Annotated in this window: 56 protein-coding genes (1 of these 56 running past the window's edge); 16 read left to right on the forward strand and 40 right to left on the reverse strand. The window is 71.7% G+C overall.

Going from position 1 to position 55334, the window contains the following annotated elements:
- Positions 1-214 precede the first annotated feature (214 nt).
- On the forward strand, positions 215-1168 hold the full coding sequence (locus ACIBMZ_RS24740) for a diacylglycerol/lipid kinase family protein (protein WP_396697643.1): 954 nt from the start codon (positions 215-217) through the stop codon (positions 1166-1168).
- Here the strand turns inward: ACIBMZ_RS24740 and ACIBMZ_RS24745 are convergent.
- The 3 genes from ACIBMZ_RS24745 to ACIBMZ_RS24755 form a co-directional block, all read right to left on the reverse strand.
- Complete coding sequence (locus ACIBMZ_RS24745; protein ID WP_396697793.1) at positions 1101-2306, reverse strand: MFS transporter; 1206 nt, start codon at positions 2304-2306, stop codon at positions 1101-1103. The genes ACIBMZ_RS24740 and ACIBMZ_RS24745 overlap by 68 nt on opposite strands.
- A gap of 78 nt (positions 2307-2384) precedes the next feature.
- Positions 2385-2864, reverse strand: coding sequence for a hypothetical protein (locus ACIBMZ_RS24750; protein WP_396697645.1), 480 nt, complete (start codon positions 2862-2864; stop codon positions 2385-2387).
- A 64-nt stretch (positions 2865-2928) separates the two neighbouring features.
- The gene (locus ACIBMZ_RS24755) at positions 2929-3243 is read right to left on the reverse strand and encodes a hypothetical protein (protein ID WP_396697647.1); all 315 of its coding nucleotides are present in this window, start codon (positions 3241-3243) and stop codon (positions 2929-2931) included.
- Positions 3244-3566: 323 nt separating this feature from the next.
- Between ACIBMZ_RS24755 and ACIBMZ_RS24760 the strand changes: the two genes are divergently transcribed.
- From ACIBMZ_RS24760 to pdxY, 4 genes are all read left to right on the forward strand, one after another.
- Positions 3567-4322: a DUF3224 domain-containing protein gene (locus ACIBMZ_RS24760; RefSeq protein ID WP_396697649.1), complete on the forward strand. Its 756-nt coding sequence runs from the start codon at positions 3567-3569 to the stop codon at positions 4320-4322.
- 313 nt (positions 4323-4635) lie between these two features.
- Positions 4636-7398, forward strand: coding sequence for a M14 family metallopeptidase (locus tag ACIBMZ_RS24765; RefSeq protein ID WP_396697651.1), 2763 nt, complete (start codon positions 4636-4638; stop codon positions 7396-7398).
- Positions 7399-7421: 23 nt separating this feature from the next.
- Complete coding sequence (locus ACIBMZ_RS24770; protein ID WP_396697653.1) at positions 7422-8054, forward strand: hypothetical protein; 633 nt, start codon at positions 7422-7424, stop codon at positions 8052-8054.
- A gap of 117 nt (positions 8055-8171) precedes the next feature.
- Positions 8172-9023 carry a pyridoxal kinase PdxY gene (gene pdxY, locus ACIBMZ_RS24775; RefSeq protein WP_396697655.1) on the forward strand — a complete coding sequence of 284 codons (852 nt, stop codon included), beginning with the start codon at positions 8172-8174 and terminating at the stop codon, positions 9021-9023.
- A 110-nt stretch (positions 9024-9133) separates the two neighbouring features.
- Here the strand turns inward: pdxY and ACIBMZ_RS24780 are convergent, their stop codons facing one another.
- The 7 genes from ACIBMZ_RS24780 to ACIBMZ_RS24810 all read right to left on the reverse strand — a co-directional run bounded on the left by ACIBMZ_RS24780 (position 9134) and on the right by ACIBMZ_RS24810 (position 17482).
- Positions 9134-11524: a WD40/YVTN/BNR-like repeat-containing protein gene (locus tag ACIBMZ_RS24780; protein ID WP_396697657.1), complete on the reverse strand. Its 2391-nt coding sequence runs from the start codon at positions 11522-11524 to the stop codon at positions 9134-9136.
- 122 nt (positions 11525-11646) lie between these two features.
- Positions 11647-12117, reverse strand: coding sequence for a hypothetical protein (locus tag ACIBMZ_RS24785; RefSeq protein WP_396697659.1), 471 nt, complete (start codon positions 12115-12117; stop codon positions 11647-11649).
- Between the two features lie 17 nt (positions 12118-12134).
- Positions 12135-13010, reverse strand: coding sequence for a carbohydrate ABC transporter permease (locus ACIBMZ_RS24790; protein ID WP_396697661.1), 876 nt, complete (start codon positions 13008-13010; stop codon positions 12135-12137).
- The gene (locus tag ACIBMZ_RS24795) at positions 13007-14005 is read right to left on the reverse strand and encodes an ABC transporter ATP-binding protein (protein WP_396697663.1); all 999 of its coding nucleotides are present in this window, start codon (positions 14003-14005) and stop codon (positions 13007-13009) included. The genes ACIBMZ_RS24790 and ACIBMZ_RS24795 overlap by 4 nt, the downstream gene beginning before the upstream one ends.
- The gene (locus ACIBMZ_RS24800; protein ID WP_396697665.1) at positions 14002-15288 is read right to left on the reverse strand and encodes an ABC transporter substrate-binding protein; all 1287 of its coding nucleotides are present in this window, start codon (positions 15286-15288) and stop codon (positions 14002-14004) included. The genes ACIBMZ_RS24795 and ACIBMZ_RS24800 overlap by 4 nt, the downstream gene beginning before the upstream one ends.
- Complete coding sequence (locus tag ACIBMZ_RS24805; RefSeq protein WP_396697667.1) at positions 15285-16118, reverse strand: carbohydrate ABC transporter permease; 834 nt, start codon at positions 16116-16118, stop codon at positions 15285-15287. Before ACIBMZ_RS24805 ends, ACIBMZ_RS24800 begins: the two co-directional genes overlap by 4 nt.
- Positions 16119-16252: 134 nt before the next feature.
- Entirely contained in the window at positions 16253-17482 is a 1230-nt protein-coding gene (locus tag ACIBMZ_RS24810; RefSeq protein ID WP_396697669.1) for a PucR family transcriptional regulator, read from the reverse strand.
- A gap of 155 nt (positions 17483-17637) precedes the next feature.
- On the opposite strand from ACIBMZ_RS24810, the gene ACIBMZ_RS24815 reads away from it, so the two are divergent.
- Complete coding sequence (locus tag ACIBMZ_RS24815) at positions 17638-18747, forward strand: DegT/DnrJ/EryC1/StrS family aminotransferase (RefSeq protein WP_396697671.1); 1110 nt, start codon at positions 17638-17640, stop codon at positions 18745-18747.
- Between the two features lie 15 nt (positions 18748-18762).
- Here ACIBMZ_RS24815 and ACIBMZ_RS24820 read toward each other — a convergent pair whose 3' ends face one another.
- The 3 genes from ACIBMZ_RS24820 to ACIBMZ_RS24830 all read right to left on the reverse strand — a co-directional run bounded on the left by ACIBMZ_RS24820 (position 18763) and on the right by ACIBMZ_RS24830 (position 20994).
- Positions 18763-19479 carry a class I SAM-dependent DNA methyltransferase gene (locus tag ACIBMZ_RS24820; RefSeq protein ID WP_396697673.1) on the reverse strand — a complete coding sequence of 239 codons (717 nt, stop codon included), beginning with the start codon at positions 19477-19479 and terminating at the stop codon, positions 18763-18765.
- Between the two features lie 225 nt (positions 19480-19704).
- Positions 19705-20070, reverse strand: a complete 366-nt coding sequence (locus tag ACIBMZ_RS24825) for a VOC family protein (RefSeq protein WP_396697675.1) — start codon at positions 20068-20070, stop codon at positions 19705-19707.
- Between the two features lie 258 nt (positions 20071-20328).
- A complete protein-coding gene (locus tag ACIBMZ_RS24830) occupies positions 20329-20994 on the reverse strand; it encodes a hypothetical protein (protein ID WP_396697677.1) in 666 nt (221 codons plus the stop codon).
- 264 nt (positions 20995-21258) lie between these two features.
- Between ACIBMZ_RS24830 and ACIBMZ_RS24835 the strand changes: the two genes are divergently transcribed.
- Positions 21259-22467, forward strand: a complete 1209-nt coding sequence (locus ACIBMZ_RS24835) for a class I SAM-dependent methyltransferase (RefSeq protein ID WP_396697679.1) — start codon at positions 21259-21261, stop codon at positions 22465-22467.
- Complete coding sequence (locus ACIBMZ_RS24840) at positions 22460-23884, forward strand: NDP-hexose 2,3-dehydratase family protein (RefSeq protein WP_396697681.1); 1425 nt, start codon at positions 22460-22462, stop codon at positions 23882-23884. The genes ACIBMZ_RS24835 and ACIBMZ_RS24840 overlap by 8 nt, the downstream gene beginning before the upstream one ends.
- 6 nt (positions 23885-23890) lie before the next feature.
- On the opposite strand, the gene ACIBMZ_RS24845 is transcribed toward ACIBMZ_RS24840, so the two are convergent.
- From ACIBMZ_RS24845 to ACIBMZ_RS24905, 13 genes are all read right to left on the reverse strand, one after another.
- On the reverse strand, positions 23891-24685 hold the full coding sequence (locus ACIBMZ_RS24845; RefSeq protein ID WP_396697683.1) for a DNA-binding response regulator: 795 nt from the start codon (positions 24683-24685) through the stop codon (positions 23891-23893).
- Positions 24682-25656: a DUF1702 family protein gene (locus ACIBMZ_RS24850; protein ID WP_396697685.1), complete on the reverse strand. Its 975-nt coding sequence runs from the start codon at positions 25654-25656 to the stop codon at positions 24682-24684. Before ACIBMZ_RS24850 ends, ACIBMZ_RS24845 begins: the two co-directional genes overlap by 4 nt.
- The gene (locus tag ACIBMZ_RS24855) at positions 25653-26849 is read right to left on the reverse strand and encodes a glycosyltransferase (RefSeq protein WP_396697687.1); all 1197 of its coding nucleotides are present in this window, start codon (positions 26847-26849) and stop codon (positions 25653-25655) included. Before ACIBMZ_RS24855 ends, ACIBMZ_RS24850 begins: the two co-directional genes overlap by 4 nt.
- A 58-nt stretch (positions 26850-26907) precedes the next feature.
- Positions 26908-28581 (reverse strand): NAD(P)-binding protein, encoded by a 1674-nt coding sequence (locus ACIBMZ_RS24860; protein WP_396697689.1) that lies wholly within the window; start codon positions 28579-28581, stop codon positions 26908-26910.
- Positions 28578-29579, reverse strand: a complete 1002-nt coding sequence (locus ACIBMZ_RS24865; RefSeq protein ID WP_396697691.1) for an NAD-dependent epimerase/dehydratase family protein — start codon at positions 29577-29579, stop codon at positions 28578-28580. The genes ACIBMZ_RS24860 and ACIBMZ_RS24865 overlap by 4 nt, the downstream gene beginning before the upstream one ends.
- Complete coding sequence (locus ACIBMZ_RS24870; protein ID WP_396697693.1) at positions 29576-30589, reverse strand: class I SAM-dependent methyltransferase; 1014 nt, start codon at positions 30587-30589, stop codon at positions 29576-29578. Before ACIBMZ_RS24870 ends, ACIBMZ_RS24865 begins: the two co-directional genes overlap by 4 nt.
- A gap of 1 nt (position 30590) precedes the next feature.
- Entirely contained in the window at positions 30591-31850 is a 1260-nt protein-coding gene (locus ACIBMZ_RS24875; protein ID WP_396697695.1) for a beta-ketoacyl-[acyl-carrier-protein] synthase family protein, read from the reverse strand.
- 9 nt (positions 31851-31859) lie between these two features.
- The gene (locus ACIBMZ_RS24880) at positions 31860-32645 is read right to left on the reverse strand and encodes an SDR family oxidoreductase (RefSeq protein WP_396697697.1); all 786 of its coding nucleotides are present in this window, start codon (positions 32643-32645) and stop codon (positions 31860-31862) included.
- Positions 32642-33388: a beta-ketoacyl synthase N-terminal-like domain-containing protein gene (locus ACIBMZ_RS24885; RefSeq protein WP_396697699.1), complete on the reverse strand. Its 747-nt coding sequence runs from the start codon at positions 33386-33388 to the stop codon at positions 32642-32644. The genes ACIBMZ_RS24880 and ACIBMZ_RS24885 overlap by 4 nt, the downstream gene beginning before the upstream one ends.
- Positions 33385-34590 carry a beta-ketoacyl-[acyl-carrier-protein] synthase family protein gene (locus ACIBMZ_RS24890; RefSeq protein ID WP_396697701.1) on the reverse strand — a complete coding sequence of 402 codons (1206 nt, stop codon included), beginning with the start codon at positions 34588-34590 and terminating at the stop codon, positions 33385-33387. Before ACIBMZ_RS24890 ends, ACIBMZ_RS24885 begins: the two co-directional genes overlap by 4 nt.
- The gene (locus ACIBMZ_RS24895) at positions 34587-34820 is read right to left on the reverse strand and encodes an acyl carrier protein (RefSeq protein ID WP_396697703.1); all 234 of its coding nucleotides are present in this window, start codon (positions 34818-34820) and stop codon (positions 34587-34589) included. Before ACIBMZ_RS24895 ends, ACIBMZ_RS24890 begins: the two co-directional genes overlap by 4 nt.
- Positions 34821-34891: 71 nt before the next feature.
- Entirely contained in the window at positions 34892-35932 is a 1041-nt protein-coding gene (locus ACIBMZ_RS24900) for an enediyne biosynthesis protein UnbU (RefSeq protein ID WP_396697704.1), read from the reverse strand.
- A complete protein-coding gene (locus ACIBMZ_RS24905; protein WP_396697706.1) occupies positions 35929-37713 on the reverse strand; it encodes a CRTAC1 family protein in 1785 nt (594 codons plus the stop codon). Before ACIBMZ_RS24905 ends, ACIBMZ_RS24900 begins: the two co-directional genes overlap by 4 nt.
- A gap of 1035 nt (positions 37714-38748) precedes the next feature.
- On the opposite strand from ACIBMZ_RS24905, the gene ACIBMZ_RS24910 reads away from it, so the two are divergent.
- Genes ACIBMZ_RS24910 through ACIBMZ_RS24920 form a run of 3 tightly spaced genes read left to right on the forward strand, consistent with a single transcriptional unit; the run spans position 38749 to position 40216 of the window.
- Positions 38749-39321 (forward strand): NADPH-dependent F420 reductase, encoded by a 573-nt coding sequence (locus ACIBMZ_RS24910; protein ID WP_396697708.1) that lies wholly within the window; start codon positions 38749-38751, stop codon positions 39319-39321.
- A gap of 8 nt (positions 39322-39329) precedes the next feature.
- Positions 39330-39869 carry a hypothetical protein gene (locus tag ACIBMZ_RS24915; RefSeq protein ID WP_396697710.1) on the forward strand — a complete coding sequence of 180 codons (540 nt, stop codon included), beginning with the start codon at positions 39330-39332 and terminating at the stop codon, positions 39867-39869.
- Entirely contained in the window at positions 39866-40216 is a 351-nt protein-coding gene (locus ACIBMZ_RS24920) for a hypothetical protein (protein WP_396697712.1), read from the forward strand. The genes ACIBMZ_RS24915 and ACIBMZ_RS24920 overlap by 4 nt, the downstream gene beginning before the upstream one ends.
- Positions 40217-40256: 40 nt before the next feature.
- Here the strand turns inward: ACIBMZ_RS24920 and ACIBMZ_RS24925 are convergent, their stop codons facing one another.
- The 5 genes from ACIBMZ_RS24925 to ACIBMZ_RS24945 all read right to left on the reverse strand — a co-directional run bounded on the left by ACIBMZ_RS24925 (position 40257) and on the right by ACIBMZ_RS24945 (position 43540).
- Complete coding sequence (locus ACIBMZ_RS24925) at positions 40257-40826, reverse strand: nucleosidase (protein ID WP_396697714.1); 570 nt, start codon at positions 40824-40826, stop codon at positions 40257-40259.
- A gap of 66 nt (positions 40827-40892) precedes the next feature.
- Complete coding sequence (locus ACIBMZ_RS24930) at positions 40893-41615, reverse strand: hypothetical protein (protein WP_396697716.1); 723 nt, start codon at positions 41613-41615, stop codon at positions 40893-40895.
- Between the two features lie 249 nt (positions 41616-41864).
- On the reverse strand, positions 41865-42272 hold the full coding sequence (locus ACIBMZ_RS24935) for a hypothetical protein (protein ID WP_396697717.1): 408 nt from the start codon (positions 42270-42272) through the stop codon (positions 41865-41867).
- 125 nt (positions 42273-42397) lie between these two features.
- Positions 42398-42733, reverse strand: a complete 336-nt coding sequence (locus tag ACIBMZ_RS24940; protein WP_396697719.1) for a nucleotide pyrophosphohydrolase — start codon at positions 42731-42733, stop codon at positions 42398-42400.
- 111 nt (positions 42734-42844) lie between these two features.
- Positions 42845-43540, reverse strand: coding sequence for a TMEM175 family protein (locus ACIBMZ_RS24945; protein ID WP_396697721.1), 696 nt, complete (start codon positions 43538-43540; stop codon positions 42845-42847).
- Positions 43541-43750: 210 nt separating this feature from the next.
- On the opposite strand from ACIBMZ_RS24945, the gene ACIBMZ_RS24950 reads away from it, so the two are divergent.
- From ACIBMZ_RS24950 to ACIBMZ_RS24960, 3 genes are all read left to right on the forward strand, one after another.
- Positions 43751-45367 (forward strand): flavin monoamine oxidase family protein, encoded by a 1617-nt coding sequence (locus ACIBMZ_RS24950; protein WP_396697723.1) that lies wholly within the window; start codon positions 43751-43753, stop codon positions 45365-45367.
- A 196-nt stretch (positions 45368-45563) separates the two neighbouring features.
- The gene (locus ACIBMZ_RS24955; RefSeq protein ID WP_396697725.1) at positions 45564-46679 is read left to right on the forward strand and encodes a WD40/YVTN/BNR-like repeat-containing protein; all 1116 of its coding nucleotides are present in this window, start codon (positions 45564-45566) and stop codon (positions 46677-46679) included.
- Positions 46676-46984, forward strand: coding sequence for a MoaD/ThiS family protein (locus ACIBMZ_RS24960; protein ID WP_396697726.1), 309 nt, complete (start codon positions 46676-46678; stop codon positions 46982-46984). Before ACIBMZ_RS24955 ends, ACIBMZ_RS24960 begins: the two co-directional genes overlap by 4 nt.
- Positions 46985-47030: 46 nt before the next feature.
- Here the strand turns inward: ACIBMZ_RS24960 and ACIBMZ_RS24965 are convergent, their stop codons facing one another.
- The 4 genes from ACIBMZ_RS24965 to ACIBMZ_RS24980 are packed head-to-tail and all read right to left on the reverse strand — an operon-like array spanning position 47031 to position 50288.
- Positions 47031-47657: a response regulator gene (locus tag ACIBMZ_RS24965; protein ID WP_396697728.1), complete on the reverse strand. Its 627-nt coding sequence runs from the start codon at positions 47655-47657 to the stop codon at positions 47031-47033.
- Positions 47654-48856, reverse strand: a complete 1203-nt coding sequence (locus ACIBMZ_RS24970) for a sensor histidine kinase (protein WP_396697730.1) — start codon at positions 48854-48856, stop codon at positions 47654-47656. Before ACIBMZ_RS24970 ends, ACIBMZ_RS24965 begins: the two co-directional genes overlap by 4 nt.
- 11 nt (positions 48857-48867) lie before the next feature.
- Positions 48868-49311: an ABA4-like family protein gene (locus ACIBMZ_RS24975; RefSeq protein ID WP_396697732.1), complete on the reverse strand. Its 444-nt coding sequence runs from the start codon at positions 49309-49311 to the stop codon at positions 48868-48870.
- On the reverse strand, positions 49308-50288 hold the full coding sequence (locus ACIBMZ_RS24980) for a hypothetical protein (protein ID WP_396697734.1): 981 nt from the start codon (positions 50286-50288) through the stop codon (positions 49308-49310). Before ACIBMZ_RS24980 ends, ACIBMZ_RS24975 begins: the two co-directional genes overlap by 4 nt.
- A 169-nt stretch (positions 50289-50457) precedes the next feature.
- Here ACIBMZ_RS24980 and ACIBMZ_RS24985 point away from each other — a divergent pair, with 169 nt between their 5' ends.
- Positions 50458-51468 carry a CehA/McbA family metallohydrolase gene (locus ACIBMZ_RS24985; protein WP_396697736.1) on the forward strand — a complete coding sequence of 337 codons (1011 nt, stop codon included), beginning with the start codon at positions 50458-50460 and terminating at the stop codon, positions 51466-51468.
- A 19-nt stretch (positions 51469-51487) separates the two neighbouring features.
- On the opposite strand, the gene ACIBMZ_RS24990 is transcribed toward ACIBMZ_RS24985, so the two are convergent.
- The 5 genes from ACIBMZ_RS24990 to ACIBMZ_RS25010 form a co-directional block, all read right to left on the reverse strand.
- On the reverse strand, positions 51488-51688 hold the full coding sequence (locus tag ACIBMZ_RS24990; RefSeq protein WP_396697738.1) for a DUF4926 domain-containing protein: 201 nt from the start codon (positions 51686-51688) through the stop codon (positions 51488-51490).
- 3 nt (positions 51689-51691) lie between these two features.
- Entirely contained in the window at positions 51692-52852 is a 1161-nt protein-coding gene (locus tag ACIBMZ_RS24995; RefSeq protein WP_396697740.1) for a WXG100 family type VII secretion target, read from the reverse strand.
- Positions 52842-53168, reverse strand: coding sequence for a type VII secretion target (locus tag ACIBMZ_RS25000; RefSeq protein WP_396697742.1), 327 nt, complete (start codon positions 53166-53168; stop codon positions 52842-52844). Before ACIBMZ_RS25000 ends, ACIBMZ_RS24995 begins: the two co-directional genes overlap by 11 nt.
- Entirely contained in the window at positions 53155-53556 is a 402-nt protein-coding gene (locus ACIBMZ_RS25005) for a YbaB/EbfC family DNA-binding protein (protein WP_396697744.1), read from the reverse strand. Before ACIBMZ_RS25005 ends, ACIBMZ_RS25000 begins: the two co-directional genes overlap by 14 nt.
- A 76-nt stretch (positions 53557-53632) precedes the next feature.
- The gene (locus tag ACIBMZ_RS25010; RefSeq protein ID WP_396697746.1) at positions 53633-54397 is read right to left on the reverse strand and encodes an SDR family oxidoreductase; all 765 of its coding nucleotides are present in this window, start codon (positions 54395-54397) and stop codon (positions 53633-53635) included.
- Positions 54398-54553: 156 nt separating this feature from the next.
- On the opposite strand from ACIBMZ_RS25010, the gene ACIBMZ_RS25015 reads away from it, so the two are divergent.
- A protein-coding gene (locus tag ACIBMZ_RS25015; protein ID WP_396697748.1) for a sigma-70 family RNA polymerase sigma factor crosses the window boundary here: on the forward strand, positions 54554-55334 show its 5' portion. It continues 104 nt past the right edge of the window; 781 of the gene's 885 nt are visible here — the first part of the coding sequence; it begins with the start codon at positions 54554-54556; the stop codon falls past the right edge of the window.

The raw sequence follows: 55334 nt of genomic DNA on the forward strand, positions 1-55334 counted from the left end.
GCCCTCGCCCCCCCCTCCACCCCCGCGCTGGCCGGCCCCCCCCGCCCCCCCCCGGGCCCCCGCCCCCCCCCCCCCCGCGCGCCGCCCCCCCCCCCCCCCGCTCCGGTACGTCAGCTCCCGCCCGCGCGAGGCGGCATCGTGGTTCCGCATGTGGTGTCCCGCGAACGGTCGGGGCCAGGCGTGGATTTCCGGACGGCGGGGTATTGCGGCGGCCATGAGCGCGAGTGTGGTGGTGGATCCGGACCGGCCGCCGGCGCCCGACCTGGCGGTCGGCACGGTGGCGGTGGTGGCGCATCGGAAGAAGAGGCTGGGCGGCGGCCTGGACGAGCTGCGCGCCGCGTTGGTCGGGGCGGGAGTGCGGGACCTGCTCTGGTACGAGGTGCCCAAGAGCCGCAAGGCACCGAAGAAGGTGCGCAAGGCCCTCGACCGGGGCGCCGAGCTGATCTTCGTGTGGGGCGGCGACGGGATGGTGCAGCGGTGCGCCGACACTCTTGCTGGCACCCGGACTCCGATGGCGATCCTGCCGGCCGGGACCGCCAACCTCTTCGCCGGCAACCTCGACATCCCCGAGGACCTCCCGGAGGCGGTCCGCATCGGCCTGCACGGCCGACGGTGCCGCCTCGACCTGGGGCGGCTCAACGGGGAGCACTTCGCGGTGATGGCCGGCGCCGGATTCGACGGCGACCTGATCCGGGAGGCGGACCGGGACATGAAGGGTCGCCTCGGTCGGCTCGCGTACGTCTGGACCGGCCTGCGCCACGTCCGGGGGGAACTGACCCGGACCCGGGTCACCGTCGACGGGGACCTGTGGTTCGAGGGGGACGCGAGCTGCGTGTTGTTCGGCAACGTCGGCACGATCACCGGTGGCATCCCCGCCTTCGACGATGCCCGTCCGGACAGCGGCTCGCTGGAGATCGGTGTCTCCACCGCCAGCGGTGCCGTCGACTGGGCGCGCACGCTGGGCAAGATGGCCACCGGCCGGTCCGAGGACGCGAAGTTCGTCCGGATCACCCGGGGGCGCAAGGTCAGGGTCCGCTTCGCCGAGGCGAAGACGTACGAACTGGACGGCGGTGCCCGGTCGCGGACGAAGCGCCTGAAGGTCAAGGCCGTACCCGCCGCACTGACGGTCTGCTGCCCCGACGGGGAACCGGTGGCCGCGCCACAGTGAGCCGGCGCCGCACCATGGCGGCGGCGACGAGGCAGACGACGGCGGCGAGGACCAACGGTGGCCGCCCGCCCAGCAGGACGGCGGCGGAGCCGAGCGGGATCGCCGCCGCGATCGGTCCGAACATGATCGTGTTGGCGGTCGCGGCGGCGCGACCCAACAGCTCGTCGGGACTGTGCATCTGCACGGCGGTGACGGCGGCGACGACAGCCCACGGCAGGCCGCCGCCGGCCACCACCGAGGCGGCGACCACCGCCGGCCACCAGGGCAGGCAGCGGCCCAGGCAACTCACCGCGAACAGCGCCGTGCCGAGGGCGGCCACAGTGGTCGCTCCGAACCGGGCGATCAGCCGACCGGAGACCAGCCCTCCGGCGACCGAGCCGAGGCCCTGCGTGCTGAGCAGCACACCGAGGAACGTCGCCGGCAGGCCCAACTCGTCGGTGACGACGGCGTACCCGGCGGCGGTGGTGAAACCGGACGCGGCGATCGCCACGCCCGCGAGGATCACCGGCAGCCGTGTCGACGGCGACGCCCACACGACGGCGAGGCCGGCGCGGACACCGGTAGGCCGGGACGCGACGGTCCGTGCCGGGTGCCGCAGCCGGAGCAGTGCATACAGGACGGCGGCCAGGGCGGGCAGCGCGGCGGCGAGCAACGCGACGAGGTGGCCGCCCTGCCATGCGTACAGACCGGCACCGGCCAGCGGAGCGACGAGTTTGACGCCCTCCTGGGCGCTGGACCGCCAACCGTTGACGTGGCCCAGTTCGTCGGGTGACAGGGCGGCCGGGAGCAGGGCGCTCTCGCTGGCGTCGACCAGTACGTACGCGACGCCGTACACCGTGGAGACGCAGAACAGGAGCCACACCTGACCGGGTCCGCGGACGGCCAGCAGGGTCGGCAGGACGGCGGCCAGGATCAGGTTGACCGCGATGACGAGCGGTCGGCGGGGGAGCCGGTCGACCAGGACGCCGCACCAGGGACCGGCGAGGGTGGGGGCGTACACGCAGAGTCCGGCGAGGGCGGCGAGGCTGCTGGAGCGGGTCAGATCGAGGATCCAGATCCCGGTGACCAGGGCCATGGCGCTGCCGCCGCAACCGGAGAGCACGGAGATCGTCACGAACAGGATCGCGTTGCGCCGCACATGCCGCTCCAGGGTTGAGTCGAAGTGACTCACAGCCTCGACCCTTGAGTTGGCCAGAGGCAATATCGCGGAGCCGCGTCAACGGTGTGTTGACAGCGCGGCGTCGAGGTGTCGGGCGATGGTGCGTACCGGGGTCGGCAGCCGGTGGGCGGCGCGGTGCAGGTCGGCGGCGACGTGCCCGGCGAGGTCGTACAGGGCGCCGGGCGCGGCCTGAAGCGCCAGCGCCGTGGTGTGTCGGGTCAGTGCGGCCCCACGGAAGCGGCCGTCCCAGCGGCGATCGGTCGCTATCCAGCGCTGTAACCCGCTGAGCAGGGCGCGGAGCGCGGCGACCTCGTGCGGCCAGCGCCGGTCGGACTCGGCTCGCCGCGCCCGGCGGCGGGCGGCCAGCCGCTGGCGACGCTGTTCGGCGGCCTGCCGACTGCCGAGTCCGAGCGCCTCGGCGATCTGCTGCCAGGCCGCGCCGGCCTGCCGGGCGCGGTCGATGAGGTCCAGCTCCGTCTCGTCCAGCCGGTCGCGGGCGGCCGGGACGCCGGCCAGGTCGCCGAGTGGATCCTGCACGTGTCAACGTTATCTTGACAGCAGTGCGGCGGGTCGCCCGGCGGCGACCGGGCCGGCCCGCCGCTCAGGCGGCGGCGGAATCGCGGCGCGCACGCTCCGCGGCCCGACTCGGCAGCGCCGCCTGCGTCGACCATCCGCTCTGGCGCGCCGGTGCCACCTGCGCCGTGCCGCCCTGCGCCAGGACGAGTGCGCGTTGGGCCTGCTGCCACGGCGCGCACGGCCACTCCTGGCCGGCGCAGAGCAGGTGGGCGCAGTCCCCGTCCTCGGCCGGTGCGTGCGCGTCGGCGACGTGCAGGGCGAGTCTCCACAGCAGCGGATCTGTGACGTGTTCGGGGCGCTCGTGGGTTGTATCGGGCCGCTCGGTGGTGTATTCGGACATGCGTTGTCCCCCCTCGTTGTCGAGCTTCCCGTTCCTGGTCTCCACTCTGCGCCCAGGTCAAACGCCTACCGCCGGGTCGGCGGGTGAGGCGGGCGTGACAAATTCGGCCCCCCGGGATTATTGACAGTGGTCGCTTGTTGCGTGAAAGTTGTGCGCAATCGATTACCCTCCACATCCGACGTGTGACGCTGCGCAATCGGTGACGCGGGCGGCGTCCACTCCGGACGCTCCGTGCCGCCCGCTGCCAGCGAACCGAGGTGGCTGAGGCGCGGGGCGACACCCACCCCATCACCTCCGCGCGCCGAGAAGGGGCCACGAGCCTCATGTCCGAGTTCCGTACCCGTTCCCCGTGGCGACGCCGCATCGCCGTCTCCTCCGTGTTGGCGGCCGGCGCGGCAGTGCTGCTGGTCAGCCCCGCCGCCGCCATCGTTCCGCAGGCCGCCGCCCCGACCGCCAGGACCGCCGCCACGATCGACTCGGGCACGTCGTCTGTGCCGCCTGTGTTGCAGTCGCGTTTTGCCGGAGTCGGCACCACATCGTCGGTCGGTGGGTCGGAGGCGGTGCGGTCGACATCGGACCGTGCCGCGGCGCGTGACCGCATCGTCCGGCCGCTGCCCACCGTCTCGCCGGGATCGCCCGGCGCATACAAGGTGGTGACCGGCGAGCTGTATCCGCGCCACGTCGCCTTCGAGCAGGTCAAGGGCACGCCGGCCGGCCATTCGGTGTGGCAGGTCCGGTACGGCATGACGTATGTGGGCGGACTCGTCGGCGAGACCGAGGACGTCGAGTTCCAGGTCCTGGACCGTGCGGGCTACGGCACCATCGACAGCGCCGGAGCCTTCGCGGGCACCCTGGACGGGCTGGAGGGCGGGTTCGTCTTCGAGTCCGACGGCAAGCAGAGCGCCGACGGTACCTTCACGATGAACTTCGTCATCACGCCGGGTACCGGCTACGGCAAGCTCACCGGGGTGACCGGCAGCTTCACGGTGGTGGCGACCCGCGACCACTGCGGACCGAGGGACACCCCGGAGACGTGCGAGACGATGGTCTCGTACAGCCTCGGCTACAGCCTTCCGTAACCCGGAAGCCGCGCACGGCGCCGCGTTCGGCCCCCGTCACGACGGTGGGTCGGACGCGGCGTCGGTGCTCAGCCGGGTGGGCGCACGCCGGCTGTCCATACTTCGGGACGATTGACAGATGACCTTCGTCAGGTGAGAGTGATCCGCAACCTGATCACTCCTACCTCTCGACATGTGACGCTGCGTAATCGGCGATGCGGGCGGTGTCCATGTCGGACGCACCTGGCCGTGGCTGTCACCGGAGCTGAGACAGCCCAGGTGAGGTGCGAACCCCCACACCCCCACCGCACGCCGAGAAGGGGCCACGAGCCTCATGTCGGAACTCCGTACCCGTTCCCGGTGGCGACGCCGGATACCCTTCTCCGCCGCGCTGGCCGCCGGCACGGCCGTGCTGCTGCTGGTCAGTCCGGCCTCGGCCGTGGTGCCGCAGACCGCCGCGCCGGGCGCCGAGACCCCCGCCGACCTCGGCCGGCTGGCAGACGAGCAGACCAGCGTGATCGAGGTGGTGGTGGCCGACACCACCGAGCTGGACGCCCTGGTGGCCACCGGCGTCGACCTCGACCACCACGTCCACCACACCGCCGACGGCATCGTGGTGCACGCCGTGGTGACCGGCAACGAGGTCGCCACGCTGACCCGGGCCGGTTTCACCTTCGGCAAGGTGCTGCACACCGAACAGGACGCGCAGGACCGGATCGCCGAGCGGGAGGCGACCATCGCCGCCCACCTGGCCGACAACCGGGAGTTCTCCGGAGCCGCCGTCGCCGCCCGGTCCGCCGCCTCGGACGTCAGGATCATTCGTGCCGACTACTACACCTCGGGGGACACCCAGGTGCTGTCGGTGGAGGCGAAGTGGGCGCAGGGGCAGACCGCCGCCACCGCGCTGACCGTCGAGCGGGACAGCGGGCCGGGCACCGAGTTCGGCTCCGGCGGCACGCAGAACATCACCCGGTTCGTCGACGCCGGGGTGTACCTCTACCACCGGGGCGCGGCGCAGGTGACCAGCCGCCCCGACTACGTCCGGATCACCAGCCCGACCGGTGACGTGGCGGTGGCCAAGGTGCACGAGTGGCTGCCCATCCCGGACACCGACCCGGAGGGGCCGGGCTACCAGAAGGACTTCGTCACCAGCTACCTGACCCCCACCGAGCTCTACGACCGGATCAAGGCGATGTCCGCGCAGTACCCGGAGATCTCCGAGATCGTCGAGCTGCCGCACAAGACCAACGGCTACCGGCGCAAGGCGCAGGCCGTACTCGGCACCGCCAACGCCAGCCGCGTCGGCGTCGACTCGCTGGCCTGGGGCCACCAGGGCGGCAACGACATCACCGTCGAACTGGCGAACCCCGGCACCGCGAGCGCGTCCCTGACGGTGACCGTGACCGGCAACCAGGTCCGCGTCGGCCTCGCCACCGACGCCGCCGGCACCGTCACCAGCACCGCCGCCGAGGTGGCCGCCGCGCTCAACGCCCAGGCGGGCACGCTGCTCACCGCATACACCTACCGGGGCAACGCGGGCGCGGGCGTGGTGGCGCCGGCCGCACCGACCGCGCTCTCCGACGGCCTGTCCGCGCCGACGACGGTCTCCCGTGACCCGCACCCGGTGTACGCCATCCGGATCGGCAAGCACCGCGACGGCTCCAAGTTGGGCGTACTCGCCTACGCGCAGGAACACGCGCGGGAATGGGTGCCCCCGTTGGTGACCATCGAGACCGCCGAGCGGCTGCTGCGCAACTACGCGCACGACGCGAACACCCGCGAGCTGGTGGACAACCTCGACATCTGGATCGCGCCGTCGATCAACCCGGACGGCGGGCACTACTCGTTCTACGACTTCAACTCGCAGCGCAAGAACATGACCAACCACTGCACGCCGGAGACCTCCGGGGACTTCCTCGGCCGGACCTCCTGGGGTGTGGACAACAACCGCAACTACACCGAGTACAGCCTCTTCGACGGTTACTCCGGTGCGTCCCCGAGCTGCACCAGCGGCACGTACGCCGGGCCGGACGAGCTGTCCGAGCCGGAGAGCCGCAACGTCGACTGGCTGGCCTCCCGGCCGAACGTCAAGTTCTCGATGAACCTGCACTCCTCGGGCAACTACTTCATGTGGTCGCCGGGTTCGTACGCCACCCCGGGCCGGGTCTCCGCCCCGCGTCCGACGCTGGCCGAGGAGTCGCTGTTCTGGGGTGCCTCGTCGCGGATCCTGACCGCCATCAAGCGGCACCGTAACCTCGCGGTCACCCCGGCGCGCACCGGCCCGATCGCCGACGTGCTCTACTCGGCGGCCGGCAACTCCGGTGACATGCTCTGGTACAAGTACGGCATCTACGCCTGGAACTTCGAGGTCGGCACCTCCTTCCAGCCGACCTGGACCTCGGCCCGCGAGGAGACGCTGGAGTTCTCCAACGGCCTGGTCGAGATGCTGCGGGTCGCCCGCGACTTCGACACCGACGAGTCGGCGCCCACCAGTTCCGTCGAGGTGGCCACCAGCGCCACCGAGGGCTCGGTCGACGTCACGTTCTCCACCAGCGAACCGGCGGCGGTGTTCTACACCCTCGACGGCAGCCGGCCCACGTTCGAGTCGACCCTCTACGGCTCGGCCGGCATCCGGGAGGGCGGCGAGACGCTGACCGTCCCGGTCGGCACGACCGTGCACTGGTTCTCGGTGGACGCGGCGGGCAACGTGGAGCGCGGCTACCAGCCCGACGGTCAGGACGACACCTACAACCGCAAGCGGCTGACCGACCCGAACGCCGAACCCGAGGTGCCGGTGACGGTCACCGTGCAGGCGCGGTGTGTGGCCGGGAAGGCGTACGTGGCGGTGCAGGCGCGTAACGACCATGACGGTCCGGTGGACGTGGTGTTGGAGAGTGCGTACGGGCAGCGGTCGGTGTCGGCCGTGGCTCCGGGTGCGAGCGCGTTCCAGCAGTTCACCACGCGTGCCGCGTCGGTCCCGTCCGGCACCGCCACGGTTCGGGCCACCGGCACGGTCGACGGTGAGAGCGTCACCACCGTCGTCACCGCCGACCACGCTGCGGTCAACTGTGCCGCCGACCCCCGCCAAGCCCAGTGACCGCGAACGACACGGAGAAGCAGATGAGAACGGACAATCGGAAGCGGTTGCTGGCGGCGGGTGCCGCCGGGGCCCTGCTGGTCGGGTCGGTGGCGATGGCCGCGCCGGTGTCGGCCGATCCGGGTGACACCGGTGACGTGACGGTCACCGTCGACATCGAGGAGCTCGTGGAGCCGGGTGTGCTGGCGATGTCGATCGCGGGCGACTCGGTGGCGTTGACCGAGGACGGGTCGACGCTGCTGGTGCGTCAGTTCGTCGGCGGTCTGCCGACGGTGACGGTCACCGACACCCGCACCGCCGACGAGGTGCCGTCGGGTGCCGCGTGGGCGGTGCTCGGCAGCGCCACCGACTTCACCGGTGGCGCGGGTCAGGAGCCGATCGGCGCCGGGCACCTGGGCTGGAAGCCGCGTCTGGTCGACGGTGGTGACACCGGTCTGGTCAGCGAGGGTGAAGAGGTGGTGACGGTGTTGGACGAGCCGACGCAGCCGGGTAACAACGTGGGTCTGGTCGACCAGGAGTTGCTGGTCTCGACGTTCGACTCGGGTGCGGTCGCGGGTGGGGCGTACTCGGTCGACGCGGATCTGTTCCTGCGGACCCCGGCGGACGTGGCCGCGGGTGAGTACACCTCGACGTTGACCCTGTCCCTGTTCGAGTGATCCACCGAGGGCGGGGCCGCCGAGCCACGGCGGTCCCGCCCTCAGCATCACGGCCGTGACCTGGCCGAAGGGCGACCCCTGCGGCGGCCGGGAACCGGTGGGCGCGATGATGGACGGGTGAAGATCCTGTCGATCCAGTCCTCGGTCGCCTACGGCCACGTCGGCAACTCGGCCGCCGTGTTCCCGCTGCAACGGCTCGGGCACGAGGTCTGGCCGGTCCTGACCGTGCACTTCTCCAACCACACCGGCTACGGCGCCTGGCGCGGACCGCTGCTGGCGCCCGCCGACGTCGCCGAGGTGATCGCCGGCATCGCCGACCGTGGGGTGCTTGGCGACGCCGACGCCATCCTCTCCGGTTACCAGGGCGACCCGGCGATGGGCGCGGTGATCCTCGACGCGGTGACCCTGGTCAAGACCGCCAACCCGGACGCCGTCTACTGCTGCGACCCGGTGATGGGCGACGTCGGCCGGGGCATGTTCGTCCGGCCCGGCATCCCCGAGTACCTGCGTGACGTGGTGGTGCCCCGGGCCGACATCGTCACCCCGAACCAGTTCGAGCTGGAGTTCCTCGCCGGCCGGTCGACGCACTCGCTCGACGACGTGCTGGCGGCGGTCGACGTGGTACGCGCCACCGGCCCCCGGCACGTCCTGGTCACCAGCGTGCTGCACGGCGACGCGCCGCCCGACTCGCTGGAGGTGGTGGCCGTCTCCGACGAGGGCGCCTGGGCGGTGACCACGCCGCTGCTGCCGATCAGCCCGAACGGCGGCGGCGACGTCACCGCCGCGCTCTACCTGGCGCACCTGCGCAGCACCGGATCACCCGCGACGGCGCTGGAACGCACCACCGCCTCGATCTTCGCCGTGCTGGAGGCGACGCTCGCGGCCGGCACCCGCGAACTGCAACTGGTCGCCGCCCAGGACGCGATCGCCGACCCACCGGCCCGGTTCCCCGCCCGCCGCCTGCGGTGAGCGCACCGCCCCGGTCCCGGTGACCGGAACGCCGGAGGCCACCTCCCCCGGCTCGTGGGGAGGTGGCCTCCGGCGGGACCGGGGCCGGGGGAGGACGGCCCCCGGTCCGTCTAACCGGCGCGGCAGGACGCCAGGACGCCCACCACACCGACCCCCGGGTCACGCACCGGCAGCCGGGTGGACGCGGCCGGGCAGCGGGGGACTGTCAGGTCGTAGATGCCCCGACCGAACGTCGCCGCCGTGAGTTGCCGTGACGGCTCGTGGTACCGCAGGTACATCACCGCCGCCTTCGGCAGGGCGGTGCCGAGCGCGGCCCACTCGCCGCCGTTCCACGCCGACACGAACACCCCCACGTCGGTGCCGACCAGCAGCAGACCGTCGGCCGTCGGGATCACCGAGTTGACCGGCGCGTCGGGCAGGCCCCGACCGATGTCGGTCCAGGTCCGGCCGCCGTCGCGGGTCATCATCACGTGCGCCCGGTCGCTGCCGGACCGGAAGGCGGAGAAGGTGGCGTACGCGACGTTCGCGTCCTTGGGGTTGACCGCCACCCGGGTGACCCAGGTGCCGGGCAACTGGGCCGGGTCGACCTGCTGCCAGTTCGCGCCTAGGTTCCGGGTCCACCAGAGCCGGCCGTCGTCGGTGCCCACGTAGAGCGTGGCGCTGTCGCTCGGCGCGGCGGCGACGGTGGTGATCGTGCCCCACGGGTAGCCGGACGGGTCGTTGGGACCGCCGCCGGTCAGGTCGGGACTGATCGCCGTCCAGGTCCGGCCGTTGTCCGTCGACCGGTTCACGATGTTGCCGGCGTAGTACATGACGTTCGGGTCGTTCGGGTCGAACTGGAGCGGGGTCAGCCAGTTGCGCCGCTGCGAGGTGGTCTGGCCGGTCCCGATCGACTGGCGCGGGGTGCCGCCCGCGTTCTCCGAGCGGTAGCAGGCACCGTACTGGCTGCACCCGAAGACGATGTTCGGGTTCTCCGGGTGGATCAGGGTCTGCAACCCGTCGCCGCAGCCGATCGCGTTCCACGGGCCGCCGACGCCGTTGTAGCCCCGGTTGCAGCCGTTGTCCTGGGTGCCGCCGACCTTCAGGCTCGGATCGGTCTGCGCCACGTCCACCGTGTAGAACTGGGTGTACCGCTCGTCGACGGCCTTCACCCAACCGCTGGCACCGTTGGTCTCCGAGCGGTAGACGCCGCCGTCGTTGCCGAGGTAGACCCGGCTCGGCACCTTCGGGTCCCAGCGCATCACGTGCTGGTCGGCGTGCACGCCGCCGACGGAGGAGAAGCTCCGCGCACCGTTGGTGGAGCGCATCAGGTTGACGCCCATCAGGAACACGTGGTCCGCGTCGCCCGGGTCGACGAAGATCTTCCCGAACCACCAACTGAACGTCGACTGCGACGCCTGGCTGGTGCTGACCGGCGTCTGCGTCCAGGTGTCACCGCCGTCGTCGGAGCGGTAGAACGCCCGGAACGGACCGAGGGCGGTGCCCACGTACGCGTACAGCCGCTGCGGGTCGTTCGGTGCCAGGGTGAGGCCCCACCGGCCCTGGTCGGCGTCGGTGGGCAGGCCGGTGGTCATCCGCGCCCACGTCTCGCCGCCGTCGTCGGAACGCCACAGGCTGGACCCCGGCCCCCCGTACGTGCGCTGGTGCGGCTCGCGCAGGTGGTCCCACATCGCGGCGTACACCCGGTCGGGGTCGGTGGGGTCGATCACGACCTCGGTGGCGCCGGTGGTGTCGTTGGGCGGGGCGAGCACCTGCCGCCAGGTGTCGCCGCCGTCCTCGGTCAGGTAGACGCCCCGTTCGCCACCGGGCACGAACAGGTTGCCGCTGGCCGCCGCGAAGACGCGGTCCTCGTCACTCGGGTCGACGGCGAAGCGCCCGATGGCGTGGCTGTCGGCCAGGCCGACGCGCTGCCAGGTCGCGCCCCGGTCGGAGGAGCGGTAGACGCCGTCCCCGCCGAAGGTGATCGACCCGCCACCCGGCTGCGCCTCACCGGTCCCGGCGAACAGCACTCCGTCGCTGGTCATCGCGATCGCGCCGATGGCCTGCGCCCAGCCGTCCGGCCAGGCCGGCGTGAAGGTGGCTCCGGCGTCGGCGGAGCGCCACACGCCGCCGGAGGCCGCGGCGATGAAGATCTGGTCGGGCACCTGCGGATCCACCGCGATGTCGACCACCCGGCCGCCGATGTTGGCCGGACCGAAGAAGGACCAGGGCCGCTCGGCCAACGGGCGGTACGCGCTGCGGGTCCGGGTGGCGAGCCGGTCGGCCTCGCCGCGGGCCCGGGTGTACTTGACGACCGACAGGTCCCGGCTGCCGTCGCTCATCCGCTGCGCGGTCATCCACTCGTCGGGGACCTCCATCGGCCCGGTGGGATAGCTGGTGGCCAGCGACGGGGCGGCGGGTGGGACGGTGGCGGACGACGCCGTCAACGCGACCGTGGCGAGCAGCGCGACCAGCGCCGTCGCCGTCAGTCCGCGATGTCGTCGGACGAAGGTGGCCCTCATGCGGTCTCTCCTGATCCGAGCGCGGAAAATGCTGTGTGCGCAGGCTAGACAGGAGATCGGCGGACGTCACCGAGCAGGTGTCGGGAAACGCGCCATCCGGTTAGGACATCTGTCGAGGTCGATCAGCCGCCGCTGCGGAACTCGGGCAGTCCGGCGTCGTCGGAGTCCGGCCCGACCATCACGGTGAGCGTACTGCCGTCGGCGCAGAGCGCCGAGGCCCGTAGGTACATTCGGCGCTGCCCGGCCCGGGTCAGCACCTCGGTCTCGAAGATCTCGTCCTCGATCTTGAGCAGGTCGATGTCGGCCCGCTGCTCGTAGTGCGCGCGGACGTCCAGCGGGGACATCCGGACGGTCGCCTCCACCGTGGTCAGCACACCCTGCCGCACCACGCTGGTGACCCGGGCGCCGTCGGGCAGCGCCAGGCCGGGCACGCCCGCGTCGACCTCCGGGTCCTCGTCCAGCGGCACCCGGTCGCAACTGGGCAGGTTGGCCAGCAGGTCCCGGGGTCCACCGCCGGGTGTCTCGGCACCGCCACCACAGGCGGCCAGCACCGGCAGCAGCGCGACGGTGACGGCGAGCAGACGCAGTCTCACCGCAGCAGGATGCCAGCTCATCGCGGCACCCGCCAGCGGCGTACGGCCAGCAGCAGCCCGGTGATGATGGTCGCCGTGATCAGCATCAGCACGATGGTCACCAGCGAGCCGTACGCGAAGCCGGAGAACTCGAAGGCCTGGTCGAAGATGTAGACCGGCAGGTAGAGCGTGGCGTTGGCCGGTCGCCCGTCGGTCAGCACGTACGCCGGGACGAAGTTCACCTGGAGGGTGAGCACGATGTCCCGCACCGCCAGCAGCACCAGTACCGGGGCCAGCAGCGGCAGGGTCAGCCGACGCAGTTGCCCGAACGGCCCGCACCCCTCCAACGCCGCCGCCTCGTACAACCGACCGGCGAGCAGCCGACGGGCGGCCAGCACCACCACGAAGCCCTCGCCGATCGGGAAGGCGAGCATCAGCACCACGCCCACCCGGGCGGTCGTCGGGTCGGCCAGCCAGTTGTAGCCGGCGTGCCCGAAGAGCCCGAGCACCTGGTTCAACGGCCCGTACAGCGGATTGAGCACCCAGAGGAACAGCACCGCGAGCGCCACGTCCGGCACGACCGTGGGCAGGTACACGGCGGTGCGGAACCAGCGACCGCCGACGCGCGGCGCGGCGAGCAGCAGGCCCAGCCCGACCGCCGCGACGAACCGCACCGGCACGGCCAGCGTCACGTGCACCAGCGACGCCTCCAGGCTGTCCAGCAGGAAGCGGTCGTCGAGCAGCCGCCGGACGTTGGCCAGCCCGACGAACTGCGGATCGCGGGTCAGGCCGGTGTGGTCGGTGAACGCGTACCCGACGTTGAGCAGCACCGGCACCGCGATCAGCAGGAGCACCGCGACCGCGTACGGGGCGAGGAACACCCAGCCGGTCACCGGCGCACGGGCACGCCTCACCGGCGCCGCCCGTCGGCCGCGTCGAACAGGTGGCGCCGGTCGACCCGCAGCCGGATCTCGGCACCGGGCCCGACGCCGGGGCGCGGGCCGGTGCGCACGGTCAGCCGGGTGCCGTCCGGGCAGCGGGTCAACAGGATCGCCTCGCTGCCCAGCGCCTCGACCGCCTCGACGGTGGCGACGACCGGCCCGGCGTCATCGCGTACCAGATCCTCCGGGCGTACGCCGACCGTCGTCGTCGGGTCGCCGCCGAGCACACCGCCACCGGGGACCAGGTTCATCGGTGGGCTGCCGAGGAACCCGGCGACGAAGGTGTCGGCCGGGGCGTCGTACACCTGCTGCGGCGGGCCGACCTGCCGGATGCGCCCGGCCGACAGCACCACCACCCGGTCGCCGAGGGTCATCGCCTCGTGCTGGTCGTGCGTCACGTGCACGGTGGTGGTGCGCAGTTCCCGGTGCAGGGCGAGCAGGTCCGCCCGGGTGGCGAAGCGCAGCGGCGCGTCCAGGCTCGCCAGCGGCTCGTCCAGCAGATAGACGCTGGGGTCGCGCAGCAGCGCCCGGGCCAGCGCCACCCGCTGCCGTTGGCCGCCGGACATCTGGTCGGGACGGCGGTCGAGCAGGTCGGCGATGCCCAGCCGGTCGGCGGCGGCCCGTGCCCGCCGGTCCGCGTCGGCCCGCCGCACCCGGCGTACCCGCAGCCCGAAGGTGAGGTTGCCGAGCACGGTGAGGTGCGGGAAGAGCGCGTAGTCCTGGAACACCATGGCCACCGCGCGGCGGTGCGGCGGCACCGTGGCGACGTCGACACCGTCGAGCAGGATCCGGCCGGCGTCCGGCCGCTCCAGCCCGGCGATCAGCCGCAGGATGGTGGACTTGCCCGAACCGGAGGGCCCGACCAGGGTGAGCAGTTCCCCGGCCCGGACCTCCAGGTCGACACCGTCGACGGCGACGGTACGCCCGTACGACCGGGTCAGCTCCTCCAGCCGGATGACCCCCGTCACTTGCCGACCGGCAGCGCGAACAGCGGACGGACGGTCTCCTCCAGCCGACGCAGCCCTTCCTCCCGCTCCACCCGGCCGTAGAACACCTCCTCCAGCCGGGTGTTCGTCTCCTTCTCCACCCGCGACCAGGTGCCGGTGCGGGGCGTGGCCCGCAGGTGCGGTTCGGCGTCCAGATAGACCTGCGACGAACGGGGCGGTCGGGCCGGATCGAGGAAGGCGGGGGAGTCGGCCACGTCCAGCCGGGACGGCACGGTCCGCCCCGACTCGGCCAGCACCCGCTGCCCGGCGGCGCCCATGGCGTACTCGATGAACCGCCACGCCGGTCGGTGATCCGGCAGGCCGGCGCTCATGCAGTACGCGTCGCTGTGCAGGATCGACGCCGGTACGCCGCCGGGGGCCACCGGAAGCGGCGCGGCATCCCAGGTGAACCCGTCGATCGTGCGCAGCGTGGGCACGGCGACCCGGCTGTTGAGATACATGCCGAGCGTGCCGCGCAGGAAACGGGCCTCGCTCGACTCGCTCTGCTCCTCCGCGTCCGGCGGCACGACGCCGTGGCGCAGCCGCAGGTCGAGGAACCAGTCCACGGCAGCGCGGGCGGCCGGGTCGTCACGCAACGTCAACCGGGTCGGCCGGTCCGGATGGTCGACCAACTCGCCCCGGTTGGACCAGACGAACGGCGCCAACCGGGCGACGGACGCCTCCACGCCCACCCCGTACCGGCCGTCGCGGGTCAGCGCCTTCCCGGCGGCGAGGAAGTCGTCCCAGGTCCAGCCGGGGCGCGGGACCGGCACCCCGGCGGCGGCGAACAGGTCGGCGTTGTAGTAGACGACCAGCGAGGACAGGTTCTGCGGCAGGCAGGTCAGCTCCTCGCCGTCGAACCGGAACGCGTCCAGGGCGCGGGGACTGAAGTCGCTCGCCCGGATGGTGTCGCTGCCGTCCAGGTAGGACTGCGCCGGCTCGATCGCCCCCTGCGCCGCGAATTGCCCGTACCGCCGGTAGTTGAGCAGGAACACGTCCGGCGGTCGGCCCCCCGCGAACGAGGTGGTGAGCCGCGCCATCAGCTCGTCCTGGGTGGCGACGGGGGAGAGCGTGACCGGCACGTCGGGGTTCGCCGCGGTGAAGCCGTCGACCAGCGTGTGATAGCCGGCCACCTCCTCCGCGTCGCCGAACAGCACCACGGTGATGCCGCGACGTTCCGCGGCCCGCTCACCGGACGAACAGCCGGCGGCGACGAGCAGGACGGTGAGCAGCGCCGCACAGGTGCGCCACCGGGTCGGGGTCATCGGCGTCCTCTCGGTCGAAGCGCCGCCAACGGGTCGTCGGCGAGCAGGACCCGCTGGGCGAGCAGGAAGACCAGCACGCACGGCGCGGTGGCGACCACGCTGCCGGCCATCAGCAGCGGCCAGTCCGTCGGGTTGAGCAGCAGCAGGAAGCGCAGGCCCAGCGGCCAGGTGTACCGGTCGCCGCTGGTGAGGTAGAGCAGCGGGTCGATGAAGTTGGACCAGTGGAAGGTGAAGGCCAACACCGAGACCGCCAGCGTGGCCGGTTTGACCTGCGGCAACGCCAGCCGCCGCCAGATGGTCAACCAGCCCGCCCCCTCCAGGCGGGCGGCCTGCAGCTGGCTGTCGGGGATCCCACCGAAACTCCACGCGTACAGCAGCACGAGGAACGGACTGACCGCCAGCGCCGCCGGTGCCAGCAACGGCAGGTACGTGTCGACCACCCCGGCCAGCCGGAACACCTCGAACCGGGTCGCCCAGACCGCCGTGACCGGCACCAGCAGCAGCACCAGCAGCCCGGTCAACGCCCGCCGCCGCGAGCGCCGGGACAGCAGCCGCAGCCCGAACCCGCTCAGCGCGGCGACCAGCACGGTCAACGGCACGGCCAGCGCCACCACCAGAGCCGAGTTCGCCAGGTAGCGGAAGATCGGGATCAGGTCCGGCAGGCGGGTGTACGCGGCCGTGGTCGGCGCGGTCGGCCACCACTCCAGCGTGCGCGGAGGTGGGGCACCGGTGGGGCGCAGCGAGCCGACCACCATGAACCACAGTGGGGCGACGAACAGCAGCGCGACCAGGGTGGGCAGCAGGTACCGGCCGAGCCAGCGTGCCCTCACCGCGTCGCCCCCTCCCCGCCGTCGCACCGGACGCCCCGGGTTCCGCCGAACCTATGGACCGCCTCGCCGCCCGGTCATCGGTCACCTGTCGGAGATCTCCGCCGCCGCTTGCTACGCCTGTCGGAGCCGACTGCTCACTCCGCACCGCCGTGCCGCTCCGCCAGTCGGGCCAGTTTCAGCGCCAGGTGCAGGCAGAGCCGTTCGCCGCCGTCCTTGAGGTCGGTGCCGGCCAGCTCCTCGATCCGTTGCAACCGGTAGTAGAGCGTGGTCCGGTGCAGGCGCAGGTCGGCGGCGGTGGCGTGGGCGTTGCCGGCCCGGTCCAGGTAGTGCTCCAGGGTGGTCAGCAGCGTGTGGTGACCCGGCGTGGACACCAGCCGGGCCAGCCCCGGATGGACGTCGGCCACGGTGAGCTGCTGCTCGCCCAGCCGGGCCAACACCCGGTAGACGCCCAGCCCGGCCCAGGCGACCACCCGACCCAACGCCGGCAGTTGCGCGCCGACCCGCGCGGCGTGCAGCGCCTCCACGTACGACTCGACCACGTCGGCCAGCCGTGGCCTGGTCCGGCCCACCCCGACCACGGTCCGCTCCACGGAACCCAGACTGCGGGTCACCTGTTGCAGGTCGTCGTCGAGTTGTCGGGCGGCCACCTCCGGTGTCGGCCGACCGGCGGCCGGTTCGGCCGGCAGCAGCAGCACCCCGTGGTCGTGCCGGACCAGGTGCAGCGCCTCCCGCGTACCGGCCCGGCGACGCGCGGCCACCAGCGACTGTTCCAGCGCGATGCGGGCCCGCTCGTCCGGCTGCCGTTCCTCGGGCGCGACGAGTCGGGCGACCAGCGCGGTCCGTGGACCGTCAGCATTGATCATCCCGGCCTCCAGCAGCGCCCGCACCGCCTGGTCGCGGGTGCCGGGGCTGTCCGCCAGCAGGGTCCGGGCCGCCTCGGTCTCGCTCTGCGCGGCCAACTCGCCGAGCAGGTTCTCCCGGTACAGCGCCAGCGACAGCTCCTTAAGCAGGCCGGTGGCGGCCAGGTCGACCTCGGTCATGGTGCCGTCGGGGTCGATGAACCAGACGAAGCCGAGCAGCAGGTCGTGGTGGCGTACCGGCACGCAGAGCCGGGGCAGCAGGTCCAGTTCCGGGCTGGCCGGGGTGCGTACCGCCCGGCGGGCGTCGGTGATGCCGAGGCCGCGCAGCCAGGCGATGACCTCCGGTGCGGTCTGCCGCCGCAGGATCGAGGCCCGGCGGACCTCGTCCATCAGGCCGGTCTGCTCGCTGTAGACGACGACGCGCTGCCGTCGGTCCTCGATCAGTGCGGGACGGCCGACGTGGGCGGCGACCGCGTCCACGATGCGTTGCAGTTCGCCCCGCACCGCACCCCCTCTCCCACGACGTTCCACCGGTTCCGGCGCACGGCATGATCGAATCTTGTCTACACCGGTGGAGAGCGTCGGGCCAGGCCCATTCGTTACGGATGCGTGTCCGCCGACGCGCGCCTGGGTGGATCTCCGCACTAGCCTTGTCGGCTATGAGCATCAACGTGTGGAGCTACCTCACCGAGTACGAGGCGGAACGCGACGAGCTGCTCGAAGCTGTCGACAAGGTGTTCCGATCGGGTCAACTGGTGCTCGGGGAGAGCGTGCGGTCCTTCGAGACGGCGTTCGCCGCGAAGCATCAGCGGAGTCACTGCGTCGGCGTCGACAACGGCACGAACGCGCTGGTGTTGGCGCTGCGCAGCCTCGGTGTCGGGCCTGGGGACGAGGTGATCACCGTGTCGAACACGGCCGCCCCCACGGTCGTCGCGATCGACGCCGTCGGTGCGACCCCGACCTTCGTCGACGTACGGCCCGAGACGCAACTGATGGACGTCGGGCACCTGGCCGCCGCCGTCACCGAACGCACCCGCTGCATCCTCCCGGTGCACCTGTACGGGCAGGCGGTCGACATGCCGGCGGTGCGCCAGGTCGCCCAGGACTTCGGGCTGACCGTCCTGGAGGACTGCGCCCAGGCCCACGGGGCCCGTCAGGACGGCCGGATCGTCGGGTCGTTCGGTGACGCGGCGGCGTTCTCCTTCTATCCGACCAAGGTGCTCGGCGCCTACGGGGACGGGGGTGCCGTGGTCGTCGACGACGACCAGGTGGACGCGACCCTGCGAAGGCTGCGGTACTACGGCATGGCGGAGCGCTACTACGTCGTCGAGACGCCCGGGTTCAACGCCCGCCTCGACGAGGTGCAGGCCGAGATCCTGCTCCGCAAGCTGGCGCGGTTGGAGCAGTACGTCTCGGCCCGGCGCGCGATCGCGGCCACCTACGACGAGGCGTTCGCCGACACGGACCTCGGCCTGCCGACCGTGGTGCCCGGCAACGAGCACGTCTACTACCTGTACGTCGTGCGGCACCCCGCCCGCGACGAGATCATCCGGCAGATGAAGGCCGCCGGGATCACGCTGAACGTGAGCTATCCCTGGCCGGTGCACACCATGAGTGGCTTCGCGCACCTGGGACAGGGGGTCGGCTCGCTGCCGGTCACCGAACGGTTGGCGAACGAGGTCTTCTCGTTGCCGATGTATCCGACGCTGGCGGCGTCGGACCAGGCCCGCGTGATCGACGAGCTGCGCGCCGTCCTGTCCCGGCTGTGAACACCACCGGTCAGCTCACTGGTCGGCTCGCTCGAAGACCGAGATGACCAGTGGGCTGTCCGACTCGACCGGGGTCCGCTCCCAGTCGCACCAGCGCTCACGCAACCGCAGCCCGGCCAGCCGAGCCATCAGGTCGAGTTCCGCGGGTGATACCCCACGGCCGTCGAACGGGACGACGCGCATCAGGTTCTCGCCGTAGATGATCTCGCGGATGTGGAACTGCTGCGACAGCGGGTCGACCTGGTAGGCCCAGAGCACGGTGGCGTTCTCACCCAGGTGCGCGGGCATCACCCCGAAGTCGCCGGGTGCGCGGGCGAAGGTCTCCAGCACCAGCAGACCGTCGTCGGTCAGCATCTCGGCGGCGTTCAGGACGCACTGCGTCTGTGCGTCCTGGGTGGTCAGCAGCAGGAAGGTGTTGTCGAGACAGGCGACGAGTCGGTACCGGCCGTCGACCGCGATCTGCGGCAGTTCGCTGAGCGCGGTCCGTACCGAGTCGCCGCCGGGCTTGCCGGCCAGGGTCTTCAGCATCGCCGTCGAACTGTCCACACCGGTCACGGCCAGGCCGCGAGCGGCGAGGGGGATCGCGACCCGGCCGGTACCGACGCCCAGTTCGAGGACGGGCCCGTCCTCGGCCAGGTCGGCGAGGGTCGTCACCATCGAATCGGGCGCCTCGGCGCCGTAGACGAAGTCGAAGAGTTCGGCGTAGCCATCTCCGTACGTTTCTGCTGCCATGTCGGCTCCTGCCAGTGAGGGGTCGGGATTGGAATGCCCCGTGCACACATCAGCACACCCGACGGACCCTCCACAAGGGGCTGACACCGATCACCCGGAAACCACGCGGGGCACCCGGAACCCGATCCGTCGTGCGATCAGTTCCGGGTGCCCCGACCTGGTGAAACGGCCGGACGCGACGTCCGACCACCATTCACACCCGTCAACGGGTGCCGTGCTGCGGTCCTACTCCGCCGGCGGCTCGTACTTCGGGTTCTCCCACACGAAGTTGACCTTGTTGCCGGCCGGGTCCACGATCTCGGTCAGCTTGATGAAGTCGTAGTCCTGGATCTCACCGACGGGCACGCCCGCGCTCGCGAGGCTGGCCACCTGGGCGTCGATGTCTTCCACACCGACGACGATGTTGGTCCGGCCGGTGGTCTCCGGGTCCAGCGAGACCTGGATCCAGGCGTTCTCTGCGATCTGCCACTCCGCGACGCCCTCTTGGGGCTCGACGTCGGGGTCGCGCCCGATCCACTGCTTGTACCAGGCGACGGCAGCGGCGTGGTCGGAGACTGGCAGAACCGCCGTGACACTCTTCAGGTTCGGCACGTGGGGCTGTCCCTTCAGTTGGTTGCTCGTCAATTCCTGCGCCGCGCAAGGCGGTAGGCGAAGGTGTACGTTAGCAGCGTTTCATACATTTCGGTCTGTCGCTGGGCGACGGAGTCGCGTGTCGCGATCCGGATGAAGCCACACTGTCGACAGTGTCCGTAGCGGTCGGACCCGCCCCACCGCCGCCGACCGCGAGCGCCGCCGCACCCGGCGACGGGTGCGGCGGCGGCGTCGAGCGAGCCTCTGCCCGGCGACGGGTCAGTCCGTGACCACCCGGCGCAGGGCGGTCTCGGTGAACACCTTGATGGCGACGACCTCGTTGTCGGCGTTCGCCATCGGGACGAGGCCCTCCTGGAAGTAGGAGAAGCCGATCGGCGGGACCTTGTTGACCGTCGCGAACATGTGCGCCGCGTCCGGGTTGTGCAGCGTACCCATCGGCGTCTCGACGGCCAGGTAGATCATCTGGTGGCTGCGCACCGTCTCACCGGCGGCGAAGTCGATCCCGAGCGGGATCTCCAGACGGCCGACCGACGGCGGCAGGTTGACGTCGAACGACCGCCCGACGCCGAGGGCCACCTTCTGCCCGGGGAACAGGATCTGACTGGTCGCCTCGGCCCGGTAGGACTTGATCTCGAGGTCGAGCCGGAGGGCGCCGTTGAGCGTGAGCACCGGGTCGTGGAGCTGGATGACGCAGGGCGACTCCGGGAACTCGAAGCGCTCCCGCGGCATCGTCGTGTCGTTGGGGTCCTTGCCGGCGACGACCTCGATCGTGGTCTGTGCGATCGCGTGGTAGCCGCGGCTGCCGTCGGCGAAGGTGCGCCGAGGCGTCATGACCTCGAGCACCTGGGCGGCGCGGCCCCGCAGGGCGGCGGCCGGGTCGGCGATCTCGCTGGGGAGATCCCGGTCGAGCTCTTCGAGGAGCATGTCACCGATTTTGATCATCTCATCGGACCTTTCGTGCGAGTCGTCTTGACGGGTGTGATTGCTGCCGGACCGAGATTCGCTCGTAATCGCAACCCTAGGAGCGCATTGCGGAATCGGGCACCGGTGAATCACGCCAGTCGATCCGACAGGCGCGCCAGAAAACATGGCGCACCCGTGACACCGGCCGACACGGTTACGACGCGGTCCGCGTGATCCACGCCGGACGCCAGGCCACGGCCCTGACGAGCGCCTAGCATCCGCTACATGCCTTGCAGAGCCTGTGGCGACGCGGTGACGCAGTTCCTGGATCTGGGCCGGCAACCGCTGTCCGACGCATTCCGCATTCCCGACGATCCCTCCGACGAATTCTGGCTTCACCTCAGGGCCGTGGTCTGCCACGGATGCCACGTCGTCCAACTCGCCGATCCGGTCCCGGTCGAGCGGATGTTCCACGAGGAGTACCCGTTCCGCACCTCGTCGTCGAGGCGGATGGCGTCGCACTTCGCCGCGACCGCCGAGCGCCTCGTCGCCGGGCTGGAGTCACCGGATCCCTTCGTGGTCGAGATCGGCAGCAACGACGGCACCATGCTCGCCACGATCGCCGAACGCGGCATCCGACACCTCGGCATCGACCCGGCGGCGAACATGGTGGACGAGGCGGTGGCCCGCAGGGTCAACGCGCGTGCGGAGTGGTTCGACGCCACCACCGCCGCCCGGGTACGCGACGAGTTCGGCCCCGCCGACGTCGTCTACGCGGCGAACACCATGTGCCACATCCCCGACCTGCACGGCGTCTTCACGGGCCTGGAGACGTTGCTGGCCGACGACGGCGTGGTGGTCTTCGAGGATCCCTACCTCGGTGACGTGCTGCGTCTCGGCTCGTTCGACCAGATCTACGACGAGCACTTCTATCTCTTCTCGGCCACCTCGGTCGCGCGGATCGCCGCGCTGTACGGGTTCGCGCTGGTGGACGTCGAGCACCTCGGCGTCCACGGTGGCGAGCTGCGCTACACGCTCGCCCGGGGCGGCCGTACCCCCACGCCCGCCGTCGGCGCGCTGATCGCCACCGAGGACCGTGCCGGGACACACGAACTGTCCCGGCTGCAGGCGTTCGCTGCCGGCGTCGCCGACCGCCGCGAGCAGCTCCGGGACGTCCTGGCGGACGAGCGGAAGGCCGGCCGCAGCGTCGCCGGATACGCCGCCACCGCGAAGAGCGCCACCGTGCTGAACTACTGCGACATCGGGCCGGGACTGCTGCCGGTCGTCTACGACACCACACCGGAGAAGCAGGGCCGGACGACTCCCGGTTCCGGCATCCCGGTCGAGCCGTTCCCGCAGAACCTCGCCGACTACCCGGACACCTTCCTGCTCTTCGCCTGGAACCACGCCGACGAGATCGTCGCCAAGGAACAGGAGTTCGTCGAGCGCGGCGGTCGGTGGATCCGTTACGTGCCGGAGGTGCGGATTGACTGACCGCCGGGTGGCCACCCCGTCGCATCTCGTCGAGTCGCGTGCCGACCCGTCGCTGCTCGACGAGATACGACACTGGCGTGAGGCGATGGGCCGCATCCGGTACGCGCGACCGTCCCGGCTTCCCCTCGATGACGTACCGGGCTGGATCACCGGGGCCGAGGAGCCCGCCCTCACACACGGCAGCGGTCGATTCTTCGCCGTCCGGGGGCACCGGGTGCGGACCGAGGACGGCCGCCACTCGTGGATGCAACCGATGGTCGACCAGCCGGAGATCGGCCTGTTGGCGATCGCGGTGACCCGCTCCGACCGGGGCTACGCGGCGCTCGTCCAGGCGAAGGCCGAACCCGGCAACATCAACGGCATCCAACTGTCGCCGACCGTGCAGGCGACCCGGAGCAACCGGGAACGGGTGCACGGCGGCCGACCGGTCCCGTACCTGGACCTCTTCGACCCGGCCACGGCGGACGTCGTCGTCGACTCGCGGCAGTCCGAGCACGGTGGCGTGTTCTGGCGCAAGCGCAACCGGGTGATGATCGTCCGGACCCCACGCTTCGCGCCGCAGGAGGGTTTCCGCTGGATCGACCTCGCCGACCTGCTGGCGCTGCTGCACGACGACGACCTCGTGCACGCCGACACCCGGGCCGTCCTGGGCTGTGCGCCGTGGACGCTGCCCGGTGAGTTCGCCCTGTCCGGGGCGCGGCTGCCGGTCCTGCCCCGAACCCTGGCCGCTGCCGCCCGGTGCGACGTACGGCCGCTGGCCCGCTGGCTCTCGGCCGAGCGTGCCCGGCAGTCGTCGGTCTCCGTCCGCGTCGCCCTGCCGGACCTCGAGGGCTGGCGACGCGGCGCGGACGCGCTCCGCCGCGACGACGGTACGGGCTTCGAGGTCGTCGCGGTCAGCGTCGACGCGGCGGGACGTGAGGTCGACCAGTGGTGCCAACCGATGATCCGGCCGGTCGGGCTGGGCGTGGTGGGCCTCGCCGTCGCCGACCATGGTGGTGAACTCCACCTGCTCATGCAGGCCTGTCCCGAGCCCGGCCTCGTCGACGACGTCGAGTTGGGGCCGACCGTGCAGATCGCCGGTGGCGAGACGCCACGGTCCGGCGCGGAGGCGGAGCTGCTGGCCCGCCTGCTCGACAGTCCGGCGGAGGCGGTCCTGTTCGACGCGGTCCTGTCCGACGAGGGCGGACGCTTCCTGCACAGTCGCTGTCGGCATCTCGTCGCGTTGGTCGACCACCACGACGCCCCGGCGGGCTTCCGGTGGTGCCCGGTCAGCGAGGTGATCGCCATGCTGGTGCACAGTCACCAGGTCAACATGCAGGCGCGCAGCGCGCTGGTGTGCCTGGTCGGTGCGGTGGCGGGCGAGTCGCGGTCGAGGACGACACCGCTACCGCGACCGGCCGCGCGTACCGCGGCCTGACCCGCGTCACCGGCGGCTCGGGGCCGCCGACCCGGTGACCGAGGGCTGCCGGTCCACGCGGTGTGCGCTGTCGGCCAGCACCGCCCTGGTGGCGGTGCCGTTGCGGGTGCCGGACCCACGACGACCGTCGTCCGCGGCACGTTCCCGCATGGCCTCCATGGAGCCGTCGAGCAGACCGTGCCGGGCGGCGACCACCACGGCCTCGTGCCGGTTCGACACGCCGAGCGTGCGGTACAGCTCCTGGAGGTGTCGGAACATCGCCCGGGTCGAGAAGTTCTCGTGGCTGGCGAGCCGTTCGACGCTCCATCCGCTGGCCAGCGCCGCCAGGCGCAGCACGTCGGACTCGTCGACCGACAGCTCCGTCTCGGCCCGACCGGGCCGACTGAGCAGGTCGACGGCGACCGCCCTGGGCAGCCGGACGGCGCCGGCCCACGTCGCCTCCAGCGCGGCCACGATCTCGTCCGGAGACGCCGCGTAGTCGACGACACCCCAGGCCCCGGCGTCGAGCGCGCGCCGGTAGTCGTCGGCGGCGGGGTCCACGAGCAGGGCGAGCAGCGCCACCTGCTCGTCGTGCGCCCGGAGCGCCGCGAGCACGTCGACGTCGGACTCGCTGCGGATGGAGAGCAGCACGGCGAGGCGGTACTCGGTGGGGTGGGCCGCCCGCCGGAACCGCCGGATCCAGGCGTAGCAGTCGCCCGGCTCGGCCGTCTCGTAGCCGGCGTTGTCGAGTTCCCGCGCGATGCCCTGCCGGTAGGCGGGGATCGGGTCCCGGATGGCGCAGACGTGCCGTGGCCTGCTCATGCCGATCGCTCCGGGACCGGGAGTTCGGTGCGCAGCCGATGCTGCCAGGCCACGTAGCCGCCGTCGCGGCTGGCGTCCCGCTCGGGCGGCGCGAGGCACCGGTCGGTGACCGTGGTGACCCAGCCGGCGTCGGACCGGCCGAGCTGGTCGAGGAACCGCGCGAAACTGCGGGGTGAGGCTTCCCGGCGTGCGGTCAGGCCGAACGCGACTCCCTGGAGAAAGGCGCGTCGCTCGCTCTCCTGATCCGACGGTGCCGCCGGGATGCGCCGCATCCGGCGCATCCCGGCGAAGGCGGTCGCCAGGCCGAGACCGGCGTACAGCTCCGGTCTGAGCGCAGGGGCCAGCCGCGCGCGCTGGTCCTCGATGACCTCCGGTCGACCGCCGGCGACGAACCAGAGCGCCCGACCGTAGCCCTGTGACCACAGCGCCCGGTACTCCGCCTCGGGGAAGGGGCAGGGCACGTCGAAACGCGGTGGCGCGGCGTTGAGGAAGCACGTCGCGAACGCCATGCCGTCGACACCGAGGCCGGTGAACAGGCTGTCCTGGCGCCAGAGCGGACTGCGTCTCATCGCGCGCGCGGCGAACGGCCGTACGGCGTACCACCAGCCCCAACCCGCGAATATCAGGTACCGGTGGCCGGGCAGCGTGGCGAGCAGGCGGTGGTGTGCCGTACGGGCCCGAATCGGATAGAGCGTTCCCGCCGCGGCGAGCGCCATCGCGGCGCCCTCGACATAGAAGGGGGCGAGATAGTCGTCCGCCATACCGTCCACCCGAGCGCTCACCGCCGCCGGATCGTACGCCCGCAGGGTGTCGTTGAAGCCGGCCGCGAACTCGCGGCTGATCGCCCGGACGAGGTCGCCCGCGGCGGCGTCGACCGGTGTGAACAGCGCGAGTCGACGGTCGAGCCGCTCGTCGGTGAGTGCCATCCGGGCCGCGATGCGCGACCGCACCCGGTCGCCGGTGCCGGTCATCGGCGCGGGTTCTCGGCGTGGACCCGCTCGATGAAGCCGACCGCCGCGTCGTCGATCGGCGGCACCGTCAGCGTCCGGGCCTGCAACCGGCGGGCGGCCCGCCGGTACGCCGGATCGCCGAGGACGGTGGTCGTCGCCGCCGCGACGTCCTCCGGCGTGAAGCTCGTCCAGTCCAACTGCACGCCCATGCCGTGCTGCGTGAAGCGGTTGGCGATCTCGAAGGCGTCGAAGAGCAGCGGCACCGCGACGACGGGTACGCCGTTGACGATCGCCTGGCGGGCGGTGGCCGGGCCGGCGTGGGTGAGCAGCATGTCGACCGAGCGCATGAGCAGCGCCTGGGGCACCCACTCGACGACCCGGACGTTCTCCGGCACCGGGACCCCTTCGATGATCTCCTTGCCGTGCCAGTCCAGTCCCTTGCCGGTGGAGACGATGACGTTCGCGTCGACCGCGCCCATGCCGGCGATCACCTTGGCCAGCGGCGGCCCGTACGAGGGGATCGTCGAGGCCGCCGTACCGAAGCTGGCGTAGACGAGTGGTCGCTCGTCGTCGACCAGGTCGCCGATCCACTCCGGCAGCACCTCGCCGCGCCGGACGCCGTCCACCCGGACGGTGAACACGTTGGGCAGTTCGAGTTCCTCCGGCGCGAAGGTCGGCGACAGCATGTTGAGGTGGCCGTACGCGTACTGCCGCAGGCCGTCCGGGTCCGGCGGCAGTCCGAACTGCTGGCGGCGGCGGTCGAGGGCGGCGACCACACCCTTGCCGAGCATCATGCCGTTGAAGTCGAGGACCCCGACGGTGACGTGCGGCAGTCCGGCCCGTTCGGCGGCGAGGTAGCCGCCGAGTTCACCGGTGTCGCGCAGCACGATGTCGGGATTCCAGTCCGCGATCGCCCGGGAGACGTCGTCGCCCATCGCGACACACGCCTCTCCGCAGAACAGCTCGGCCATGAAGTTCTGGGTGAAGTCCTCCATCTCATCGGGGAGGACGTCACCGTCGAGGCTGTCGAGGAAGTCGCCGACCCAGTCGGGACCGGCGGTGATGTGCTCGATGCCGAGCGCCTCGACGGTGGCGGCGAAGCGTCCCGACACGGCGATGGCGACGTCGTGGCCGCAGCGCTTCGCGGCCTCCGCGACGGGGATCAGTTCCAGCAGGTGATCGTGGGCCGGCAGACTGCTGAACAGCAACCTCATGTCGAGTCGTTCCTCCGTGGTCGGTGGTGCCCTGGGCGGTGGTGCGGGACGCGGGTCGTCATCGGCGGTCGGCGCCGTTCGCGAGACGGGTGACGGCGAGATGCGCGGACTCCATCGCGCCGTCGAGGAAGGGATGGTCGATGACGTCGACACCGGCGACGGCGATCCGTCCGACACCGTCGGCGAGCCGGCCCCTGGCGTCGGTCGTGGCACTGCCGTCGCCGGGACGGTCACGCGAGGTGGCGTACCGGGCGTAGCCGTGCGGCCACAGCTCGACGCGGAGGTCGGCGATGTCGCGGTCGGCCACGAAGCCGCCGGGCGCGAGCGCCTCCGCCAGCAGGTTCCGCAGTTCGGTGGCGATCTCCTGGGATGCCCCGGCGGCGTACAGCCGTCGCCGGCCGGCGGCCGCGCCAGCGGCGGGTGCGGTACCCGCCACGGTGAGCGCGCCGAGCGCGGTCGCGGTCGTCGGCTCGTCGGGTGACGGCGACGGTGCGCAGGCGCCGATGGCGACCGGGAACTCCAGCCCGGCGATCTGCCAGGTGGGGTGACCGGGCCAGGAGAGCCGGGAGACGCCGAGCGACTGCCACGCGCGCCAGTTCCGCAACGCGACGGAGGCCGACACGATCGGGTACCGGCCGAGACAGGCGGCGGTGGCCCGCTGCTCCGGACCGAGTTCCGGGACGAGCCGCGCCGTGGTGTGGGCGGGTGCGGCGACGATCGCGGCCCGCGCCCGGTACGTGATCGTGGCCGCCCCGGCCCCCTCGACCTCGACCTCGACCGTGTCGGGGCCGACGTGACGCAGCGCGGTGGCCGTGGCGTTCAACCGGATCCGTACCTGGTTGTCGGGGCGGTCGAGCGCGTCGACGGACATCTCGGCGGTCAGCCGGTCGTCGACGGTGTCGGCGTCGAACAGGTCGGGCACCAGGTGGTGGGCGAGGGCCCGGGCGACGGTGGCGTTGCCGTCCGGGAAGCGGAAGATCGGTGGGTCCAGGTGCGGGAAGAACCTCGCGCCGGTCCGGGTCAGTCCCGCCCACGGCGTGCCGCTGGGGCGGACCCCGATCCCGTCCAGGCCCAGATATCCGATGAGCGCGGCGTCCAGGGCGGGATGCTGGTCGAAGGTCATGCCCGACTGCGCCGACGTGCTGTACCGCAGGAACCGGTGGGTGTCCTCGTCGAGTTCGGCGAAGTCGCGAAGAACCTCGTCGCAGCTACGCCGCCGGAGTTCGGCGAGCTTCTCGTCATCGGTCCGGCCCGCCAGCCAGTCGGTGGGTTCGTCGACCAGCGCCGCGACCTGCCCTCTGGCCCTTGCCGCGAGCGGCGCGTCGGTGAGGTCCACGGCGTCGGACGGGCCGTGGGCGGCCAGGTGGCTTCGCCCCCAGACCGACGCGGCGAAGGCGAGGCCGTGGCCGCCGGCACCCCGGTCGGTGTAGTGCCGCGCCACCGTGTCGGTGTGGAAGCGGTCGGTGTCGACGCCGACGGTGGCCAGGGCGGACCGCACGGCGGGGGCGAAGGCGGAGGGGAAGGTGAGTTCCTGGGCGCCGCCCGGCGAGACGAGCCGCCGTCCGTCGACGTCGAAGGTGTGCCGGATCGCGGGTCCGCCGAGCTGCGTACCGGCCTCGACGATCAGCACCCGCGCGTCCCGGTCGACATCGGTGATCCAGTAGAAGGCCGCCGACAACCCGGCGACGCCGGCACCGACGACGATCAGGTCGAACTCGGGTGTGGTCGTCATGGTCGGCCTCCTGCTCGCGGCGTGACGATGGTCAGCGGCCGGCCCGACGGGTCCAGGGTCCACCGCAGGCACGTCGAGAAGGTGCCCGGCTCCTGCTGCTCGGCCCACTGGTCGCCGACCAGGGTGGCGAGTGCGGACCGGCGCGGCGACCAGTCGAGCACCGCGCGGGCCGGACGCAGGTCGCAGGCGGGACGGTCGTCGACGTCGGCGCGTTCCGGCAGGTGCCGACGCTGCACGCGCCGCCGGGTGACGCGTTCCACGGTCGTGAGGACGGCCTCGATCGTGGACAGCCGGCCGCTGCCGATCTCGACGGCCCGGTAGCCCGCGACCGGGCGGCGGGCGGCACAGACGACCGCCCGCGCCGCGTCGAGGACGTGCAGGTAGTCGCGGCCCGACGAGCCGTCGCCGTAGACGTCGAACGGCCGGTTCTCGTCGGCGGCACGAAGCGCCGCCGCGACGATGCCCCGGTCGGTCGGCGTGCGCGGCCCGCCGAGGGCGTTGAGCCGCAACGAGACACCGAAGCCGTACCGTTCGACGAGTTCCTCGGCGGCCAGCTTCGACTCGGCGTAGGCGGCCCGCTCGGAGTGCCGTCCGGTCGGGCCCAGACCACGGACCATCGCGGTCGACGCGAACACGAACCGGCACCTGCTGGTCCCGGCGACGGCGTCGAGGAGCAGACGGGTCGCGTCGACGTTGCACCGGGCGTAGGTGCGGGTGGTCCGTCGACCGGGCTGCAACGGTGTGGCGGCGGCGAGATGGCAGACGGCGTCGACCTCGGCCACCGCCCGGCGCAACGCGCGGCCCGGACCGGCCACCGCCACGCCGAGTTCCCGACCCGGGAAGGTGGTGACGTGGTCACCGAGGGCGGCGAACGCCTCGGTGACCCACCTGCCGAGGAAGCCCGTCGCCCCGGTGACCAGGACCCGCACCGGCCGCGGGGTGGCCGCCGCGACGGCCGGTACGCGACCGGGAGCCTCCGGCGTCCGCGATCCGCTCACGGCGTGCCCGCCCCGGCGGCGACGGCCACCATCACCAGCTCCGGGCCGGCGCTGTTGACCTGGATCTGCGCGTCGATCCCGGCGGTGTCGAAGTACGCCCGCCAGGCGGCTGCCGGATGGAAACGGCTGCCCCGCCGACATGCGTCGGCCGACAACGGCAGCAGGTTGAAGATGAACTCCTGGTGCACGAGGTCGCCGGTGGCGCAGAGCGACTCGCTGAGCACCAGCGCGCCGCCGGGCCGGACCAGCGACCGGAGGTGGCGCAGGGTCGACGGGATGTCGGCGGCGACGTGCAGCGCGTTGACGGCGAGCACGACGTCGTAGCCGTGCGGGGCCAGGCCCTGGTCGTCGGCGAGGTCGAAGTCGAACCGGCGGAACTCCAGGCGTACCGGGGCCGGGGTGTTCCCGCTGTGTCTGCGGCGGGCGCCGACCAGCAGGCTGGCGCTCATGTCGGTGACCGTGTAGTCGTAGGTGCCGCGCAGGTCGTCGGGCCAGTGCGCCAGCAGGTGTGCCGTCGCCCCGCCGGTGCCGGCGCCCACTTCGAGGATCCGGGTGCCGCCACCGGTGCGCAGGGTGTTCTCGACCGCCGCTGCGGCGGCGGCGTTGAGCGGCCGGTACAGCAGGTTGTCGGACTGGAAGTAGCCGTGCCACAGCCGCATGCCCGGCCCGGCGAGCAGGATCTTGCGGCCGGAGGAGGTGCCGTCCAGGAAGCCGGGGTACGCCCCGGCGGCATGGCGCAGCAGGTCGACCGTCGGCGCGTGGCTACCCGCCGACGGGTCGAGCACCGGTGTGGTCCGGGGGAGCGTCCGGCGTTCGGCGGCACGGCGGAGCCAGGCGACGCAGTGTCGGCGATGCTCGTCGGTGGGGTTCACCGCCTCGGGGTCGAGCGTGTCCAGGATCGACTGCGCGAGGTCGCCGGTCACCTGCCACGCGTCGGCGCACGCGTCGAGGTACGCCTCGTCCACGTGGGCGTCGACGTGGCCGGTGTCGGTCCGGGTCCGGTCGGTCATGTCAGATCGCCTCCAGGACGATCGCGCCGTAGAACCCGCCGAAACCGACGGCGGACTTGACGGCGTACCGGATGTGCTTCGACGTCCAGCCGGTGGGCAGGTCGAGGCCGTGGGCGGACTGCGCGCCGGGTGTCCCGGGCAGCCGCCGCTCCGCCATGGCCTTGAGTAGCAGGGCCGTCTCCAGCAGCGATGACCCGCCGAGGTTGTGCCCGACGTAGGGCTTGAGCGGCAGGCACACCGGTTGCCGGGTCTGGTCCGGCCAGAGACGCCGGATCGTCCGGGCCTCGTAGGTGTCGATCATCCGGATCCCGGTGCCGTGCGGTACGACGACGTCGACCTGCGCCGCGTCGAGGGCCGCCTCGCGCAGCGCCCGCCGGATGGACCGGCCCTGGTTGCCGCTCGCCGGGTGGGGTGCGCTGATGCGCCATCCGTCCTGCGTGAACCCGGCGCCGCGCAGGCGACCGTAGATCCGGGCGCCACGACGTCGGGCGTGCTCCTCGTCCTCCAACACGACCGCGGCGCCACCGTCGCCGAAGACGGTGCCGGACGCCGCCGGGTCGAACGGCCGGGGGACCCCGTCCGGCGCGTACAGGCCCATGTCGGCGAACCATCGGAACTTGCCCGAGCTGAGTGGGTCGTCGGAGGCCACCGCGACGGCCAGCGGGGTACGGCCGAGCCGGATCTGGGTGGCCGCGTTGTCGATCGCGGTGAGGCCCGACGCGCACGCGGAGTTGACGAAGCCGCACTCGCCGCCGACGTGCAGTGCGCGAGCGACGAGATAGGGCGCGAGGAACGTGTTCAGCGCGAAGATCTGCTCGGACAGGTCGGTGTAGCCGGCCTGTGCCGTGCCGGTGTCGTGCTCGGCCACCGCCCCGTACAGCGTGCGGGCCAGACGTTCGACGCCCGGGTGTTCGTCGGCCACCACGAGCCCGACCTCCCGCAGGTCGAGGTCGGGGAAGGTGCGCAGTCCGGCGTCGTCCATGGCGAGTCCGGCCGCGGCGACGAGGTGCTTGATGTCGCGTTGCCGGTCGATGCCTTCGCGTTCGAGCTGGGCACCGTCGACGTACGTCTCGGTGACGTCCGCGAGGCGGTAGTCCGGCGCCATGAAGACCTTGAACGTGCCGTCCTCCGGACGCGCGGAGGGCAGCTCGACCATCTGGGCGCACGGCGGGTCGGTTTCGATCGTGCGCCAGGTCTGGTCGATGCCGATGCCGGCGGCGCTGACGACGCCGAGTCCGGTGATTACCACTGGCCTGGTCATCCGCGCCTCCTATGCGGTCAGCCCACCGTCGACCACGAAGGTCTGCCCGGTGATGTATCGAGCGCCGTCCGAGACGAGGAAGCCCACGAGCGGGGCGACGTCCTCCGGCTCCGCGAAGCGCCGCAGCGGGATCCGGCTCAGATAGGCGCGCTTGACGGCGGACGGGAGGTCAGCGGTCATGGCGGACTCCACCAGCCCCGGCGCGACGCCGTTGATGGTGACGCCGAACTGCCCGAACTCGCGGGTCAACGCACGGATCATCGCCTCCATGCCGCCTTTGCTCGCGCCGTAGTTCGCCTGGCCCGCCACGCCGGCCCGCCCCGAGACGGAGGAGACCAGGATGATCCGGCCGAACCCGGCGCGGACCATGTCCGCCCCGGCCAACCGGACGAACTGCATCGCTCCCCGCAGGTTGGTGTCGAGGACGTCGGCCCAGTCCTCGTCGGCCATCTGCAACAGCGGCCGGTCGCGTCGGATCCCGGTGCAGTAGACGAGTGCGCCCGGCGGCCCGAGCGTCTCGACGAAGTGTCGGTAGGTCGCGCGGACCGACTCCGGGCTCCGGGTGTCGCACCGGCGCCCGACGCTGTCCAAGCCGGCCTTGTCGGCGTGGGTCAGCAGGTCGCGCAACGCCTCCTCGTTCGCGTGACAGGTGAGCCCGAGACGGTGGCCGGCGTCGACGAGGGTGGTCGCCACGGCTCGCCCGAGGTCGCCGCTGGCGCCGACGACGAACGTGGTCGACCGTGTCGTGCGGTCCGAGGTCGTGGCGTCACTGTCGACCGCTGGTGGGGCCGTCATCGTGGGACCGCCCCCGCCGCCACCGAACCGGCCACGCCTGCGGCGACCGGCTCCGGCGTGAACGCGTTCGCGAACCCGACGAGCGCCGCCATGCCGCCGCCGTCCCCGGCCTGGCGCAGGCCCGGCCCCGACGCGACGCCGATCCGGTGTGACTGCGCGTCCAGGGGCCCCAGGTGGCGTTTCCCGAACGCCGCCTGGTCGGTGCTCAGTGCGGTGAAGGCGGCGACCGTACCGGTGGTGCCGTCGGGTAGTGGCCGTGACTCGAAGCCGCCGACGAACACGAGGTCGGCGCTGCCGTCGACGAGCAACGCGCGGGCCGTGTCGAGCGCCGACCAGACGGAGTCCGTACCCGCGCTCACCACCACGCTCGGGCCACGGCACTGCGCGGCGATGGCCGCGTTGCCGGCGGCGGCGTTGTGCACGGTCATCGGGAACAGCGCCGGGTTGACGAGGTGGTCGCCCCGGCGGATCGACTCGTCGAGGAACTCGTCGATGTCCGGGCCCGCGCCGGTCTCGGTGCCGAGGACGATGCCGCGACGCTCCGGGGCGGGCAGGTCGGCCCCGGCGTCCTGGAGCCACGCCTGTAGGGCGTGGACCACCACGGCGGAACGCGCCGACCGGTACCGGCGGACGAGGGCGGGCAGGTCGCTCGATGGAGCCGGGACGCCGGTGAGGTGCGCGACCCGACCGAGGTCGAAGGTGGCGGCGACCGACGCGGTGGCACAGTGGATCTCGTTCGTCATGCGGTGGCCTCCTCATACGCGGGACGCCGTAGGCCGACGCAGGTGTTGTTGCCGCCGAAGGCGAACGCGTTGTTCAGCACCAGGTCGATCCGGGCCGCCTCGTCGCGACCGCCGGTCGCCGGCCGGACGCCGAGCGAGGTGCCGGCGTCGTCGAGACCCCACTGCGGGATCGTCTGCTGGTGGGCGAGCACGAGCGTGCAGGCGACCGCCTCGATCGCGCTGGCCGCACCGAGGGAGTGCCCGATGAGCGCCTTGATGGAGCTGATCGGCGGGGGCGACCCGGTGAAGACCGTGCGGTAGGCGGCTGCTTCGGCGGCGTCGTTCTGCGGCGTGCCGGTGCCGTGGGCGCAGACGTACGCGACGTCGGAAGGGTCCGCGCCGGCGATCGCCGACCGCATCGCCCGGGCCACCCCGTCGCCGGACAGGTCCGGTGCCGCCGGGTGCTTGGCGTCGCAGGTGAGGCCGTATCCGGCGATCGTCGCGCGTACCGGTGCGCCACGGGCGGCGGCGTGCGCGGCCGACTCCACGATGAGGAAGGCGGAGCCCTCGCCGAGCAGCAGTCCGTCCCGCGCGTCGCTGAACGGGCGACAGCGTTCCCGCGCCATGCCGCGCATCCGCGAGAAGCCGGTGAAGGCCATCCGCGACAACGCCTCGGCCCCACCGCACACCACGACGTCGGCGGAGCCTTCGGCGACGAGCTGCGCGGCCCGGATCAGCGCCATGTTGCCCGCGGCGCACGCGGTGACGAACAGCTCCACCGGGACCGACCCGCCGAGGTGCCGCGAGATCCGGGTACGCAGTGAGGTGTCCACGTCCAGCGCCCCCGGCCGACCGGCGCCGCTGCGGACGGCCTCGCGCCGCGCACTCTCGTGATCGGCGACGTCGCCGACCGTCGTCCCGACCAGCACGCGGCCCGGCCGGACGTCGCCGAGTCCGGCGTCGGCGATCGCCTGGTCCAACGCCGCGAGCGCGAACGTGGCGGTCCGGTCGCCGTCGAGCCGGTCGGCGTCGAGGGCGTCGAAGCCGGGCGTCCACGGCCCGATCTCGCCCGCGACGTGGTTCGCCAGGTCGTCGGTCGGGAACAGCGACACCTCGCGGAAGCGGGGTGTGCCCTGCCGCAGACCCTGCCAGAAGTGCGTGGCACCGATGCCGGCGGCGCTGACGACGCCGAGACCGGTGACCACGGGTGTCCTGGCCGTCATGCGGCCGCGAGGGACTCGGCGAACTCGACGACCTCGTTGATGGTGTCCAGTTGCGGCGTCTCGTTCTCCGGCAGGATCTTGCCGAGGTGCTGTTCGACGTGGGCGATCAGTTCGAGGCGACCCAGCGAGTCGACCCCCAACTCGGCGAAGGACGTGTCGAGGCCGATCTCCTCCGGCTCGGCCATGACCAACATCGCGACCGTCTCTCGAAGTGTCTCGGTGAGTTCCACGGTTTCTCCTTTCGACCCGTCCACCGGCGCGAACGCCGGAGCCAGGTGACGACTAACTCGTTCGGGGCCCGCTACGGCGCGTGGTTCGGGGCGATCGTCGGCGCGCCTTGCTCGGCGCGGGCTCCGGTGGACGCCGTACGCGACTCTCGCCGCGCCGCGATCCACAGTCCGGCTCCGCGGCAGGCGCTGACGATCGTGAGGGCGAAGAAGACGCCGAAGGCCACGTGGAAGAGCATCAGGACGCCGTAGACCGCGGCGACCGAGAGACCGAACGTGATCTGGCCCGACGTGGACCTCGGCGTCGTACCCGGGTCGGTGATCATGTAGAGGGTGAAGAGCAGCAGCGCCATCCCGGTGAGCGGGGACATCGCGGCCGGGAAGGAGGTGTCGTCGGTGAACACCGCGCGCAGCGCCGCCTGGGCGGTGAAGCCGCCGATCCACGCGAAGATCAGCGGGAGCTTGCCGGTGAAGATGAAGTTGATGAACAGGCCCAGGCAGGCGAGGAAGGCGGGCAGCGCGATGTCGCCGAAGTGACCGAGGTTCTCGGTGAACTGGTACGGCGGCGCGATGCTGACGGTGCTCGCGTAGAGCACCAGCATGACCGTGATGCCGAAGTTCGAGGGGTTGAAGAAGTGCTTGTCGCCCCGCCCGGTCCGGACCCGGAAGATGTACTTGCTGCTGATCGTGACGACCGCGGCGACGACGAACAGGTCGAGACGGTCGCTGATGAACAGCAGCATCGCCAGCGCGAATCCGCTGATGTGCGCCGGCAGGAGGAAGTTGACCAGCGACAGCACCCGCTCGCGTCGGGTGGGCGCCTCGGTACGCGCCAGATACGCCGGCCGTCGCGCGTCCCGCCTGGCCACGAGCGTCTCGAGGGCGATCTCGGTCAGGTAGCACATCAGGACCACGAGGATCATCTGGGCGATGGTCTGCTCGAAGCCGAGGAACAGATGGCCGACGATGTTGAGCACCATGATCGCGACGGCGAACCGACGCAGCGCCGCGAGCCGCAGCTTCGCCGGGTCGGTCGGCCGCATCTTCGCGGGCAGGTCCCGCAGTCGGGTACGGGGTGGCGCCGTCGGGGTGGGAAGCGTCAACGTCCCGGTCATGGCAGCACCACCGTGTGCCAGCCGCGGCCCACCTGCACCTCGGCGTTCTGCACCGTCCCGGTGGCGTCTCGCCAGGTCAGCGCCACCGTGTTCGTGTCACCCGCGTCGTCGCCGAGCCCGAAGTGGACGTCGGTGCTGCTCTGCCCGCTGTGTCCGTTGCCGCCGTCGACGTAGGAGCGGAACGTGCTGCCGCTCGGGGTGGTCACGGTGGCCGTGGCGCCCATCGCGGCCGCGCCCCGCACCTCGTGGGTGGCCCGCAGACCCTCGATCACCTGCGGCGTACGGGGGCCGGTGGGGGAGGCGTCCTCGGTGCTGCGCAGGATCCGCAGGCCGACGAACCCGTCGCAGCCGTCGCAGTCGTTCACGACCAGCCGGGCGTCCGCCCACTGGTTCGCCTCGATCCAGTCCAGGTCGCCGTCGCCGTCGATGTCGGCCAGTGCGATGCCCCGCATCACGCCCCCATCGTCAAGGCCGGAGGATTCCGCGACGTTCGCGTACCGGCCGTCGTCTGTCGGTGTCATGACGACCCGAGGCGCCGCACCACTGATGTCCGCGTCCCTCAGGTCGGGCCAGGCGCGGGGGTTGGCGATCAACGTGTCGTTGGAGAGTGCGAGTTCCTGGATCTCCGGCCATCGGTTCACCGGGCCGCGGACGAAACCGGTCGCCTGGAGCAGCTCGACCCGCCCGTCGTTGTCGAGGTCGCCGACCTTGTTGTCCCAGGAGAAGGCGGTACGGGCCAGGCCGAGGGCCTCGGCTCCCGGCCGGAAGGTGGGTACGCCGTCGTCCCGCACACCGTCGCCGAGGAAGAGCAGTTGGCTCTCGAACAGGCCGTACTCGTGGGTGATGTTGCTGACGTAGACGTCGTACTCGTCGTCGCGGTCGACGTCGGCGATGGTGACGCCCATGCCCTTGAAGGAGTCCCGACCGATCATCGTGGACCGGGGGTTGAGGAGTCCCTTGTTGCCGCCGTCGACGTTCTCGAACTTCAGTTCGCCGTCGACCGACCGGTTGACGAAGAAGCGGTCGGGACCGAAGTCGTTGGCGACGTACAGCTCCGGCAACGCGTCACCGTTCATGTCGGCGGCGGCCACCGCCAACGTCCAGCCCCGTGAGTGGTCCTCGGAGAAGGCGTCGGCGACGAGTTCGTACGAGACGGTGGGGAATCCGCCCCGGCCCAGCAGCACGTAGTTCTTCCCGCCGTTCATCGCCCGGGAGAGGGAGTCGTTCATGTCGACTCGCTTCGGCGATCCCGTGTCGAGGAGTTGGGCGCCGTCGGCGAAGTAGTTGCCGATGAAGATGTCCATGATGCCGTCACCGTTGAGGTCGCTGAAGACCGCGGTGTTCGTGTACCAGTCGAGGTCGGCACCGCCGTCGAGCACCTCGTGCGGCGCGAACGTCATGCCACCGGAGTTCAGGTAGGCGACCGGTCCGCGTCCCCAGAAGTAGACCAGGGCGTCGGTCCAGCCGTTGCCGTCCAGGTCGGCGAGTCGACAGCCCATCGGGGCCTGCGTGTCCTTGTCGTAGGCGAGCCGTTGTCCCGCCGCGCCCGGAGCGATTCCGTTCTCGTCGAGCAGCGTCACCACCGGACTGCTGCGCATCGTGCTCCGGTCGATTCGGTGCACGCTGACGGAATCCGATCGCGGATCGACCAGGCAGACCTCGTTGGCGTACGCGTCGCCGTCGAGATCGGCGACGGCGGCGCCGGCACCCACCGAGCTGATCCACGGCGCGATGTGGTCGACGGAGGCATTGACCTTGCGGACCGTTCGGACCGGATCCACCGCCGGATCAATAGCAGTGACACTGAGGGCAAAGGGTTCGGCGTCGGCCGAACTCGGGGCGGACGGGACGACGAATCCCAGCGTTATCGCGACGAGCGGAACTGCGACGAGCGCCGCTTGGTACATCGGTCGTCCCTGGAAACCTATCGGCATCGCACTCCCAGTTCTCAAGTGCCAGCCGACCTGCAGCGAGAAACCGGAGGAACTGCTGGCGTCGCGTTCGCTTGAGCGGAAGACAACGGTGGCGTCCTGGACGCGAAAAGCGACCACCGAAGCCATGACAATCAACCTTGACGGGACCGTCCACTGTGGGAGCCACCGTCCGTCGGCGGAACTTCCACACTGGTGGTTATCCCACAGGTGAGATGGCCGGCGCAAGTGGGAAGAGGGCTTCCCAGCATCGAGATGCGACTATCGTCAACCAAAATTTAGCCCCTCTGACCAGGGAAAACTCAGCCGATGCGAGTGCTGAACGGTCGTTTGCGAAGACGACACCGCGCACAGTCGAGTACCTTGTCCGCAGCGGCGAACCGCCCCTGTCCAGCCGGACGAGGGGTGACGCTCGTCCTGCGTCGCGTGTCGTCCCGGCACGCGACGCAGGCGTCACTGCGAACGCCCGCGGTCGATCAACCCCTTGCTTTCGGCCGCGTAAGTTGCTAAATCTCAGAAGCTCGATACGGCACCCTCCACTGAAGGGAGTCGATGGTGCTACCGGTGTCAACCGATCCGATCCAGCCGAGGAATACGACGGAAGCGACCATTTCCTCACCCCCTACGAGACAGCCGTGCTGACGGCGATGCGAGCCGGACCGGTGCGGCGGGAAACCGCTTCTTCCGCCGGGCCGCACACCGTTTCTCGGCGTCTCACCCCGCCGGGCTCCGGGTGATCCGGGGCCGGATGTCGACATGAACATCGGAATCGTCGGAACCGGGCCGATGGGGCTCGCGCTGGCGCGCGGACTACGATCCGCCGACCTTCCGGTACGGCAGTGCGGTGGCGGTCGCCATCGCGGTCCGGAATCGGTCCGCAGGGAGGTGGAAGGGCTGTTGCCCTGGGCCTCGGTGGTCATTCTCGCGGTGCCGTTTCCGATCGCCCTCGCCATGGCCGGCGGCCCGCTCGGTGGACACGGCGACGGGCGCACCCTCGTCGACGTCACCAATCCCACGATGACGCCCCTCGACCCCGGCGGGGTGGGTCGTTCGGCGGGCGAACGGATCGCCGAGGCGGCACCCGGGTGGCGGGTCGCCAAGGCGTTCAACACCGTACCGGCGGCGCTGATCGCGCAGATCCCCGGCGTCCGGCGACCGATCTCGCTGCCGGTGGCCAGCGACCACGCGTCGGCGGTAGGGGACGTCTTCGCGCTGGCCGGCGCGCTCGGCTTCGCGCCAATCGATGCCGGCGGCATCGCCACCAGCCGTCACCTGGAGTCACTCGCCGTCCTGCTGCGCCAGATCAGCGTCCGCCACCCCGGCGCCGGACGCGTCACCATCCACGTCGATTTCCAGAAGCCGCCATCGCCCATCGACGGTGATGGGTCGTCATCCCAACCATCTCCACGTGGCGTCGCCCGTTCGTCCACCCCCGACCTCCGAGCACCCGTGAAGTGAGGACCCCGATGAATCGGCTCAACTCCCAGTACCACCGTCCGGCACTACTGCTCTTCCTCGTCATCGTGGTCGCGCACTGGGCCGAGCACCTCGTGCAGGCGTTCCAGATCTGGGGCCTGGGTTGGACACCCGCCGAGTCCCGTGGCGTCCTCGGGATGCCGTTCCCGTGGCTGGTCACCGAGGAGTGGATGCACTACGCGTACGCCCTGATCATGCTGGCCGGGTTCATCGCGTTGCGGCCCGGCTTCACCGGTACGGCCAAGACCTGGTGGACCGTCGCCCTGGGCATCCAGGTCTGGCATCACTTCGAGCATCTGCTGCTGCTCATCCAGGTGCAGTCCGGTACCACGTTCTTCGGTCAGGCCGGCCCGGTGAGCATCGCCCAGCTCGTCGTGCCCCGGGTCGAGTTGCACCTGTTCTACAACGGCATCGTCTTCCTGCCGATGGTCGTCGCCATGTTCCTGCACCGCCGCCCCGGTCCGGACGAGGCGGACGAGATGACCTGCACCTGCGCACCCCGCGAACTCACCGGAGCCGGCGTCTCATGAGATCACGCCACCGGCAGTGGGGCCTCGCGGCGGGCGCGCTGATCGTCACCGTCGGGGTGGCGTTGGCGCTGCGTCAGGGCGAGCCGGGCGCACCACCGGTGGCGCCGTCGTCCGGTCACCAGCACGGTGCCCCGCCCGATCCGCTCACCAGCGCGGTGCTCGCCCTCAACGTGATTGTCCTGCTCCTGCTCGCGGTGCTGGCGCGATCGTGGCCGGCGGGCGTCCGCCGGACCGGTGAGACCCGATCGATGTGGCGCTACTCCGAGCAGGACCAGGACGCCTCACCGTCCGACGAGGAGCCATCGGACGATCCGTCGCCGACCTCGTCGCGATCGGAACGCCGATAGGTGCCGGGGCAGGATCGTGCGGCCCGGTCCGGGACCCCGGTCAGAGGTGGTCCCGGACCCAGCCGGCGAGCAGCCGTGCGCAGTCGTCCACCGACTCCTGCCAGGTCCGGTCCGCCCCGGCCCCGGCCTCGTCGCTGACCTGCTTGACCAGCCGCACCGGTACGCCGAACCGCAGCGCGGTCGACGCCACCGCGTAGCCCTCCATGTCCACCAACTGGGCGCGGGCGGCCAACTCGGCGCGCGTCTCGTCGTCGGCGACGAACCGGTCGCCGGTCGCCAGCACCGGCCCGTCGCCGCCCAACGCCAGCGGCGCGCCGACGCTCTGCCCGGTCAACCGGCGGATGAACTCGGTGTCCAGGTCGTGCTGGAGCACACTGCCCACCTGGTGCGTGCCCGTCCAGTCGGGGTGCAGGGCGCCGGCCGTACCGAGGTTGACCACCGCCGACGGCAGCGGGCCCCGGGCCAGCGTCGCCGCCACCGCGACCGCCGCGTTCACCTTGCCCATCCCGGTGAGCAGCACCGGCAGGCGCGCATCGAGGTAGGCGGCCTCCTCGGCGATGGCCAGGACGAGCAACGGGCGGTCCGGGCTGATCGTTCCGCGAAGATCCATCCGGCGATGGTAGCGGCCGTTCGTGACTACCCCGTTGCCGGCGGCCACGGCCGGACGGGGATGCCGTCAGCATGCCCCCACGGTCGCAGCAGCGGCGGCGAGCAGGGTCCGCAGCTCGGTGTGCGGGAAACCACCCGACGTCGGTGCCACGCGGGTGCTGTAGAAGTCCCGCTTCTGCCCGTCCTCCTGGGTGGCCCACCGGTTGCCGGCCTCGTCGTGCTGCCAGACGACGCCGTGACCGCGGAAGTCCGCACCTTTGAGCCAATCCGTGCCACGCGGCCAGTAGCCGTCCCACCCCGACGGTCGCAGCGAGGCGTACGCCGCCTCCACCGCCGCGACCGCCGCGTCCACGTCGTCGTCGGCGAAGACCGCGGCGTACCGGCAGAGCAACGCCAGCGGCGCCCCGGGATGCGAGGAGCCCGGATCGAGGGCGGCGATCGCCCGGCAGATCAGGTCGAGTTCCGACCAGCGCAGCGCGTACGGGTGCCAGTGCGCCAGATCGTCCCAGCCCAGCTCTGCCGGCTCGGCCGAGCCCGGCACGACGATCTCCAGACTGTGGAAGTCGATCCCGACGTCGGCGGTCAGCAGCAGGCGACAACCGCCGCCGACCTCGAACACCGCATCCGGGTCGTCGTCCTCCCCGTCCTCGTCGTCACGCTCGTCGTCGAGGTCGTCGTCTGGCAGGTCGCCGAGCCGATCGGAACCCGCGCGGTCCGCGTGGGCGAAGGTGTAGCGAGCCCAGAACGACGGACTGTGCAACGACTCGGACAGGGGTGCGGAGGTGGTCATCACACGATTCTCGTCGAGCCGTACGACACGATGCCGGACGGGCACAGCGGCCGGTGCTGTCTCTGCCGGCGCTGTCCCTGCTGGCACGGTAGTGGCCTCGGTCGCGAGCCCAGGCCACCGTGTCCGCGTCGGCTGCTGTCGAGCTGACCCGTTCGTGCTATCGGGATGCGGGCTGGCGCTGCGGGGCCCGGACGCACTCGGAAGGCGCATCGCGGTGCCAGATGTCACCGAGCTCGCCGACGCCACCGGTCAGAGGTACTCGCAGTAGTCACCGACCTGCATACCCGGATGCAGGCGCGGTCGGTGGACGTGCTCGACCAGCACCAGTCGGTCGGACCCCTCGTAGGACTCCGCCCGCGACCACTGCTTGAGCTCCACCACCACGTAGGAGTCCTCGTCGGTCTGCGGATGCGTGCCCGCCAGGACCACGTCGACGCGTTTGCTGGTCAGCGGGAGCTGGTACTCGACGAGCATCTCGACCTGGCCGAGTCCGGCATCGACCAGATCCTGGCCGAGCACCGGCAGGCTCCGCTCCCAGGATCTGCGTTCGGCCGTGCTCACGCCACGGCCGATCTGGTCGATGATCCGATCGGCGAGATCGCCGCTGGCGGCGTGACGGAGAAGTCCCTCGGCGGAGGTGCGGAACGCTGACAACACTTGCCCCCGGGCAGCACGAAATGATCGTGCGCATGGGGGGCGTGTCCGGTCGTCGCCGGAAGCCCGTCGTTACGCGCCTGTACGCGCCGGACTTTAGCGGAGAGATCATTTCTCCGCACGCACCGCTACCGCTTCGCCGCCGAACCCTTGGCCTCGCTGACGGGGTAGCGGGTGGCGACCTCGGTGAGCTTGTCCCGGGCGGCGTCCTCCAGATCGATGTCGAGGACGTCCGCGAGTCGCGTCAGGTAGATCATCACGTCGCCGATCTCCGCGCGTACGCGGGCACCCGCCTCGGGGTCGGCCATGACCGCGCTCGCCTGCTCGGGGGTGAGCCACTGGAACTCGGCCAGCAGCTCACCGACCTCGCCCGCGAGGGCCATGGCGAGGTTCTTGGGCGTGTGGAACTGCTGCCAGTCCCGCTCGTCGGCGAAGGCGCGTACCCGCTCGGTCAGGTCGTTCACCGAGGCATGCTCTCACGGCCGACCGCACGAGACCCGGACGCTGTTCATCTCTTCGCGCAATCAGGACACCGCTACGGGTGCTCTTGCGCCAGACGGCGCCGGTCAGGTCAGTCATGCCGCATCTCCCCGCTGAGCCTTTGCCGGCGCGGGCTCGGGGCTACGACCGGTGAGTCGGGCGGCGATGGCCTGCGCCAAGGGTAGGCCGACGAGCACCAGCAGGCCGGCGGTCGGCGAGGCGAGCGCGGTCAGGGTGGCGGCGGCGAAGGTCACGCTGAGCGCGACCGGCGCGGCCAGGGTCCGGGTGCTCGGCTGACTCTTCGGGGCGCGCAGGTGGGGGTGGCGGTCGACCCACCATGCCTGGGTCAGTGCGAGAAGGCTGATGAGCAGCATGTTGCTGAGGTAGAGGACCGCCGAGTCGGTGCGCAGGTGTGTCTCGACGAAGAGTCGCGCGGTGGGAAACGGCAGGAAGACCACTGCCATCAGCCATGCCGTGTTGAGCAGGACGAGAGGCTCGTCGTAGTCGACGAGTTGTTCGTAGAGGTGCCGGTGGGTTCGCCAGAACAACGCGATGACCAGGAACGACACCGCGAAGGAGAGGATGTCTCCGAGGTGCGCGGCGAACAGTTCGGCCACGGACTGCCGAGCCGTGCTCGCGTCGGCGAAGTTGACCAGGGGGAGCGCCAGCAGGGTCAGCGCGATCGCCACGGCCCCGTCGGTGAAGGCGGCGGTCCGTTGGAGGGTGCGCTGACGCCGTTCCCGGAAGTCGGGAACCTGCCGTGGGCCGGCGCAGTCGGCGTCCTCGTTCATGCCCTGATTGTGGCGAATCGGACACCCCTCGGCGTCGTACTTCCTCGCCTTTCCGGTGGCGGCAGCGCGGACACGCTGTTCGGTCCCGTGGCAGAGCGCGGACACGCTTGGTGTGTGCGAGCGCGGTGACCGGTCGGGCGGGTGTTACCGATGGGCTACGTCGATGAAACACGCCGCTGAGATCGTCGTCCATCGATCGAGGAGGCGGCGATGACGACACCCACCACGCGGCGGCAGTTTCTCCAGGCGGTCGGGGTCTCCGGCGGTGCCGGGGTGCTCTACGGGACGATGGGCGCGCTCGGACTGGCCCCCGCCGCGCAGGCGGCGCCGCCGTTCCGCGCCCCGAACCGGTCGGACTTCACGCTGACCGGCCGGTCGGCGAAGTCCGTCGTCGTGCTCGGCGCGGGTATCGCCGGACTGACCACGGCGTACGAGTTGGGCAAGGCGGGTTACCGGGTGACCGTGTTGGAGGCGCGCACCCGCCCGGGTGGGCGTAACTGGACGGTGCGCGGTGGCACCAGCGAGACCGACCTGGACGGGCACACCCAGCGCGCCCGGTTCACCGGCGGGCAGTACATGAACGCCGGTCCGGCGCGGATCGCCCAGCACATGGTGACCATGGACTACTGCCGGGAACTGGGTGTGCCGGTCGAGATCTTCGGCAACCAGAACGCGGACGGTTACTACTACAACGAGAACGTCGGCCCGCTCTCCGGCACCCCGATCCGGCACCGCGAGGCGAAGGCGGACGTCTACGGGTACGTCTCCGAACTGCTCGCCAAGGCCGCCGACCAGGGCGCGCTCGACGGGCACCTCACCGCCGACGACAAGGAACGGCTGTTGGAGTTCCTGCGCGGGTTCGGCGCGATCGGCGGCCGGGTGGCGGGCGACCCGGCGACGAGTTGGCGGTACGCGGGCACCAACCGCCGTGGCTACCAGGTGGAGCCGGGCGCCGGCAACGAGGCGGGTACGCCGAAACTCACCCCGCACTCCCTGTCGGACGTGCTGGCCAGTGGGGTCGGCCGGTACTTCTCCTTCGAGTTCGGCTACGACCAGGCGATGCTGATGTTCCAACCGGTCGGCGGGATGGACCGTATCGCGTACGCCCTGGAGCAGGCCGTGGGGCGCGGACGCATCACCTACGACGCCGAGGTGCGGTCCATCTCGAACACCGGCTCCGGTGTCTCCGTCGTCCACGCCGGACCCGGCGGGCGGGTGCGGACCGTCACCGCGGACTTCTGCGTCTGTACCATCCCACCGCCGGTGCTGGCGCGGATCCCGTCGAACCTGTCGCAGCCGGTCCGGGACGCACTCGGCTACGCGGTGCCGACCGCCACCGGCAAGATCGGCTTGCAGTACCGGCGGCGCTGGTGGGAGCAGGACGAGAACATCTACGCCGGCATCACCAACACCAACCTGGACCTGTCCGCGATCTGGTATCCGTCGTACGGCTACCACGGTGCGAAGGGCCTGGTCATCGGCTATTACAACATCGGTGCCAACGCCCAGTCGTACGCCGCCCTGCCGCCCGCCGAGCGGGAGGCCCGCGCCGTCGCCCAGGGCGTGAAGATCCACGGCGAGGCGTACCGCAGCGAGCTGGAGACGTCGTTCTCGGTGGCCTGGGAACGGACCCGCCACAGCGAGGGCGGCTGGATGTCCTGGCCCTCGCGGACCAGCGGCGGGCACTACGGGCGCCTGCTGGAGCCGGACGGCCGGGTCTACTTCGCCGGTGACCACCTCAGCCACTACATCGCCTGGCAGGCCGGTGCCTTCGAGTCGGCCCGCAAGGTGGTGTCCGACCTGCACGCCCGGGTGATGTCGGGCTGAGGGACGTCTCCCGCAGTGTTCGACCCCGCTCACGTCGCCCGCCGGGCGGAACTTGTCGTACCCGACGAGTATGACCGTCAGTGGACGGTACCGGCGTGGCAATCGGGGTTCATCGGACACGACAGGAGAATGACGACATGGCCACACGACAACGAACAAGACACCGGGTCGGTACGGCGCGCCGGGGAGAGCCGCGATGACCGGTGTACGGGTGCTGGTCGGCACCCGCAAGGGCGCGTTCGTGCTCACCTCGGACGGTCGACGCGCCGACTGGACGGTCGACGGGCCGCACTTCGGCGGCTGGGAGATCTTCCACCTCACCGGGTCCCCGGCCGACCCGGACCGGCTCTACGCCTCACAGTCCGGCGGCTGGTTCGGGCAGTTGATCCAGCGCTCCGACGACGGCGGCAAGACGTGGACCACCGTCGGCAACGACTTCGCCTACACCGGCGAGGTCGGCGAGCACCTCTGGTACGACGGCACGCCACGCCCGTGGGAGTTCAAGCGGATCTGGCACCTGGAGCCGTCCCGCGACGACCCGGACACGGTCTACGCCGGTGCCGAGGACGCCGCCCTCTACGTCTCCGGCGACGGCGGCCAGAAGTGGACCGAGCTGACCGCCTTGCGGACCCACCGGACCGGTCCGTCGTGGCAGCCCGGCGCGGGCGGACTCTGCCTGCACACGATCATCCTGGATCCGGTGCACCCGGGCCGGATCTACACCGCCATCTCGGCGGCGGGTGCGTTCCGCAGCGACGACTCGGGCGCGAGCTGGCTGCCGATCAACAAGGGACTGCGGTCGGGGGAGATCCCGGACACCGACGCCGAGGTGGGCCACTGCGTCCACCACATCACCCAGCACCCGTCGCGGCCGGACACGCTGTTCATGCAGAAGCACTGGGACGTGATGCGCAGCGACGACGCCGGTGCGAACTGGCGTGAGATCAGCGGCGACCTGCCGTCGGACTTCGGGTTCCCGATCGCGGTGCACGCGCACGAGCCGGAGACGATCTACGTCGTGCCGATCAAGAGCGACTCCGAGCACTACCCGCCGGAGGGGCGGTTGCGGGTCTACCGCAGCCGCACCGGCGGCGACGAGTGGGAGCCGCTGACCGACGGGCTGCCGCAGTCCGACTGCTACGTCAACATCCTGCGCGACGCGATGGCGGTCGACACCCTCGACGAGTGCGGCATCTACGTCGGCACCACCGGCGGGCAGGTCTACCACTCGGCGAACGGCGGCGACACCTGGGCGCCGATCGTCCGGGACCTGCCACCGGTGCTCTCCGTGGAAGTCCAGGTGTTGCCGTGATCCGGGTCGTCCTCCCGGCCCACCTGAAGACCCTCGCCAAGGTCACCGGCGAGGTACGCCTGGCGGTGGCCGGTCCGGCCGGCGGACCGGCCACCCAGCGTCTGGTGTTGGACGCGTTGGAGGCGCGTTACCCGATGCTGCTCGGCACCATCCGGGACCGGCACAGCGGCAAGCGTCGGGCCTTCGTCCGCTTCTACGCCTGCGAGGAGGACCTCTCCAACTCATCGCCCGACGCACCGCTGCCCGAGGCGGTGCTCACCGGCGTGGAGCCGTACATCGTCCTGGGGGCGATGGCCGGGGGATAGCCGGCCTCCGCGATGGCCGGGGGGACAGCCGGGCTCACAGCCGGGCTCACAGCCCTCGGGCGAACAGCGCCAGCCGGACCCGGTTGGGACTGCCGGTCTTGGTCATCAGGCTGGTGATGTGGGTCTTCACCGTGGTCACACCGATGTGCAGGCGCTCGCCGATCTCCGCGTTGGACAGGCCCTCCGCGACCAGGTCCAGCACGTCCTGCTCCCGGGTGGTCAGGCCGTCGACCGGTGTCGGTGTCTCGGCGCGGGCGTGCACCGCCCGGGTCACCAGGCGTCGCAGCACGTCCTGGCTGAACGGGCTGTCGCCGACGGCGGCCCGCCGGACGCCGTCGAGTAGGTCGGTGGGCGGCGCGTCCTTGAGCAGGAACCCGCAGGCACCGGCGGTGAGCGCCGGATAGAGGTGGTCGTCGTCGCCGAAGGTGGTCAGCACCAGCACCCGGGTGGCGGGCCGGTCGGCCAGGATGCGGCTGGTCGCGGTGATCCCGTCGACGCCGGGCATGCGCAGGTCCATCACCACCACGTCGGGCACCAGCCGTGCGGCCATCGTGATCGCCTCGCGGCCGTTGTCGGCCTCACCGACCACCTCGATGTCGGGTTGCGCGTCGCAGAGCATGCGCAACCCGGCGCGGATCAGATGCTGGTCGTCCACCAGCAGTACCCGGATCATGATGCCTCCCTCGCCCGCGGCACGTCACGGTCCGCTGTGGCGGGCAGGATCGTCCGGACCCGCCAGCCGCCGTCGGTCGGCCCTATCTCCAGGTGGCCGCCGAGGACCGCGACCCGTTCCCGCATCCCGGTGATGCCGTGGCCGCCGCCCGCCGGGACCGCCGTCGGGACCGCGCCGCGCCCGTTGTCCGTCACCTCCAGGTGCACCGCGCCGTCGACCACGGTGACGGACAGCCGGGCCAGCGCGGCGGCACCGGCGTGCTTGGCGACGTTGGTCAGCGACTCCTGGGTCAGGCGCAGCACCGCCAGCCCCCGCACCGCGTCGAGTGACGCGACCGCCGGGTCGACCTCCGCCTCCACCGTCACCCCGGCCTGACGGGCCCGGTCCACCGCCGCGCCGATGGCCGCCGGTACCGCCGACGGTTCGATCGCGGTGAGTGCCGCGTCGCCGCGTACGCCGTCCGGGTCGCGCAGCACCGCGACCAGCCGGCGCAGGTCGGCCAGGGCGGCGCTGCCGGTACCGTGCACGTCGTCGAACACCTCGTTCACCCGTGGATCCAGGTCGGTCAGCACGTGCCGGGCCACCCCGACCCGCAGCACCATCGACGCCACGTGGTGCGCGACGACGTCGTGCAGTTCCCGCGCGATGGCGCTGCGCTCGTCGGCCCGTGCGGCGCGGCTCTCCGACTCGCGTCGCCGCTGCTCCTCCTCGGCTCGTTGCTGCGCCTGCCGACCCAGCTCCTGCGTGGTCCGGATGACCAGGCCCAGCAGCACCGGCACGCCGACGTCCACCAACAGCCCGGACGCCCCGGCGAGAAGCCACTCGACCGGATCGCCCCGCACGCCGGTCAGGTCGACCAGGGCCAACAGGCCGGCGCCCCACCAGACGGTGCGGGTCCGGCGCGCCCGCACGGTCAGTTCCAGCAACGCCCACCCGGCGCCCACCTGGTTGATCATCACGTCGTCGATGGCGTGGATCGCGACCGCCAACAGCGCCACCTGCACCAGCAGGTTGCCCACCAGTCGGCGGAACAGCAGCAGCCCGGCGGTGAACGCGGCAACCGCGAGGACCAACTGCGTGGTGGTGGGCGTACCGGCGTGCAGCCCACCGAAGGAGAGGTAGAAGACGCCCGCGATGATGACCAGGACCATCCGCACGCGGGCGTCCCGCGCGTCGAACAAGCGTCCCAGCCATCCCACGGTGACCAAGCCTAGGCCCTGCCGTCCGACAGCGAGATCGGCCGCGTCCAGCGGGTACGCACCGCCAGGTAGACGGCCAGCCCGATCGGCCCGAGCAGGATCGTCGACACCAGCACCGGTGCCATGACCAGCGTGGGCATCCGCCGTTCCCGGCTGTCCAGCCACGCCCACCTCCCGACGAAGAGGTCGAACGCGATCATGTGCGCCCAGGCCGCCGCCGCGCCGTCGTCGGTGCCCAGCAGGTCGCGGATGCCCTCCAGGGTCGGCGAGGCCACCGCCGGCAGCACGTCGCCCAGCGCCGGGAGCACCAGCACCGCATAGACCACCAGGACCGGTGCCACGATCAGCGGCGAGGCGATGATCCGACTGGTCACGGGCCAGCGCGGCAGCAGGATCATCAGTACCCAGAAGGGCGCGGCCAGCGCGAACGTCAGCGTGAACAGCGCGCCGGTCACACCGTCACCTCGACCCGCGCCGCGTCGGCCTGCTCCCGGCTGCCGTCGACGGGCGTGGTCACCGGCTCGGGTCGACGTCGCCGCACGAGCACCGCACCGACGGCCAGCACGGTCGCGACCAGCAGCGCCGCGGCGGCGCCCAGGGTCAGCGCGTCCGGGCCCAGCAGCGGCTGTCCGCGCAGCGCCTGCCAGGTCAGGAGCAGAGTCCCCGCGCCGTACGCCGTACCGGCGACCACCAGCAGCCGCACCTGGTCACGCTGATCCAGCCGCCCGCTGCGCAACCGGCCCAGCAGCAGGGCCAGGGCCGGCAGCACCTGCAACGCGTGCATGCCCACGAAGTGCGGGATCCGCAGGTCCCCACCGGTGGTGCTCCAGCCCACGATCGGCAATCCGGGTCCACCGTCCGGCACGCCGACACTGTGCGCCCCGGCGATCCCCGCGACAGCCGATTCCGCGCCGTTCATCGTCATCGGGATCGCGGTCAGCATGCCGAGCGCCGTCAGACCCAGACCCAACCCCACCGCGTACCGGCCGACCCGGTCGGGGATCGGTCGCCGCAGCACCGCCACGCCGATGACCATGTGCGCGACGAACAGCACGTTGATCGCTATCCCCATCGCCTGCCAGAGGGCGGCGTTCAGCGGGCTGCTCACGTTGAAGTGGCTGGTGGTGCCCCGCAGCACCTGCCCGACGATGATCGCCATTTCCACCACCCCCATGGCGACGATGACGGTGCCGGCCCATTCCGCGACCCGGCTGCGCCGGGGCAGCAGCGTGAGCATCCAGGCCAGGGTGGCGCCGTACAGCATCAACGACACGGAGAACTTCAACGGTTTGAGCCAGATCGGCGCGCCGGTCAGGACCCGGGGATCGGCGAAGACACCGACGGCGCAGACGACGGCGAGGACCGCCATCGCCGAGACGAAGACCAGCAGGGGACGGTGCCAGGGTGCCCGCATGGGCAGCACGGAAGTCATGTCCTGATGCTGTTCGGGCGGCGACCGGGAAGCGCCCGACCAGCGGTCCCACCTGCGGCCGTCGGTCCGAGCGCCGTCTCCTACCCAGGTCGGAGGTGCCGGCCGTACCTCGGGCCCGGGCCGGGGGAGTGCCCCCTGGTTCGGACGCCATCCGCGTACGCTGCCGAGCATGGTCGACCGACCGGACGCCGCACCCCGCTTTCCGGGCCTACGGGCGACGGGCCGGGGTCCGGCCTGGTACCGGGGCGACTGTCACCTGCACTCGGTGCTCTCGCACGGGGCGGAGCTGACCGTGCCGCAGCTCGCGACGGCGGCCCGCGCGCTCGGGCTGGACTTCGTCGCGACCACCGAACACGACACCGTCCGTGGTCACCCGGAGTGGGCCCCGCCCCACTCCGGCGACGACCTGCTGGTGATCCTCGGTCAGGAGGTCACCACCCGTACCGGCCACTGGCTGGCCCTCGGGCTCCCGCCGGAGCAGCAGGTCGACTCGGGCTACGGCATCCGCGACGACACCGTCGAGCGCCACCTGCACCGGGTACGTGACGCGGGTGGACTGTGCGTGCTGGCCCACCCGTACGCGCCGTACCCCTCGGGGACGTCGGCCTACCCGTACCGCTGGTTCGACGCGGTGGAGGTGTGGAACGGTCGCTGGTCCTCGGACCTGCCGTGGAACGCCGACAACGAGGCTGCCCTGGCCGAGTGGGGGCGCACCCTCGCCCACGAGGTCCACCGGGGACGCTGGCGTCCGGCGGTCGGCAACAGCGACACGCACCTCGCCGGCCAGCTCGGCGCCCCGCACACCGTGGTGTTCGCGGCGGATCTGAGCACCGAGGCGATCCTCGCCGGCCTTCGCCAGGGCCGGAGCTGGCTCGCCGAGTCGACCGGCGTCCACCTTGCGGTCGAGGCGTCGACCGCCGCCCGCGTCGCCGCCGTCGGCCAACACCTACCCACCGGCGGCGAGCAGGTCACGGTACGCGTCGAGGTCTCCGGCGTACCCTCCGGTGTCGTCACCCTGCACACCGAACGCGGCACGGTGCACCGCGCGGCGCTGTCCTCCGCCGGAACGGGTACGACCCGGTGGCACACCACGGCGGGCGAGGCCGGCTACGTCCGCGTCGAGGTCCGCCACCCCACCCGCCAGATGGCCGCCCTCACCAACCCCATCATCCTGACCTGAGGCACTCCGCTCCCAGCGGTCAGGAGGGGGCGTGGATCGGGCGGATCTGATCGTCGGTCAAGGTGACCATGCTTGTCGTCCTTCCGTCCGAGTCAGCGAACTCCACCTCGTACGCGACCGGGGCGTGAGCGAAGACGTGCACGATCGTGCCGACCGCCCCCGGCGCCAGATTCTCGTCCGGGATGGCCTCTCGCAACTCGACCACGTCGTACAGGTTCAACGGTCAGCCTTCTTTCGGCGGGAACGAGATGGTCACCATGCGAGGCGTGGAGGTACCGCTCTCAAGTATCCACGCGGTCCGGACGATGATCGTTCCTTCCGGACCGGACAGTGGTAGGTCGACGCTCCACCGCTCGCCGAACTGATCTGATTTTCCCCGCAGCGGGCTGCTGGCACGGACACCGTCTCTGACCTGCTGAAGGATCGACTCTGCGTCGTCAGGGCCCAACCCGGTGGCGGAGTTGATGACCCGGTACTTGTTCTTGCCCACGGGGTGGTCCGGATTCATGGCGTAGGCAGTGATCTTCTTCGGGTCGATGTCCGGACTCCTGAAATCGGGCTGGTGGAGATCTCGGGACGTGTTGGTCGGCTTGGGATCGTCTGGCACGTGAGGTGCTGGAGGCTCTCGGCGAAGGCGGTCCAGGGCGCGCTTGAGGTGGTCGATGAGGTTGGCGAGGCGGCGGACGTGGGGGATGATCGCCCGGAGGCTGTTCAGTAGGCCGCGCAGCAGTTTGGCGATTCGGGCTGCCCAGGACGCGACCAGTGTGGTGACCTGTTCGACCACCAGTGGGGTGGCCAGTCCGGCGGTGGCGACGAGTTCGGCGGCGTACACGGTGAGGCGGGAGACGCAGGTGGCGATGGCGTCGCGGACCAGCAGTCGGACGGCGGCGACCAGTCCGGCGGTGCCCTCGGTGATGGCGGCCATCGTCTCGGTGCCCCGGGCCAGACCGATGACGGCTTTGTGCTGTTGGGCGGCCCAGGTCCGGTAGGCGCGCCCGGCGCTGCCGTCCCAGGCGCTGACCTGGGTGCGGACGGCATCGGTGAGCCCGGTGGCCTCGGCGTGCAGTGACGCGGCGACGTTACGCCAGGTCTGGGCGTGCGCGGTGATCTGTGCGGGGTCGCCCGCGAGCCAGTCCAGGGCCTCACTGAGCGGTTTGACGTGCTCGATGAGCCAGGCGACGCCGTACTGGAGGAGGGCGCCGACCGGGTCGGAGACGAAGGCGAGGGCGTCCAGGCCGGCGCTGACCACGCCGAGGCTGCCGTCGATCCAGCTTCCCTCGCGTACCCCCTTGGCGATGAGCTCGATGTCCTCGCAGATCCAGACACCGGCCCAGGCGCTGGGCGCGCCCTGCGCCGGGGCGGCGACGAGGGGGTTACCGGTCACGCCGTTCCCGCAGGCTGTCGAGTCGGTGCCGGGCCCGTGCGTCGGCCGCCCGGTAGCGGTCGGCGCCGGTGCGCAGGCGGGTGGCGGTGTCGCGGACCGAGGTGGTGGCGGTCCCGATCCCGTCGACCAGGACGCGGTGCAGGCCGTCGAGCAGCGTCGGCATGATCGCACAGAGTCGCCCGTACGCGTCGGTGCCGAGCCGGACCTGCTGCCCGGCCCGGCGGGCGGTGTCGAGGGTGTCGGCGTGCCGGTCGAGGCGCGCCGCGTGGGTGGTCAGGTCGTCGGGGTCGACCCGGAGCGGGTCATCGGTCGGCATCCGGGTGCCCCCGCCCGTCGCCCAGCCGCCGCCGGTAGGAGTCGACGACGGCCCGTCCCGTGGGGTCGTCGGCACCGACGGTCTCGTGGGCCGTCGCGGTCACGCGGCGCAGCAGGTCCGCGTGGGCGGCGCGGGTGGTGGTCATGATCAGGCGCGCGGTGTGGGCGGCGGAGTTCTGCCGTACGCGTTCGTCCAGTCGCAGGTCGACCAGCAGCCCGGCCGAGTCGACGATGGCGGTGACGGTGCGGTCCGGGCTGTGCGCGGTGCCGGTGAGCGCCGCGACCCGGCCCGCCAGCGACTGGGCCCGCCGGGCCCGGTCGGCGACGGCGGACTCCCACTCGTCGAGGCGGCGCTGCGCCGCGTCCAGCGCCGCCTCGTCCGCCCACACGCGACCCTCCCCAAGGGACACCACCGCAGATCGCCGCCACGTTACCAACCGGTGGCGCTGCGTGCTGCCCCACGCGCTAGCGGGCGGTGACCCGTTCGGCGAGGAACGCCTCCCAGGTCCGGGTGCCGACGCTCGCGCCGTGCAGCGTCAGGTTCGCCCCGTCGCGGTAGGCGCGTCCCGCCTCGCCGGGCAGGCGGACCGGCAGGGTGAACCGCCGTTTCCCGCTGGCCCGCAGGTAGCCACGGATCAGTTCCCCGGTGGTGTGCACCTGGGGGCCGACGATGTCGGGCACCAGGCCCGCCGGGGTGCCCAGGGTCAGTTCGGCGAGCCGGGCGGCGACCTCGCGGCCGTCCACCGGCTGCAACCGCAGACCGGGCAGCGGCACCACCGGCAGGGCGGTCAGCTTCTGCGCCATGCTCAGCACCAGGTCGTGGAGCTGCGCGGCCCGCAGCACGGTCCAGGGCAGGCCGCAGCCGCCGATCGCCTCCTCGGCGTGCAGCTTGGTCCGCATCCAGGCGAGCGGGAGGCGGTCCGCGCCGACGACGGAGACGAGGACCAGATGCCGCACGTCCGCCTGCCGGGCGGCGTCGACCAGGTTCCGGGCCAGGACGTCGTCGCCCTTCGCGCCGCCGGCCAGGTGCAGCACCGTGTCGACGCCGCGTACCGCCCGCTGCACGCCCTCGCCGGTGCTCAGGTCGGCCCGGACCTGTTCGATTCCGTGGGCGGCGCGGCCACCTCGCCGGCTCAGCACGCGTACCGGCCGGCCGGCGTCGCGCAGCAGCGGGGTGACCAGGCGGCCCAGGGTGCCGGTACCGCCGGTGACCAGGATCGGTGGGTTCATTCGTCTCTCCCTGCGTCGCGACCGCCCGTCGTGCGGTCGGCTACCGTTCGTGGCTTCACCGGGTCGACCCCGTCCGGACGCCGGTGGTGACCGGTCGACGTCACATCGGTGGGCCCGGCGGGGTCGGGTGGGGTGGGACCCGGAGGAGGGCGAACGATGATCGAGTCCGACTGGCTGGCCGCGCGGTTCGAGGAGCAGCGGTCGCACCTGCGGGCGGTGGCGTACCGGATGCTCGGCTCCCTGGGAGAGGCCGACGACGCCGTGCAGGAGGCGTGGCTGCGGCTGGCCCGCACGGACGCCGCCGCGCTGGACAACCTGCCCGCGTGGCTGACCACGGTTGTCGCGCGGGTCTGTCTGAACGCCCTGCGGACCCGTCGGCGTCGTGGTGAGGAGCCACTCGACGCCCGGGTTCCCGATCCGTTGGTCAGCCCGGAGGGCGCCGACGATCCGGAGCACGCCGCGGTGCTGGCCGATTCGGTCGGGCTGGCGCTGCTGGTGGTGCTCGACACGCTCGGCCCGGCGGAGCGGCTGGCGTTCGTCCTGCACGACATGTTCGCGGTGCCGTTCGACGAGATCGCGCCGATGATCGACCGGACACCGACGGCCACGCGTCAACTGGCCAGCCGGGCGCGCCGCCGGGTACGCGGGCAGTCGCCGGTGCCGGACGCCGATCTCGCCCGTCAGCGTGCGGTGGTCGACGCGTTCCTGAGCGCGGCCCGGGACGGTGACTTCGACGCGTTGGTCGGCGTGCTGCACCCGGAGGTGGTGCTGCGGTCGGACGGCGGTGCCGGTCGCGCCCGGTTCACCACCGTGATCAGAGGTGCCGCCACCGTCGCCGCCGAGGCCACCTCGTTCGGCCGGTTCTCGCCGTTCGCCCGACCGGCGCTGGTCAACGGCACGGCCGGGGTGGTGGTGACCGCCGCCGGTCGACCGTTGT

Source organism: Micromonospora sp. NPDC049900 (assembly GCF_044461025.1).
Lineage (GTDB): Bacteria > Actinomycetota > Actinomycetes > Mycobacteriales > Micromonosporaceae > Micromonospora.

Bases quoted from the DNA above. Each gene is read 5' to 3' on its own strand.
- ACIBMZ_RS24965 (WP_396697728.1), bottom strand. From the start codon at position 47,657: ATGATCCGGGTACTGCTGGTGGACGACCAGCATCTGATCCGCGCCGGG.
- ACIBMZ_RS24800 (WP_396697665.1), bottom strand. From the start codon at position 15,288: ATGACCCCGACCCGGTGGCGCACCTGTGCGGCGCTGCTCACCGTCCTG.
- ACIBMZ_RS24930 (WP_396697716.1), bottom strand. From the start codon at position 41,615: ATGACCACCTCCGCACCCCTGTCCGAGTCGTTGCACAGTCCGTCGTTC.
- ACIBMZ_RS24890 (WP_396697701.1), bottom strand. From the start codon at position 34,590: ATGACGGCCAGGACACCCGTGGTCACCGGTCTCGGCGTCGTCAGCGCC.
- ACIBMZ_RS24900 (WP_396697704.1), bottom strand. From the start codon at position 35,932: ATGACCGGGACGTTGACGCTTCCCACCCCGACGGCGCCACCCCGTACC.
- ACIBMZ_RS24885 (WP_396697699.1), bottom strand. From the start codon at position 33,388: ATGACGAACGAGATCCACTGTGCCACCGCGTCGGTCGCCGCCACCTTC.
- ACIBMZ_RS24945 (WP_396697721.1), bottom strand. From the start codon at position 43,540: ATGAACGAGGACGCCGACTGCGCCGGCCCACGGCAGGTTCCCGACTTC.
- ACIBMZ_RS24780 (WP_396697657.1), bottom strand. From the start codon at position 11,524: ATGAGGGCCACCTTCGTCCGACGACATCGCGGACTGACGGCGACGGCG.
- ACIBMZ_RS24925 (WP_396697714.1), bottom strand. From the start codon at position 40,826: ATGGATCTTCGCGGAACGATCAGCCCGGACCGCCCGTTGCTCGTCCTG.
- ACIBMZ_RS24950 (WP_396697723.1), top strand. From the start codon at position 43,751: ATGACGACACCCACCACGCGGCGGCAGTTTCTCCAGGCGGTCGGGGTC.
- ACIBMZ_RS24760 (WP_396697649.1), top strand. From the start codon at position 3,567: ATGTCCGAGTTCCGTACCCGTTCCCCGTGGCGACGCCGCATCGCCGTC.
- ACIBMZ_RS24855 (WP_396697687.1), bottom strand. From the start codon at position 26,849: ATGAGGTTGCTGTTCAGCAGTCTGCCGGCCCACGATCACCTGCTGGAA.
- ACIBMZ_RS24850 (WP_396697685.1), bottom strand. From the start codon at position 25,656: ATGACCGGCACCGGCGACCGGGTGCGGTCGCGCATCGCGGCCCGGATG.
- ACIBMZ_RS24740 (WP_396697643.1), top strand. From the start codon at position 215: ATGAGCGCGAGTGTGGTGGTGGATCCGGACCGGCCGCCGGCGCCCGAC.
- ACIBMZ_RS25010 (WP_396697746.1), bottom strand. From the start codon at position 54,397: ATGAACCCACCGATCCTGGTCACCGGCGGTACCGGCACCCTGGGCCGC.
- ACIBMZ_RS24955 (WP_396697725.1), top strand. From the start codon at position 45,564: ATGACCGGTGTACGGGTGCTGGTCGGCACCCGCAAGGGCGCGTTCGTG.
- ACIBMZ_RS24765 (WP_396697651.1), top strand. From the start codon at position 4,636: ATGTCGGAACTCCGTACCCGTTCCCGGTGGCGACGCCGGATACCCTTC.
- ACIBMZ_RS24870 (WP_396697693.1), bottom strand. From the start codon at position 30,589: ATGACCGACCGGACCCGGACCGACACCGGCCACGTCGACGCCCACGTG.
- ACIBMZ_RS24845 (WP_396697683.1), bottom strand. From the start codon at position 24,685: ATGAGCAGGCCACGGCACGTCTGCGCCATCCGGGACCCGATCCCCGCC.
- ACIBMZ_RS24980 (WP_396697734.1), bottom strand. From the start codon at position 50,288: ATGACTTCCGTGCTGCCCATGCGGGCACCCTGGCACCGTCCCCTGCTG.
- ACIBMZ_RS25000 (WP_396697742.1), bottom strand. From the start codon at position 53,168: ATGCCGACCGATGACCCGCTCCGGGTCGACCCCGACGACCTGACCACC.
- ACIBMZ_RS24835 (WP_396697679.1), top strand. From the start codon at position 21,259: ATGCCTTGCAGAGCCTGTGGCGACGCGGTGACGCAGTTCCTGGATCTG.
- ACIBMZ_RS24920 (WP_396697712.1), top strand. From the start codon at position 39,866: ATGAGATCACGCCACCGGCAGTGGGGCCTCGCGGCGGGCGCGCTGATC.
- ACIBMZ_RS24985 (WP_396697736.1), top strand. From the start codon at position 50,458: ATGGTCGACCGACCGGACGCCGCACCCCGCTTTCCGGGCCTACGGGCG.
- ACIBMZ_RS24830 (WP_396697677.1), bottom strand. From the start codon at position 20,994: ATGCTCCTCGAAGAGCTCGACCGGGATCTCCCCAGCGAGATCGCCGAC.
- ACIBMZ_RS24860 (WP_396697689.1), bottom strand. From the start codon at position 28,581: ATGACGACCACACCCGAGTTCGACCTGATCGTCGTCGGTGCCGGCGTC.
- ACIBMZ_RS24815 (WP_396697671.1), top strand. From the start codon at position 17,638: ATGAGCATCAACGTGTGGAGCTACCTCACCGAGTACGAGGCGGAACGC.
- ACIBMZ_RS24755 (WP_396697647.1), bottom strand. From the start codon at position 3,243: ATGTCCGAATACACCACCGAGCGGCCCGATACAACCCACGAGCGCCCC.
- ACIBMZ_RS24915 (WP_396697710.1), top strand. From the start codon at position 39,330: ATGAATCGGCTCAACTCCCAGTACCACCGTCCGGCACTACTGCTCTTC.
- ACIBMZ_RS24770 (WP_396697653.1), top strand. From the start codon at position 7,422: ATGAGAACGGACAATCGGAAGCGGTTGCTGGCGGCGGGTGCCGCCGGG.
- ACIBMZ_RS24820 (WP_396697673.1), bottom strand. From the start codon at position 19,479: ATGGCAGCAGAAACGTACGGAGATGGCTACGCCGAACTCTTCGACTTC.
- ACIBMZ_RS24875 (WP_396697695.1), bottom strand. From the start codon at position 31,850: ATGACCAGGCCAGTGGTAATCACCGGACTCGGCGTCGTCAGCGCCGCC.
- ACIBMZ_RS24880 (WP_396697697.1), bottom strand. From the start codon at position 32,645: ATGACGGCCCCACCAGCGGTCGACAGTGACGCCACGACCTCGGACCGC.